The organism is Saccharopolyspora spinosa NRRL 18395 (assembly GCF_000194155.1).
Lineage (GTDB): Bacteria > Actinomycetota > Actinomycetes > Mycobacteriales > Pseudonocardiaceae > Saccharopolyspora > Saccharopolyspora spinosa.
Genome location: NZ_GL877878.1, coordinates 1,939,053 through 1,995,489, shown reverse-complemented (window position 1 = coordinate 1,995,489; position 56,437 = coordinate 1,939,053). Strand labels below are relative to the sequence as shown.

General features: G+C 69.3%; 58 protein-coding genes and 1 pseudogene (1 of these 59 running past the window's edge). 31 read left to right on the top strand and 28 right to left on the bottom strand.

Going from position 1 to position 56,437, the window contains the following annotated elements; all coding sequences use genetic code 11:
* Window positions 1–85: 85 nt before the first annotated feature.
* Complete coding sequence (locus SSPN_RS0110060; protein WP_010694137.1) at window positions 86–421, bottom strand: hypothetical protein; 336 nt, start codon at window positions 419–421, stop codon at window positions 86–88.
* Between the two features lie 214 nt (window positions 422–635).
* On the opposite strand from SSPN_RS0110060, the gene SSPN_RS0110055 reads away from it, so the two are divergent.
* Genes SSPN_RS0110055 through SSPN_RS0110040 form a run of 4 tightly spaced genes read left to right on the top strand, consistent with a single transcriptional unit; the run spans window position 636 to window position 2,431 of the window.
* Complete coding sequence (locus SSPN_RS0110055) at window positions 636–968, top strand: PadR family transcriptional regulator (RefSeq protein ID WP_010694135.1); 333 nt, start codon at window positions 636–638, stop codon at window positions 966–968.
* 43 nt (window positions 969–1,011) lie between these two features.
* A complete protein-coding gene (locus SSPN_RS0110050) occupies window positions 1,012–1,362 on the top strand; it encodes a DivIVA domain-containing protein (protein WP_010694133.1) in 351 nt (116 codons plus the stop codon).
* Between the two features lie 3 nt (window positions 1,363–1,365).
* The gene (locus tag SSPN_RS0110045) at window positions 1,366–1,824 is read left to right on the top strand and encodes an SRPBCC family protein (RefSeq protein ID WP_010694131.1); all 459 of its coding nucleotides are present in this window, start codon (window positions 1,366–1,368) and stop codon (window positions 1,822–1,824) included.
* Window positions 1,817–2,431 (top strand): DNA-3-methyladenine glycosylase I, encoded by a 615-nt coding sequence (locus SSPN_RS0110040; protein ID WP_010694129.1) that lies wholly within the window; start codon window positions 1,817–1,819, stop codon window positions 2,429–2,431. Before SSPN_RS0110045 ends, SSPN_RS0110040 begins: the two co-directional genes overlap by 8 nt.
* A 145-nt stretch (window positions 2,432–2,576) precedes the next feature.
* On the opposite strand, the gene SSPN_RS0110035 is transcribed toward SSPN_RS0110040, so the two are convergent.
* Window positions 2,577–3,365: an enoyl-CoA hydratase-related protein gene (locus SSPN_RS0110035; protein WP_010694127.1), complete on the bottom strand. Its 789-nt coding sequence runs from the start codon at window positions 3,363–3,365 to the stop codon at window positions 2,577–2,579.
* 404 nt (window positions 3,366–3,769) lie between these two features.
* Between SSPN_RS0110035 and SSPN_RS43270 the strand changes: the two genes are divergently transcribed.
* Window positions 3,770–3,937, top strand: a complete 168-nt coding sequence (locus SSPN_RS43270) for a DUF3117 domain-containing protein (protein WP_009949794.1) — start codon at window positions 3,770–3,772, stop codon at window positions 3,935–3,937.
* Window positions 3,938–4,286: 349 nt separating this feature from the next.
* Entirely contained in the window at window positions 4,287–5,867 is a 1,581-nt protein-coding gene (locus SSPN_RS0110020) for a leucyl aminopeptidase (protein ID WP_394378568.1), read from the top strand.
* Between the two features lie 22 nt (window positions 5,868–5,889).
* Here SSPN_RS0110020 and SSPN_RS43265 read toward each other — a convergent pair.
* Window positions 5,890–6,878, bottom strand: a pseudogene (locus SSPN_RS43265) (LysR family transcriptional regulator).
* Window positions 6,879–6,905: 27 nt separating this feature from the next.
* Here SSPN_RS43265 and SSPN_RS0110010 point away from each other — a divergent pair.
* Window positions 6,906–8,108, top strand: coding sequence for an MFS transporter (locus SSPN_RS0110010; protein WP_010694102.1), 1,203 nt, complete (start codon window positions 6,906–6,908; stop codon window positions 8,106–8,108).
* A 35-nt stretch (window positions 8,109–8,143) separates the two neighbouring features.
* Here SSPN_RS0110010 and tatB read toward each other — a convergent pair whose 3' ends face one another.
* The 4 genes from tatB to sigE all read right to left on the bottom strand — a co-directional run bounded on the left by tatB (window position 8,144) and on the right by sigE (window position 12,143).
* Window positions 8,144–8,551 carry a Sec-independent protein translocase protein TatB gene (gene tatB, locus SSPN_RS0110005; protein ID WP_010694100.1) on the bottom strand — a complete coding sequence of 136 codons (408 nt, stop codon included), beginning with the start codon at window positions 8,549–8,551 and terminating at the stop codon, window positions 8,144–8,146.
* A gap of 345 nt (window positions 8,552–8,896) precedes the next feature.
* Complete coding sequence (locus tag SSPN_RS0110000) at window positions 8,897–10,663, bottom strand: S1C family serine protease (RefSeq protein ID WP_029535170.1); 1,767 nt, start codon at window positions 10,661–10,663, stop codon at window positions 8,897–8,899.
* Between the two features lie 166 nt (window positions 10,664–10,829).
* Entirely contained in the window at window positions 10,830–11,561 is a 732-nt protein-coding gene (locus tag SSPN_RS0109995; protein ID WP_010694096.1) for a zf-HC2 domain-containing protein, read from the bottom strand.
* A gap of 3 nt (window positions 11,562–11,564) precedes the next feature.
* A complete protein-coding gene (gene sigE, locus SSPN_RS0109990; protein ID WP_029535169.1) occupies window positions 11,565–12,143 on the bottom strand; it encodes an RNA polymerase sigma factor SigE in 579 nt (192 codons plus the stop codon).
* 306 nt (window positions 12,144–12,449) lie between these two features.
* On the opposite strand from sigE, the gene SSPN_RS0109985 reads away from it, so the two are divergent.
* Window positions 12,450–13,046: an O-methyltransferase gene (locus SSPN_RS0109985; RefSeq protein WP_272941734.1), complete on the top strand. Its 597-nt coding sequence runs from the start codon at window positions 12,450–12,452 to the stop codon at window positions 13,044–13,046.
* A gap of 79 nt (window positions 13,047–13,125) precedes the next feature.
* Here SSPN_RS0109985 and SSPN_RS0109980 read toward each other — a convergent pair whose 3' ends face one another.
* Window positions 13,126–14,265: an Mrp/NBP35 family ATP-binding protein gene (locus SSPN_RS0109980; protein WP_010694090.1), complete on the bottom strand. Its 1,140-nt coding sequence runs from the start codon at window positions 14,263–14,265 to the stop codon at window positions 13,126–13,128.
* A 275-nt stretch (window positions 14,266–14,540) separates the two neighbouring features.
* On the opposite strand from SSPN_RS0109980, the gene SSPN_RS0109975 reads away from it, so the two are divergent.
* Both SSPN_RS0109975 and SSPN_RS0109970 read left to right on the top strand, forming a co-directional pair.
* A complete protein-coding gene (locus SSPN_RS0109975; protein ID WP_010694088.1) occupies window positions 14,541–14,987 on the top strand; it encodes a MarR family winged helix-turn-helix transcriptional regulator in 447 nt (148 codons plus the stop codon).
* Between the two features lie 4 nt (window positions 14,988–14,991).
* Entirely contained in the window at window positions 14,992–15,438 is a 447-nt protein-coding gene (locus SSPN_RS0109970) for an NUDIX hydrolase (RefSeq protein WP_044573720.1), read from the top strand.
* A gap of 258 nt (window positions 15,439–15,696) precedes the next feature.
* Here the strand turns inward: SSPN_RS0109970 and SSPN_RS0109965 are convergent, their stop codons facing one another.
* A complete protein-coding gene (locus SSPN_RS0109965) occupies window positions 15,697–16,224 on the bottom strand; it encodes a DUF1003 domain-containing protein (protein ID WP_010694083.1) in 528 nt (175 codons plus the stop codon).
* Complete coding sequence (locus tag SSPN_RS0109960) at window positions 16,224–17,510, bottom strand: magnesium transporter MgtE N-terminal domain-containing protein (RefSeq protein WP_029535167.1); 1,287 nt, start codon at window positions 17,508–17,510, stop codon at window positions 16,224–16,226. Before SSPN_RS0109960 ends, SSPN_RS0109965 begins: the two co-directional genes overlap by 1 nt.
* Window positions 17,511–17,651: 141 nt before the next feature.
* On the opposite strand from SSPN_RS0109960, the gene SSPN_RS0109955 reads away from it, so the two are divergent.
* Entirely contained in the window at window positions 17,652–18,623 is a 972-nt protein-coding gene (locus SSPN_RS0109955) for an HpcH/HpaI aldolase/citrate lyase family protein (RefSeq protein ID WP_029535166.1), read from the top strand.
* A 322-nt stretch (window positions 18,624–18,945) separates the two neighbouring features.
* Complete coding sequence (locus SSPN_RS0109950; RefSeq protein ID WP_010694080.1) at window positions 18,946–22,500, top strand: patatin-like protein; 3,555 nt, start codon at window positions 18,946–18,948, stop codon at window positions 22,498–22,500.
* Between the two features lie 39 nt (window positions 22,501–22,539).
* Here the strand turns inward: SSPN_RS0109950 and narI are convergent, their stop codons facing one another.
* From narI to SSPN_RS0109930, 4 genes are read right to left on the bottom strand one after another with little or no spacing between them, the layout of a single operon-like run.
* A complete protein-coding gene (gene narI, locus SSPN_RS43260; RefSeq protein ID WP_010694072.1) occupies window positions 22,540–23,322 on the bottom strand; it encodes a respiratory nitrate reductase subunit gamma in 783 nt (260 codons plus the stop codon).
* A complete protein-coding gene (narJ, locus tag SSPN_RS0109940; protein WP_010694071.1) occupies window positions 23,319–23,975 on the bottom strand; it encodes a nitrate reductase molybdenum cofactor assembly chaperone in 657 nt (218 codons plus the stop codon). Before narJ ends, narI begins: the two co-directional genes overlap by 4 nt.
* Window positions 23,975–25,624: a nitrate reductase subunit beta gene (gene narH, locus SSPN_RS0109935; protein WP_010694070.1), complete on the bottom strand. Its 1,650-nt coding sequence runs from the start codon at window positions 25,622–25,624 to the stop codon at window positions 23,975–23,977. Before narH ends, narJ begins: the two co-directional genes overlap by 1 nt.
* A complete protein-coding gene (locus tag SSPN_RS0109930) occupies window positions 25,624–29,304 on the bottom strand; it encodes a nitrate reductase subunit alpha (protein WP_010694069.1) in 3,681 nt (1,226 codons plus the stop codon). Before SSPN_RS0109930 ends, narH begins: the two co-directional genes overlap by 1 nt.
* Before the next feature lie 163 nt (window positions 29,305–29,467).
* On the opposite strand from SSPN_RS0109930, the gene SSPN_RS0109925 reads away from it, so the two are divergent.
* The 6 genes from SSPN_RS0109925 to SSPN_RS0109900 all read left to right on the top strand — a co-directional run bounded on the left by SSPN_RS0109925 (window position 29,468) and on the right by SSPN_RS0109900 (window position 35,902).
* The gene (locus tag SSPN_RS0109925; protein ID WP_010694066.1) at window positions 29,468–30,679 is read left to right on the top strand and encodes an MFS transporter; all 1,212 of its coding nucleotides are present in this window, start codon (window positions 29,468–29,470) and stop codon (window positions 30,677–30,679) included.
* A gap of 159 nt (window positions 30,680–30,838) precedes the next feature.
* Window positions 30,839–31,360, top strand: a complete 522-nt coding sequence (locus SSPN_RS0109920; protein ID WP_010694064.1) for a YflT domain-containing protein — start codon at window positions 30,839–30,841, stop codon at window positions 31,358–31,360.
* Window positions 31,361–31,642: 282 nt separating this feature from the next.
* Window positions 31,643–32,941: an ABC transporter substrate-binding protein gene (locus SSPN_RS0109915; protein ID WP_187764817.1), complete on the top strand. Its 1,299-nt coding sequence runs from the start codon at window positions 31,643–31,645 to the stop codon at window positions 32,939–32,941.
* On the top strand, window positions 32,941–33,879 hold the full coding sequence (locus SSPN_RS0109910; RefSeq protein ID WP_044572781.1) for a carbohydrate ABC transporter permease: 939 nt from the start codon (window positions 32,941–32,943) through the stop codon (window positions 33,877–33,879). The genes SSPN_RS0109915 and SSPN_RS0109910 overlap by 1 nt, the downstream gene beginning before the upstream one ends.
* On the top strand, window positions 33,879–34,724 hold the full coding sequence (locus SSPN_RS0109905; protein WP_010694058.1) for a carbohydrate ABC transporter permease: 846 nt from the start codon (window positions 33,879–33,881) through the stop codon (window positions 34,722–34,724). The genes SSPN_RS0109910 and SSPN_RS0109905 overlap by 1 nt, the downstream gene beginning before the upstream one ends.
* A 5-nt stretch (window positions 34,725–34,729) precedes the next feature.
* The gene (locus SSPN_RS0109900) at window positions 34,730–35,902 is read left to right on the top strand and encodes an ABC transporter ATP-binding protein (RefSeq protein WP_010694055.1); all 1,173 of its coding nucleotides are present in this window, start codon (window positions 34,730–34,732) and stop codon (window positions 35,900–35,902) included.
* A gap of 415 nt (window positions 35,903–36,317) precedes the next feature.
* Here SSPN_RS0109900 and SSPN_RS43255 read toward each other — a convergent pair whose 3' ends face one another.
* Window positions 36,318–36,662: a hypothetical protein gene (locus SSPN_RS43255; protein WP_010694053.1), complete on the bottom strand. Its 345-nt coding sequence runs from the start codon at window positions 36,660–36,662 to the stop codon at window positions 36,318–36,320.
* Window positions 36,663–37,249: 587 nt separating this feature from the next.
* Here SSPN_RS43255 and SSPN_RS56590 point away from each other — a divergent pair.
* Complete coding sequence (locus tag SSPN_RS56590) at window positions 37,250–37,402, top strand: hypothetical protein (protein ID WP_158309547.1); 153 nt, start codon at window positions 37,250–37,252, stop codon at window positions 37,400–37,402.
* 12 nt (window positions 37,403–37,414) lie between these two features.
* Complete coding sequence (locus SSPN_RS0109885; protein WP_010694049.1) at window positions 37,415–37,711, top strand: hypothetical protein; 297 nt, start codon at window positions 37,415–37,417, stop codon at window positions 37,709–37,711.
* Here SSPN_RS0109885 and SSPN_RS43250 read toward each other — a convergent pair.
* From SSPN_RS43250 to SSPN_RS0109860, 5 genes are all read right to left on the bottom strand, one after another.
* On the bottom strand, window positions 37,708–38,628 hold the full coding sequence (locus SSPN_RS43250) for an IS701 family transposase (protein ID WP_420187551.1): 921 nt from the start codon (window positions 38,626–38,628) through the stop codon (window positions 37,708–37,710). The two genes, SSPN_RS0109885 and SSPN_RS43250, sit on opposite strands and share 4 nt — an antisense overlap.
* A 222-nt stretch (window positions 38,629–38,850) precedes the next feature.
* Entirely contained in the window at window positions 38,851–40,059 is a 1,209-nt protein-coding gene (locus SSPN_RS0109875; protein ID WP_237710506.1) for a M20 family metallopeptidase, read from the bottom strand.
* Window positions 40,060–40,108: 49 nt separating this feature from the next.
* Window positions 40,109–40,267, bottom strand: coding sequence for a hypothetical protein (locus SSPN_RS56585; RefSeq protein WP_010694044.1), 159 nt, complete (start codon window positions 40,265–40,267; stop codon window positions 40,109–40,111).
* Complete coding sequence (locus SSPN_RS0109865; RefSeq protein ID WP_148271941.1) at window positions 40,255–40,728, bottom strand: hypothetical protein; 474 nt, start codon at window positions 40,726–40,728, stop codon at window positions 40,255–40,257. Before SSPN_RS0109865 ends, SSPN_RS56585 begins: the two co-directional genes overlap by 13 nt.
* Window positions 40,729–40,919: 191 nt before the next feature.
* Window positions 40,920–41,432 carry a hypothetical protein gene (locus SSPN_RS0109860; RefSeq protein WP_010694036.1) on the bottom strand — a complete coding sequence of 171 codons (513 nt, stop codon included), beginning with the start codon at window positions 41,430–41,432 and terminating at the stop codon, window positions 40,920–40,922.
* A gap of 245 nt (window positions 41,433–41,677) precedes the next feature.
* Between SSPN_RS0109860 and SSPN_RS0109855 the strand changes: the two genes are divergently transcribed.
* The gene (locus tag SSPN_RS0109855; RefSeq protein ID WP_083821649.1) at window positions 41,678–42,784 is read left to right on the top strand and encodes an NAD(P)-dependent oxidoreductase; all 1,107 of its coding nucleotides are present in this window, start codon (window positions 41,678–41,680) and stop codon (window positions 42,782–42,784) included.
* A 35-nt stretch (window positions 42,785–42,819) separates the two neighbouring features.
* Here the strand turns inward: SSPN_RS0109855 and SSPN_RS61540 are convergent, their stop codons facing one another.
* Entirely contained in the window at window positions 42,820–42,942 is a 123-nt protein-coding gene (locus SSPN_RS61540; protein ID WP_272941733.1) for a hypothetical protein, read from the bottom strand.
* A gap of 268 nt (window positions 42,943–43,210) precedes the next feature.
* Between SSPN_RS61540 and SSPN_RS0109845 the strand changes: the two genes are divergently transcribed.
* The 4 genes from SSPN_RS0109845 to speD are packed head-to-tail and all read left to right on the top strand — an operon-like array spanning window position 43,211 to window position 45,759.
* Window positions 43,211–43,555 (top strand): hypothetical protein, encoded by a 345-nt coding sequence (locus SSPN_RS0109845; RefSeq protein WP_148271940.1) that lies wholly within the window; start codon window positions 43,211–43,213, stop codon window positions 43,553–43,555.
* On the top strand, window positions 43,552–44,283 hold the full coding sequence (locus tag SSPN_RS0109840) for a class I SAM-dependent methyltransferase (protein ID WP_010694029.1): 732 nt from the start codon (window positions 43,552–43,554) through the stop codon (window positions 44,281–44,283). Before SSPN_RS0109845 ends, SSPN_RS0109840 begins: the two co-directional genes overlap by 4 nt.
* Window positions 44,238–45,392, top strand: coding sequence for a hypothetical protein (locus SSPN_RS0109835; RefSeq protein ID WP_010694027.1), 1,155 nt, complete (start codon window positions 44,238–44,240; stop codon window positions 45,390–45,392). The genes SSPN_RS0109840 and SSPN_RS0109835 overlap by 46 nt, the downstream gene beginning before the upstream one ends.
* Before the next feature lie 16 nt (window positions 45,393–45,408).
* Window positions 45,409–45,759 carry an S-adenosylmethionine decarboxylase gene (gene speD / locus SSPN_RS0109830; RefSeq protein WP_049887586.1) on the top strand — a complete coding sequence of 117 codons (351 nt, stop codon included), beginning with the start codon at window positions 45,409–45,411 and terminating at the stop codon, window positions 45,757–45,759.
* A gap of 137 nt (window positions 45,760–45,896) precedes the next feature.
* Here the strand turns inward: speD and SSPN_RS56580 are convergent, their stop codons facing one another.
* The 5 genes from SSPN_RS56580 to SSPN_RS50710 all read right to left on the bottom strand — a co-directional run bounded on the left by SSPN_RS56580 (window position 45,897) and on the right by SSPN_RS50710 (window position 49,575).
* Complete coding sequence (locus SSPN_RS56580) at window positions 45,897–46,070, bottom strand: hypothetical protein (protein WP_010694023.1); 174 nt, start codon at window positions 46,068–46,070, stop codon at window positions 45,897–45,899.
* A 404-nt stretch (window positions 46,071–46,474) separates the two neighbouring features.
* On the bottom strand, window positions 46,475–46,954 hold the full coding sequence (locus tag SSPN_RS0109820) for a CAP domain-containing protein (protein ID WP_029535163.1): 480 nt from the start codon (window positions 46,952–46,954) through the stop codon (window positions 46,475–46,477).
* A 331-nt stretch (window positions 46,955–47,285) separates the two neighbouring features.
* Window positions 47,286–47,477 (bottom strand): hypothetical protein, encoded by a 192-nt coding sequence (locus SSPN_RS54485; RefSeq protein ID WP_143539483.1) that lies wholly within the window; start codon window positions 47,475–47,477, stop codon window positions 47,286–47,288.
* 143 nt (window positions 47,478–47,620) lie between these two features.
* Window positions 47,621–48,700, bottom strand: a complete 1,080-nt coding sequence (gene corA / locus SSPN_RS0109805; protein WP_029535162.1) for a magnesium/cobalt transporter CorA — start codon at window positions 48,698–48,700, stop codon at window positions 47,621–47,623.
* Window positions 48,701–49,167: 467 nt separating this feature from the next.
* Window positions 49,168–49,575, bottom strand: a complete 408-nt coding sequence (locus tag SSPN_RS50710) for an NUDIX hydrolase (protein WP_010694018.1) — start codon at window positions 49,573–49,575, stop codon at window positions 49,168–49,170.
* 165 nt (window positions 49,576–49,740) lie between these two features.
* Between SSPN_RS50710 and SSPN_RS57620 the strand changes: the two genes are divergently transcribed.
* The 5 genes from SSPN_RS57620 to SSPN_RS0109775 all read left to right on the top strand — a co-directional run bounded on the left by SSPN_RS57620 (window position 49,741) and on the right by SSPN_RS0109775 (window position 52,766).
* On the top strand, window positions 49,741–49,902 hold the full coding sequence (locus tag SSPN_RS57620; RefSeq protein WP_010694016.1) for a hypothetical protein: 162 nt from the start codon (window positions 49,741–49,743) through the stop codon (window positions 49,900–49,902).
* A 26-nt stretch (window positions 49,903–49,928) separates the two neighbouring features.
* Window positions 49,929–50,501, top strand: coding sequence for a PH domain-containing protein (locus SSPN_RS0109790; protein WP_010694010.1), 573 nt, complete (start codon window positions 49,929–49,931; stop codon window positions 50,499–50,501).
* Between the two features lie 85 nt (window positions 50,502–50,586).
* The gene (locus SSPN_RS0109785; protein WP_029535160.1) at window positions 50,587–51,468 is read left to right on the top strand and encodes a PHP domain-containing protein; all 882 of its coding nucleotides are present in this window, start codon (window positions 50,587–50,589) and stop codon (window positions 51,466–51,468) included.
* A 46-nt stretch (window positions 51,469–51,514) separates the two neighbouring features.
* Window positions 51,515–52,348 carry a RecB family exonuclease gene (locus tag SSPN_RS0109780; RefSeq protein WP_029535159.1) on the top strand — a complete coding sequence of 278 codons (834 nt, stop codon included), beginning with the start codon at window positions 51,515–51,517 and terminating at the stop codon, window positions 52,346–52,348.
* A 25-nt stretch (window positions 52,349–52,373) separates the two neighbouring features.
* Window positions 52,374–52,766, top strand: coding sequence for a hypothetical protein (locus SSPN_RS0109775; protein WP_010694004.1), 393 nt, complete (start codon window positions 52,374–52,376; stop codon window positions 52,764–52,766).
* Window positions 52,767–52,824: 58 nt separating this feature from the next.
* Here SSPN_RS0109775 and SSPN_RS0109770 read toward each other — a convergent pair whose 3' ends face one another.
* Both SSPN_RS0109770 and SSPN_RS0109765 read right to left on the bottom strand, forming a co-directional pair.
* Complete coding sequence (locus SSPN_RS0109770; protein WP_237710505.1) at window positions 52,825–54,033, bottom strand: Rv3212 family protein; 1,209 nt, start codon at window positions 54,031–54,033, stop codon at window positions 52,825–52,827.
* Window positions 54,034–54,248: 215 nt separating this feature from the next.
* Window positions 54,249–55,847: a DEAD/DEAH box helicase gene (locus SSPN_RS0109765; protein WP_237710622.1), complete on the bottom strand. Its 1,599-nt coding sequence runs from the start codon at window positions 55,845–55,847 to the stop codon at window positions 54,249–54,251.
* A 489-nt stretch (window positions 55,848–56,336) separates the two neighbouring features.
* On the opposite strand from SSPN_RS0109765, the gene SSPN_RS0109760 reads away from it, so the two are divergent.
* Window positions 56,337–56,437, top strand: the start of a protein-coding gene (locus SSPN_RS0109760) for a ferritin-like fold-containing protein (protein ID WP_044572776.1). 586 nt of this gene lie beyond the right edge of the window; only the first 101 of its 687 coding nucleotides appear in the window; it begins with the start codon at window positions 56,337–56,339; its stop codon lies beyond the right edge, outside the window.

Sequence of the window (56,437 nt, the reverse complement as noted above, 5' to 3'; positions counted from 1 at the left end):
ACAACGCAACCACCCCACCCACAACGCCATCCCCCAGGCAGCATGACCTCACCTCAAAAGAGCCACACCCAATTGAAACTGGCGGTCAGCGGTCGCCGACGGCCTGCTTCACGAGCTGGGTGAGGATCGCGATCGGCACGTCTGGTCGCACCTCGCTGAGCACCGGTGCCAGGCGCAGCCACCGCGACTGGACCCGCGGCGCGCTCGGGCGCGTTCGGGCCAGCTCCTCGACGAGCTCCTCTAGGCGCCACTGCGTCTCGTCGCGCTCCAAGGTCGCCTCCGGGTGCTGCTCGATCACGTCGATGAGCACCACGAGGTAGGAGCGCAGCTGGTCGAGGGCCTCCTGCCGCGGAGCGAAGGTCGTCGCGGCGTCCAGTCGCGAGGAACCGGTGGTCGCGTCCTGGGAACTGTCCTTGGGCACGGCAGACGACTCCTGATCACTGGCCCGGCACGTCCGACTCCGCAGTGTGTCGGATCCCGGCGATGCCAACGGGTTTTCGGCTTTGCGCCACCCGAACGGCGCACCCCCCAGGGGGTGTGATGGACGTCATCGGGGGTCCGGATCGCGAAAGGACTTAGGTCCTCTTGTGTAAGGCCGGTGACAGTGGTCGCAAATGACCGTAGAGTCGCTACTTGTGAAGGCTGATGCGCTCCGCGGCCACTTGGACGCCCTGCTGCTGGCCACGCTCGACGGCAGGGCCCTGCATGGTTACGCGATCATCGAGGCGCTGCAGGAACGCAGTGGCGGCGCCCTTGATCTCCCCACCGGGACCGTGTACCCGGCGCTGCGCAGATTGGAGCGCGCCGGCTACGTGCAGAGCACCTGGAGCACCGTCGGCGGCCGGCAGCGCCGCACCTACCGCTTGACCCAGACGGGTGTGCAGACGCTGCAGGCTGAGCGCCGCGCGTGGCGCGAGTTCACGTCCGCTATCGAGGGCGTGCTCGAAGCGGCTCCCGCCAAGACGTGACCGTGGCCGCGGCGGTTCGCCGTCCGTGCCACGATTGACGACCGTGGCTAGTGCGCTCATCTACCTGTTCGTGGTGCTCGCGGTCGCTGCGGTGATCTACCTGCTGGCCTCGCTGGTCTTCGGACGCGGCGAGCAGCTCGCGCCGCTGCCGCCGGGCTCGACCCCGACCCGCCTGCCCCCGGCCGACGTCGAGGGCTCCGACGTGCGCGCGCTGCGCTTCCAGCAGGTCCTTCGCGGCTACAAGGCGTCGGAGGTGGACTGGGCGTTGGAGCGCCTCGCCGGGGAGCTCGACGAACTGCACGGCCGGATCGCGGTGCTGGAGCGGCAGCTCGACGCGGCCGACGAGCAGCTGCAGGAAGCCCGCGCCGGGCGTCCCGACGAGCCGGAGGACTGACCGGTGCGCCCGGTCGAGCTGCGGTTGAGCGTGCCGGTCGAGGCGCCGCCCGAGGTGGTGTGGGCGGCGGCGACGGACTGGGCGCGGCAGGGCGAGTGGATGCTGGGCACCGAGGTGCACGCGCTCGGCGGCCCCGACGGGCTGGGCGCGCAGTTGGTGGCGGTGACCGGGTATCGCGGTGTCGGCGTCGTGGACCGGATGGAGATCGTCGAATGGCGGCCGCCGCAGAGCTGCCGGGTGCGCCACCACGGGCAGCTGATCGTCGGGGACGGCGGGTTCGACGTGGTCCGCTGCGGGAACGAGGCATCGATGTTCCTGTGGTGGGAACGGCTGACCCTGCCGCTCGGCGGCGCGCTGGTCTGGCCGGTGGTGCGACCGCTCTTCGTCTGGGGCGTGCGCCGGTCGCTGAGCGCCTTCGCGGCGTTCTGCCGCGACTACGCGGGTGGTGGGGAGCGTGGCTGAGTCCGGGGCGGTGGTCGGCGCGGACGGCCGGGCGCGCTGCCCGTGGGGCGTGGGGCCCGCGGACTACACCGAGTACCACGATTGCGAGTGGGGAGTCCCGCTGCACGGCGTACCTGAGTTGTTCGAGCGGATCACCCTGGAGGCGTTCCAGTCCGGGCTGTCCTGGCTGACGATCCTCCGCAAGCGCGCGGCGTTCCGGCTGGCGTTCGCCGGGTTCGCCCCGGAGCGGGTGGCGGCCTTCGGCGAAGCCGACCGGCAGCGGTTGCTGGCCGACGCGGGCATCGTCCGGAACCGGGCGAAGATCGACGCGGCGATCCGCAACGCCGGCGCGGTGCTCCACCTGGACCGCCCGCTGGACGAGCTGCTCTGGTCGTTCGCCCCCGAACGCCGCGAGCGGCGCCCGGCCACGGTCGGCGACATCCCGGCCACCACCCCGGAGTCGACGGCGATGGCGAAGGAGCTCAAGCGCCGCGGCTTCGCCTTCGTGGGCCCCACCACGTGCTACGCGCTGATGCAGGCCACGGGCATGGTCGACGACCACTTGGCCGACTGCTGGCGCGCGAACTGGTGGGAATTGCTGGCGCGCCCCGCACAGCGGTGCAGGTAGCGGAGCCTCGGGCGCTTCCTTACGCTCCAGGGCCCGCCGGTGGATGCCGGTGAGTGCTTCTGGGCGCTAGGCGCAGGGCGCTGTAGCGCAGGGCGCTGTGGCGCCCGCACGTACTCACGGGCCCTGAACGGCGAAAATGCCTGGCTCAGCGGCCGGTGAAGTGAGGGGTGCGCTTCTCGACGAAGGCCGCGACCGCCTCCCGGTGGTCAGCCGTTGCCCCGGCCTCCGCCTGCGCGCCGGCCTCCACCGCCAGCGCCTCGGCCAGGCCTTCGGCCGCCGCCGCCAGCATCGCCTCCTTGATGCGGGCGTAGGCGCTGGTCGGCCCGGCAGCCATCCGGGTGGCCAGCTCGGTGGCCGCCGCAACGGTTTCGCCGGTGTCCACGACCCGGTTCACCATGCCGATCCGCAGCGCGTCCTCGGCGGCCACCGGCTCGGCCAGCAGCAGCATCTCCATCGCCCGGCCGTAGCCGATCAACCGCGGCAGCGTCCAGGACGCGCCGGAGTCCGTGGACAGCCCGACGCTGGCGAAGGCCATCAGGAACTTCGCGTTCGTCGCGGCCACCCGCAGATCGCATGCGTAGGCCAGCGATGCGCCAGCCCCGGCCGCGGTGCCGTTGATAGCGGCGATCACCGGCTTCGGCATGCTCGTCACGGCCCGGATGATCGGGTTGTAGTGCTCCTCGACAGTGTTCAGCGGCGTCGGGTCTCCGGAGTTCAGCAGCGCGACGTGCTCCTTGAGGTCCTGCCCCGCGCAGAACGCCTTTCCCGCCCCGGTGATCACCACCGCCCGCACCGAGTCGTCGGCGGCCGCCTCCCGCAGCGCGGCGATCAGCGCCTGCTTGAGGGCGACGTCGAGCGAGTTGAACGACTCCGGCCGGTTCAGCGTGAGCAGGCGCACACCATCGATGTCCTGGGTCAGCAGTACGTCGGTCACTTCGCGCTCCTTGCCTTGGGGTCCGTTGTGGCGGGTCGCCGGACCGCTACTCGATGTTTCCAAAGTGGACGCCGCGGATCTCGCGAAGTCCCGAGTAGACAGTGTTCTGGCTGGTCGCCCGGGTTGTGGTCGAGCGCCACCGGGACCGGTCGGCGACCGCGGAGGGCCCGCCGATCCCGGCCCGCCGCGGCGCCGCTGCCAGGTCGTGGGCGGTCGCGCCGGAACGCACCGAAACAGCCCGCACGGGCGGTGAGTCTGCCAGCCCTCGCGGGCATTCGACCAGCGCACGGGCGACACGAGTTGATCGGCTCGGTTTCGTCCACACCTCGGGATGGGGGAGAATGGGGAGGACCCGAGCTGGTTGTGGCGATCAGCGGGGGATGAGTTCACGGAGGGAGCACGCTATGGCGGCCATGAAGCCCCGGACCGGTGACGGTCCCCTCGAGGTGACTAAGGAGGGACGCGGCATTGTGATGCGCGTCCCGCTTGAGGGTGGTGGGCGGCTCGTCGTCGAGATGTCGGTCGAGGAGGCCAAGAACCTGGGCGACGCCCTGGAGTCGGCCACCGGCTGAGGCCGCCGGCTGGCGATCGGGGAAGCACCGCAAGCCGGTGCACCCAGCGCCCGAGGCGACAACGCAATCAAGTCGACGGCGAGTGGCGAGCGTTCTTCGCCGCGGTCGGGCCCCGGTGCCGAGGTGGCGCCGGGGCCGTCGTCGGCAACAGGCAAGTCCTTGGACCGCCCCGTGATCACCCAGCATGCCGCCCCTGCGGCCCGGACGGGGTGCGCATCGTGCCCGGGCCTGCGCGAACGGTAGCTTCGGAGCTTTCGTTGAACCCGTTCTGCGGGCCGCACAAGCCGCCCCGCCGTTTCAAGGACAGACAGTCGAGTGCGCGCGACGAGCCGTGCAGGAAGGTCTTCTCGTGTCCGGTGCTTCAGTGTTCCGTTCCGCCCAGCCTGCCCGCGACGTGGACCCGGCACTGCCCGTGATCCCGACGTCGCTGGTCGAAGTGGACGTTGTGCAGCGGTGGCGGGACGGCGTGCCCGGCGCGGTCCCCGTCTTCGAAGGCGAGGCGGGGCCGGACCTGGCCGCCGCGGCAGAACCGTTCGATGTGGACGTCGCGGTGCTGCAGGCCGTCGGTGCGACGGCCGCCGCCGGTGACGTCCGCGCGCTTCCGCTGCCGGCTGGCGGCGTCGGCTGGGTCGTGGGCGTCGGCTCCGGGGAGCCCGTGAAATGGCGCAGCGCCGGGGCGGCGCTGGCGCGCGCGTTGCGCGAGAGGCTGGGCGAGGCAGCGGAGTCCGAGGACGAGATCGGCGACTTCGGAGACGCTTCCGACGCGGACTACCTCCAGATCCGGCTGCCCGACAACGTCGACCGCGACGTGGTGTCGGCGCTGACGCTGGGGCTGGCGCTGGGCGGATACCGGTTCCGGGTAACCGCCAAGCCGGCGCCGCCGCGCCTGCGGAAGGTCTTGCTCGTGGCGCCGGAGGGTGCCGACCAGGCCGCACTGGGCGAGCAGGTCCGGCGGACCCGCGAGCTGGCGGCGGCCACTGCGCTGGCCCGCGACCTCGCCAACGCGCCCTCGAACATCAAGGACCCGGCCTGGTTCACTGGGGTCGCCGCCGAACTGGCCGCCGACGTCGAGAACCTGACCGCCGCGGTGCGCGACGAGAAGTGGCTCGCCGACAACGGTTTCGGCGGGATCCTCGCGGTCGGCGGCGGCTCGGCGCGGCCGCCCAGGCTGCTGGAGCTGACCTACCAGCCGCAGGACGCCCGGGGCCCGCACCTGGTGCTGGTGGGCAAGGGCATCACCTTCGACACCGGCGGCATCTCGATCAAGCCCGCCGAGGGCATGCACTTGATGCGCACCGACATGTCCGGCGGCGCGGCGGTGATCAGTGCGCTGCTGACCATCGCGCGGCTGGGGTTGCCGGTCCGGGTGACCGGCCTGGTGCCGTCGGCGGAGAACCACGTGTCCGGCAGCGCCTACCGGCCCGGCGACGTCGTCCGGCACTACGGCGGTACCACCACGGAGGTCAGCAACACCGACGCCGAAGGCCGGATGGTGCTCGCCGACGCCGTGGCCTACGCCGTGGACCGGCTCGAACCCGACCTGCTGGTGGACGTCGCGACGCTGACCGGGGCTATGAAGGTCGCCTTGGGGCTGCGCACCGGCGGGTTGTTCGCCACGGACGACGAGCTGGCCGACCGCATCCGCGAGGCCGGGGAGCGGGTCGGCGAGGCCTGGTGGCGGATGCCGCTGCTGGAGGACCACGCCGAGGACGTGAAGGGCCAGCTGGCCGATGTGAAGCAGACCCCGCCGGGGCCCGGCGGAATCACCGCCGCGCTTTTCCTGCGCGAGTTCACCGACGGTCTGCGGTGGGCGCACCTGGACATCGCGGGCCCGGCTCGGGCCGACAAGGACTACGCCGAGGTGGTGTCGGGCGGGACCGGTTTCGCGGCTCGCAGCCTCGTCGAGCTGGCCGCGAACCTCTCGGAGTGACCCGGCGAGTCGATACGCGATTTCAATGGAAATCGGATCTTCGATTTCCATTGAAATTGCGCCGGGCCAGGGTGAAGTCGCGGAACGTGCGGACCGCTGGGGGCAGGATTCGGCCTGCTGGCCAGGCGAGCCCGATCGTGCGGTGCGCTGGCGGATCCAGCGGCACCTCGACGGTGCCCGGTGCCGGGCCGTTGTCGCCCGGCGGCAGCAGCGCCACGCCGAGCCCGGCGGCGACCAAACCCCGAACCGTGTCGACCTCTTCGCTCTCGAAGGCCAGTCGCGGCTCGAAGCCGGCGCGCTCGGCCAGGCCCGTGAAGATCTGCCGCAAGCCGTAGCCTGGGCGCGTCGCGACGAAGTCGTCCTCGGCGAGTTCGGCCAGCCGCAGCTTGCTCCGCCGGGCCAGCCGGTGCCGCATGAACAGCACCGCGACCAGCGGTTCCTGCCACAGCGGTGCGGTTTCCAGCGCGGATCGCGGTCCGGTAGTGGTGCGGTGAGGCAGAGGTCGACCTCGCCGGACCAGGCCCGCGCGAGCATGGCGTCCCGCGGCCCCTGCACGAGCCCGAACCGCACGTGCGGGTGCTCGTCGCGGAAGCCTCGCAGCAGCGGCGGCACCAGGGTGCTGCCCATCGTGTGCTGGAACCCGAAGGTGACGTGCCCGCGATCGGGGTCGACCTCCTCGATCACGGCGCGGCAGCCCGCCTCCAGCCCGCGCATCGCGTCTTCGGCGGCCTCCGCGAGCAGGGCGCCGGCGCGGGTCAGGTGGATGCCGCGACCCTGCCGCACGATCACCGGGGTGCCGAGTCGCTCGCCCAGCTTCGCCAGTGTGCGGCTGACCGTCGGCTGCGGGACGCCAAGGGATTCGGCCGCTCGTGTGAGATGGCCCTCGGCGGCGACCGCCCGCAGCAGGGCGAGCGCCGGGGCGAGATGGGCCGCGAGCTGCGGCGCGTCGTCCGGCACGGCTGATTGATTCGTCACCGCATCAATGATGCTGTAAAGCTGAATTGGACGCATTAATTAGGCCTGCTTACGTTCGAGCTCGTGAACCCCGTCGATCCGGCCCGCATCCGCAAGATCCGCATCGCCCTGCTGCTCGGCGCGCTAGCGATGTTCGCCCTGCTCTACGCGCCGCAACCGGTGCTGCCGCAGCTGGCCGACGTCTTCGCGCTGGACCCGGGCACGGCGGCCCTGCTGGTTTCGGCAAGCACGCTCGGGTTGGCGGTCGCGGCGATCCCGCTCGGCACGCTGTCGGAGGTGGTTGGCCGCCGCCGCACCATGATCGTGGCGCTGCTGATCGCCGAAGTCCTGGGCCTGCTGCTGCCGTGGGTGCCGTTCTTCCCGGTGCTCGTGGCCGTCCGGCTGGTCCAGGGCGCGGCGATCGCGGGCCTGGCCGCGGTCGCGGTCGCCTACCTGGCCGACGAGACCGGCGGCCAGCACCTGGGCACGACGATGGGCCTATACGTCGCGGGCACCACCATCGGCGGCATGTCCGGTCGGCTGCTGGGCGGAGTGGTCGGCGACTTCGCCGGCTGGCACGGCGGGATGCTCGCGGTGGCGCTGCTCGCCGGGGTGTGCACGGTGCTGTTCGTGGTGCTGCTCCCCGCCGAACGCAACCACCACCGGCAGCCGTTGCGCTGGCGACCGCTGCTTGGCGGCTTGCGCGCCGCGCTCAGCGACCCGGTGCTCTACGTGCCGTACCTGGTCGCTGCGCTCGGCATGGGCGCCTTCGTCACCGTCTACAACGTGCTGGGCTTCCGCCTCACCGCTGCGCCGCTGCTAGTGCCTCCGGCGCTCGCCGCGCTCGCGTTCCTCTCCTATGCGGCCGGAACGGTCACCTCTACGTTCGCCGGTCGCGCCGCGGATCGCTGGGGACGCACGCAGGCGCTGTTCACCAGTTTGGCGGTGACTGCGGTGGGATTGCTGCTGATGCTCGCCAGCAACCTGCTCGTGATCGTGGTGGGCTTGGTCGTGTTCACCGGCGGGTTCTTCGCCGCGCATTCGGTGGCCAGCGGTTGGGTCGGGGCCCGGGCATCGGCGTCGGCCCGGGGCCAGGCGTCCGCGCTGTACCAGTTCGCCTATTACGGCGGCAGCAGCGCGGGAGGCGTGGTGGGCGGCGCCGCCTACGGCGCGTGGGGCTGGTCCGGCATGACGGTCTTGCTGTGCTGCTGGCTGGCGGTGGCCGCGTTCGCCGTCCGACTCGCGGTTCCCACGCGCAAGCGCGTCGCCGTCGCGCAGGCTTCGTGACGCCACGATCGGCGAAACGTGAAGGGCTTCCCGGGTCAGGTCGCGTCGGAGTCGTACGGGGGGCGCTCGCCTGGGGCGAGCGGGCGCTGCGCGGGCTTCGGCGGGTCCGCCGGCTTCGGCTGGTAGCCGCTGCCGTTCGTGCTGCCGTTGGTGTTGGTGATGCCGTCGAGCGGGTTCTCCCCGTCGAAGAGGTGCTTGGTCACCGCCGTGCGCGGGTTGAAGTTGCGGATGCCGCGCAGGTCCTCCAGCGGCTTGCGCAGCTCGTCGAACTCCGGGCCGAGCTCGGACTTGATCTGCTCGCGGGCGCCGGTCGCGTACTCCTTGACCTGGCGAACCGTCTTGCCCAGCCACGCCGCGCCCTGCGGCAGGCGCTCCGGGCCGAGGATGAACAGCCCGACCACGATGAGAACCAGGAGTTCGGGCCAGCCGATGCTATCGAACACCTCTCGACTACCTCCTGGGCTTCGCGGCACGCGGACCAGCACCGCATGAGCTGCCAACGCCCCCAGCGTACCCACCGGGTGAAAGCCGCAGGAGGGGGAAGTAGCCCAGCACATGGCCTTCACGAACTGTTAGCTGCGCGTTCGGCGGAAAACCAGCGCCGGAGGTCGGAACCTCGGAGGTCGTCCAGCCTGCGAGATTCGCACCGAGGGGGCCTCCGTCCGGGACCTGCGGCGGTGGCACGGGCGCGGGTGTGGCGATTTCGCGCGAAATCGCCACCTGGCGTCTAACTCGCGCGGTCCCGCGCACCGGGCGCGTCCATCCGAGAACCTGGGCGACCCGTGCGGTCACTTCAGGGTCACGTCCAGGACCAGTTCGCGGCCCTGCCGGACCACGGTCACCGGCACGCGCTCGCCGACCGGGTGCCGGTCGACGGCCACGATCAGCTCGTCGGCGCCAGCGACCTTGCGCTCGCCGATCTTGACGATCACGTCGCCTTCGGCGATCCCGGCCGTCGCCGCAGCGCTGCCGTCCTGCACGTTCTGCACCTGGGCACCGTCGGCGAGCCCGTCGCTGACCGACTTGGCGTTGACACCGAGGTTGGCGTGCTGCACGTTGCCGGTGCGGATCAGCTCCTGGGCGATGCGCCGGACGTCGTCGATCGGGATCGCGAAGCCCAGCCCGATCGAACCGCCCTCGCCGCCGGCACCGAGCGTGCGGATCGCGCTGTTGATGCCTACCACCGCGCCGTTGCCGTCGACGAGGGCACCGCCGGAGTTGCCGGGATTGATCGCGGCATCGGTCTGGATCGCGTCGATGACCGCGTTGGTGTCGGTGCCCTCACCGGCCAGCCGCATCGGGCGGTGCACCGAGCTGACGATTCCGGTGGTCACGGTGCCGGCCAGGCCCAGCGGCGAGCCGATGGCGATCACCTCGTCGCCGACCGCCAGCCCGTCGGAACTGCCGAGCTGGGCGACCGTCGGGTTGGAAACCTCGACCTTGATCACCGCCAGGTCGGTCTTCACGTCCCGCCCGACGATCCGCGCCGGGGCCCGGGTGCCGTCGTGGAAGACCGTGGCGACCTGCGCGTTCGGGGTGTCTGCGGCCATCGAGATGACGTGGTTGCTGGTGACCACGTAGCCGTTGCCGTCGATGACCACCCCGGATCCGCTGCCGCCCTGCGCGCCGACTCGCACCTCGATCGACACGACGGCCGGAACGACGCGTTGCGCGACCGCGGCGACGGTGCCCTTCGGCCGATCCTTGCCCTGCTCCACCTCGGCGAGGGTGACGTCGGGGTTGGTGAGCGGGTTGCCCTCCTCGGCGGTGATCCGGCCGAGGAGCCCGCCGCCCACGCCGACGAGCAGGGCGACCGCGGCGAGGATCGCGAGCGCGCGCGGGTGCACCCGGCGACCGAACAGGACCTCGCGGGCGCTCAGCAGCGGACCGGTTTCGGTGCTGTCGGGCTTCTTCTCGGGTTCTTCGACCAGAGCGGGCGGGCCGATCATCGCGGCCGCGGCCGGGTCGCGCCACGGATCGCGCTCGCCGGAGTTCCACAGCGCCGGCTCGTCGGCCGGCTCGGGTGTCATCGGCTGCTCGCCCGGGGCCCGCTGGAGGCGTTCGCCGCTGCGCGGCGGGCGGCTGAACGCCTGGGCTAGGGCTTCCGGCGGGGGCAGGGTCTGCTCGATGCCGCGCACCGGCAGGTCGCGCCGGTTCGAGTCGAAGCTGCCGGGCACGCCCTTCGGACGGCCGAACACCGAGCTCTGCGATGGGTCGACCGGGGGGCGTCGCAGCGGGCGCGGGGCGAGGCGGGGCGGATAGGCGTGCTGCGCTGGGTGCGGTGGCTTGGACGGCCTGCCATGCACGGCGGTGCTGTCCGGGTCGGCTTGCTCGCCGTGAGCGGCGTGGGGTGGTTCGGCCTGCCCGTTCTGCGCGGCTGGGGGCGGGCTGGCCGGTCCGGCGGGCACTCCCCGGGTGGGGTTCGCCGCTCCCTGCCACGGATGCACGGGTTGGGCGGATCGCCCGTTGGGCTCCTGCTGGTCTGCGTGGGGTTGATCCCGACGTCCCTGGTCGGCGTCGGAGCCCTGCGCGGGCCTTCCTGGCTGGTCGCTCATCGCTCCCCGGGCATGCGGTCGGGACTCGTCCGTTCGAGTGGATCACACGGGCGGTGTGCCCATGCCACCGGCATGTGGGCCCACTGCCGGTACGCCCATTTTGCCGGGCGACCGGTGAAGTTCGTGTGGGAGCGGGCGAAGTCGCGGTCCTCGCCGGGAGGAGTGCTCAGTTCCCCGGTGGGGCGGGAGCCGAGGTCGTCGGTGCCGGGGGCGCGGACGAGGGCGGATGGACCGCGGCGACGTGCGGAGATGTCGGATGGCCAGCGCTCGGCTCGGCGGGCAGCGATTCGCGCGACGAAGCCGGTACGACGGCATTCGTGAACACCCCGCCGGGCAGCGGGTCCGGTGCGCTCGGGATCGGCTGCCCGTCTTCGTCGGTCGGCAGGTTCATGAAGGCGAGGGCGCCCAGCACCAGGCCGGAGAACACCACGCCGGCGCCCTGCCGGGTGCGGCGGCCGACCCGCCGCGACGGGGCGTCGTCGTCATGCGCGAAAGGGGACGCGCTGCCGAAGGGCTGCTGGGAGCCGCCCAACGGCCTGCTGGATCCGAGCGTGGCCCCGTCGCCGAACCGCTTCGCCCGGTCCGGGCGGGCCACGGCGACCAGTTGGCCGTCGTCGGTCAGCGCCAAGCCGTCCGGCTGGCTCGGCAGCTCCGCGTGCGCGGGAATGGCTTGCAGGGCCTGCAGCAGCTTCGGTGAGATCGACGGAGTCTGGGCCGCCTGGACCGCGGCGCGGGCCTGCCGCTGGGCGGCGGCGTCCGCGGTGCACGCGGGGCAGTGGGCCAAGTGGGCTACGGCGCGATCGTGGGCGCTCGGGCTGAGTTCCCCGTCCACCAACGCGACGATCGCGTCCAGCGCGAGGTGCTGCTCCGGCAGCCCCCACCCACGCAAAACCGTCATTCGTCAAACCTCCCGGGGATGCTCGCGGCGAGCTTCCAAGGTGGCCTTCAACATCTGGCGCCCGCGGTGGATCCTGCTACGCACAGTACCCAGCTTCACGCCCAAGGTGGCGCCGATCTCCTCGTAGGAGAGCCCCTCGACGTCGCAGAGCACGACCGCCGCCCGGAACTCCGGCGGCAGCTCGTCCAGCGCCGTCTGCAGGTCGGGGTCGAGGTGGGTGTCGTTGAAGACCTGCTCCGGACTCGGGCCACCGCCGGGCAGCCGGTCGCTGTCCTCGGGCAGGCCCTCCATGCGCAGGCGGGACCTGCGGCGGGCCATGTCCAGGAACAAGTTCGTGGTGATCCGGTGCAGCCACCCCTCGAACGTTCCCGGCTTGTACGACGCGAGCGACCGGAACACCCGGATGAAGGTCTCCTGGGTCAGGTCTTCGGCGTCGTGCTGGTTGCCGGTCAGGCGGTACGCCAGCCGGTAGACCCGGTCGGCGTGCTGCCGTACCACCTCGTCCCACGTCGGCGGGGCCCAGGCGACCTCTTCCGCTGCGGGCGAGACGGTGCTCCGTTGGACACTCGGGGCCACACTCATCGGCTGTGTTGCCATTGGGCGAAAAGCCACCTCCTGTGTGGTTGCATCTCCAAGAACGGACATGTCGCCTCCGTTGTTCCCGGCGTTGTCGTCGAGGAGACGCCGCTGGGTGTCGGTTATGACGTGCTTAGTCTCGTATGCCCTGGTGAGGTAGCGATTAAAGACGCCTGAGAACTGGCTGAGAACCTGATGTGATCCGGGTCTCATCTTGGCCTGCCGGAAACGGCCCCCTAACGAATTCGGGCGCGCGGAACATCGCTGTCGGCAACGCCGATAACCTTTCGCGTTGTGATACCCGAGACGCCGGTGGGTGCCGGGCCCGTGGGCCACGAGCAGGCGCGATCCCGCTTGTCCGGCGCGCCGACCGGCGGTCCGACGGACACGTCGGTCGGGGCGTCGCCGCTACACGTGCTGCGGTTCCTGGCGGCCGCGCTGCGGGCCAAGGCCGTGGTGGAGGTCGGCACCGGGTCGGGCGAGAGCGCGTTGTGGCTACTGCAGGGCATGCTCCCGGACGGCGTGCTGACCTCGATCGACGCCGACGCGGCGGCCCAGCGCGCGGCTCGCGCCACGCTGCGGGAGGCGGGCGTGCGGCCGGGCCGGACCCGGCTGATCGCCGGCCGGGCGGTCGACCTGCTGCCGCGGCTGACCGAAGGCGGCTACGACCTGGTGTCGGTTGGCATCGCGACCACGGACTACCCGAGGTACCTGGACCTCGGCGTCCGGCTGTTGCGCCCGGGCGGGGTGATCGTGTTCGCGGGCGTTCAGCTGGCCAGCCCGGACACCCGGAGCGCCCTGGCCCTGGCCCTGCGAGATCTGGTCCGGGCCATCCAGGAGGACGACGACCTCGTCCCGGTCACGCTCCCCACCGGCCCGGGACTCCTAGCGGTAGCCAAGCACACGTGATTTTTTCGAGGTGAGGGGCACCCTTGAGCGGCATAGTCGCTCAAGGGTGCCCCTCACCTCTCACCCGGAAGTGTGGTGGTTAGGTGGGGGAGACGCTGAGGAGCTTGCCCGCGAGGCCGCGCGCTCGGGTGGACAGGCGCTTTGCGATGTCGTTGAGGACCACCGCCGCCGGCGAGTCCGGGGCCTCCAGGACCAGCGGTGTGCCGTTGTCGCCCGCTTCGCGCAGCCGCGGGTCCAACGGCACCTGGCCGAGCAGCGGCACGTCCGAGCCCATCGAGCGGCTCAGCGACTCCGCCACCAGTTGGCCGCCGCCCGAGCCGAAGACCTCCATCCGCTGGCCGTCCGGCAACTCCATCCAGGACATGTTCTCCACCACACCGGCCAGCCGCTGCCGGGTCTGCATGGCGATCGCCCCGGCCCGCTCCGCGACCTCGGCCGCCGCCTGCTGCGGGGTCGTGACCACCAGGATCTCCGCGTTCGGGATGAGCTGGGCGGTGGACAGCGCCACGTCGCCGGTGCCGGGCGGCAGGTCGAGCAGCAGGACGTCGAGGTCGCCCCAGAAGACGTCGGACAGGAACTGCTGCAGCGCCCGGTGCAGCATCGGCCCGCGCCAGACCACCGGCGTGTTGCCGGGGGTGAACATGCCGATGGAGATGACCTTCACGCCGTGCGCCTGCGGCGGCATGATCATCTTCTCCACCTGGGTGGGCTTGCCGCTCGCACCCAGCATCCGCGGCACCGAGTGGCCGTAGATGTCGGCGTCGACCACGCCGACCGACAGGCCGCGCTTGGCCATCGCGGCCGCGAGGTTGACCGTCACGCTGGACTTGCCGACCCCGCCCTTGCCCGAGGCCACGCAGTACACCCTGGTCATCGAGCCGGGCTCGGCGAACGGGATGCGCGGTTCCTCGGCGCTGCCGCGCAGCATCTTGCGCAGTTCGGTGCGCTGCTCGTCGCTCATCACGTCGAGCTCGACCTGGACCGAGCTGACTCCCTCCACGGCGGACACGGCGCTGGTGACCCGCTGCGTGATCGTCTCCCGCATCGGGCAGCCCTGGACCGTCAGGTACACCTCGACCGCCACGGCGCCGCCAGCGTCGATGGACACGCTCTTGACCATGCCCAGGTCGGTGATCGGCCGACGGATCTCCGGGTCCTCGACCTGGCTGAGGGCCTTCCGGACGGCGTCCTCGGTGGGCGCGGACTGCGTACTGGTCACGGTTACCTCGGCAAGCTGCAGTTGCGGACGTGGTCGGTGGTCGCTTCGGACGACGCCGTGCGCCGACCTCGAAGATTCTCACACCGCGTTGTGGGCAATCCCAATGCTACGGACCGGTAGCCCGCCAGGAACAGGGTCGCCCGCGCTGGTCGGCGGGGCTCGCCGAGTAGAACGCGATACTTGTTCGGGGGCGCTGCGCAGTCGAGTGAACGCGTTCCGTAATATCAATCTTCGTGGCCGAGACGGCTCTTGATCGATTACCGACTCGAAGTGAATTGCTGGCGTACCGCAGTTTCCTCCGCGCGCACGCCAGGGTCACGCGCTGCCTGGAAGGCGACCTGATCGCCGAGCAACGGCTCACGCTCGCCGCCTACGACGTCCTCGACGCGCTGGCAGAGGCCCCCGAACAGCGGCTGCGGATGACCGAACTCGCGGACGTCGTGCTGCTGTCCCGCTCCGGGGTGACCAGGTTGGTCGACCGCCTCGAACGGCTCGGGCTGGTGCGCCGGGTCCGGGTCGATTCGGACGGGCGCGGTGTGCAGGCCGTGATCACCGAAGGTGGCGAAGCGCGGTTGCAGCTCGCGGCGTCGACGCATCGCACCGGGGTGGCGCGGTACTTCCTGTCCGCGACCGCGGGCGAGCTGGAGGCGCTGATGCGTACCTGCGAGCGGCTGGCCGATGGGGGTGTGCCGTCGCCGCCGGGGCAGCGTGCGCAAGCATGAGGTCGTGCACGATGCGAACCCCACCGCTCCCGAACAGCTGATCCGGGCAGTCGGCCTGGTCCGGTTCGAGGACCGGCGATTGCTGCTGGTCCGCGCCGACTACCAGGCCGCGTTCTACCTGCCCGGCGGCAAGATCGACCCTGGCGAGACCGAGGTGCAGGCCCTGCACCGGGAGGTGCGCGAGGAGCTCGGCGTCGGGCTGCGGGGGGCGGACTTCTTCGGCCGCTACGTCACCGACGCCGTCGGTCAGGGTGACGGCGTGCAGGTCGAGCTCAGCTGCTACACGGGCGAACTCGACGGGATCCCCGAGCCGGCCGCCGAGATCGCCGAACTCGCCTGGTGCACCCGCGAGGAGTACGCGGCCCACGAGGTCACGGCCCCGGCGATCGTCGCCCTCTTCGCCGACCTCGACGGCGGTTTCAACGGAGAACAGCGTGCTGGTTCCCATTGAGCGTTTTACAAACTCTTCTCGCGTTGCGGTGCGGGGGTAGCTACCTACAAGTCGGAACCTCAGCGGCCTTCTCGACTCCGGGTACCGATACGCGACCTCCGGGCTGTCCTGGCAAGTAGGCCGCTGAGAACCTGCGGCGGTGCACGCTGCGATGGTGGGCCAAGGCGGCTATGCCGCTTGCGGCAGCCTGGTGGGACTTGCAGCGTCGCGGCTGCGATCGGCCAGGACGAAAATGGCTCAATGAAAATCGCACTGGGTTCAGATGTCGTCGGCGTCTCGGAAGCTGGTGCGGATTCGGCGTTTCTCCACTTCGCTCCGCAGGCCGGGGACTTCCTCGCGCAGCCTGTCCAACTCGCCGCGCAGGTAGTCGCGGGTGGCCACCTCGCCGATCGCCAGCCGCAGCGCGGCGAGTTCGCGGGCGAGGTAGTCGGTGTCCGCCTTGGTCTGCGCCGCCCGGATTCGGTCCTCTTCCAGCGAGACCCGGTCCCGGTCGTCCTGCCGGTTCTGCGCGAGCAGGATCAGCGGGGCGGCGTAGGAGGCCTGGGTGGAGAAGGCCAGGTTGAGCAAGATGAACGGGTAGGGATCCCACTGCAGGCCGACCGCGAACAGGTTGACCGCGATCCAGAAGATCACGAACACCGTCATCCAGAACAGGAACTTGCCGGTGCCGAGGAAGCGGGCGATCCGCTCCGAGATCTGCCCGAACAGCTCCGGGTCGAACGAGACGGTGAACCGGTGCGGCGGACGGGGTAGGTCGAGTCGGCGGTGGGTCAGCAGCTCGGGCATCAGAGCGCCTCCTGGTCCGTCGGGCCGGTCTCAGGTTCGGGAAGTCCGCTTTCCCGCCAGTTCTCCGGCAGCAAGTGATCGAGCACGTCGTCGACGGTGACCGCGCCGATGAGGTGCTCCTCGTCGTCCAGCACCGGCCCGCACACCAGGTTGTAGGCGGCGAAGTAGCGGGTGACGTCGGCCAGCGACGCCCCGGCCGGGAGGCTCGCGAGATCGGTGTCCAGGGCGCCGGCGACCAAAGTGGACGGTGGTTCGCGGAGCAGCCGCTGGATGTGCACGCAACCCAGGTAGCGGCCCGTCGGGGTGGCCGACGGCGGGCGGCAGACGAACACCATGCTGGCCAGCGCGACCGGCAGGTCCCGGTTGCGCACCATCGCCAGCGCCTCGGCGATGGTCGCGTCCGGTCCGACCACGATCGGTTCCGGTGTCATCAGGCCGCCTGCGGTGTCGAAGGAGTACGCCATCAGCCGCTTGACCGGTGCCGATTCCTCCGGCGCCATCAGCCCGAGCAGCCGCTCCTTGTCCACTTCGGACAGCTCGGCGAGCAGGTCGGCCGCGTCGTCGGGGTTCATCGCCCCCAGCACGTCCGCCGATCGCTCATCGTCCAGGTACGCCAGCAGGTCCTTCTGGTCCTCATCGGGCAGTTCCTCGACGACGTCGGCGAGCCGCTCGTCGTCCAGCGCCTCCGCGACTTCGTAGCGGCGCTTGGTCGGCAGCTCGTGCAGGGTGCTCGCGACGTCGACCGCGCGCATCGTTTCGAACATGGCGAGCAGCTGCTGCACGCCCTGCGGCTGACCGGTCAGCTCCGCGACCGCCAGCCCGGTGACCTGGTCCCAGTCCAGCACCTGGGTCGGGCCGCGGCGGCCGAGCCGCCCGGTGCGCTCCCGAACCGCGAGCTTGGCCAGCTGCCAGTCGCGGGTGCGGATCTGCTCCATCGCGACGTCGACCAGGACGGCGGGCGCGGCGGTGGAGTCGATGACGACCCGGGCGTCGAGCAGCTGGCCGAGCACGAGCAGTTCGTTGGGGCGCTGGTGGAACTGGCGGAGGTTCACCTTGCCGGTCGCCAGCGTCACGGCGCTGGATTCGATGCGGGTGACCCGCAGCATCGGCACGAAGATCCGGCGCCGGGTTGGCAGCTCGACAACCAGGCCGAGGACGCGCGGCGGCTGCCGCCGGACGCTGAGCCCAGCGACGACGTCGCGCACCCGACCGATCGATTCGCCGTCCGGCCCGAACACCGACAGGCCGGCCATCCGGGCCGCGAAAACCCTGGTCGTGGCTGCCACGTGGATCAGGCTATGCACTCTCCGTGCAGTCCGCTGCCCGGGCGGAACGGCGCGGCGCCGCCGCTCGGGAACGGGACTGTGCCGCCGGGCACTTGTCCGGCCCAAGCGGCGGAGTGCGTGGTACACACGCAGCGACTCGCCATGCCAGAGGAGGACAACGTGGACGGTCGACGTGCCCGGCGGAGCTGCCTGGCGGTGCCGGGGTCCAGCGCGAAGATGATCGACAAGGCGCGCGGGCTGGGCGCCGACCAGTTCTTCCTGGACCTCGAGGACGCGGTGGCGCCGCTGGCGAAGGCCGAGGCGCGTGACCGGATCGTCGGCGCGCTCAACGAGGGCGGCTGGGGCGAGAAGATCCGCTCGGTGCGGGTCAACGCGCTTGACACCGAGTGGACCTACCGGGACGTGGTGACCGTCGTGGAGGGCGCGGGTGCCGAGCTCGACACGATCATCCTGCCGAAGGTGAGCACCCCCGAGCACGTGCGCTGGCTGGATCTGACACTGACCCAGATCGAGCGGGCCGTGGGGCTGGAGGTCGGCCGGATCGGCATCGAGCCGCAGATCGAGGACGCCCGCGGCCTGGTCGAGGTGGACGCCATCGCCGCCGCTTCGCCGCGGCTGGCGGCGCTGGTCTACGGGCCCGCCGACTTCATGGCCTCGATCAACATGCGGTCGCTGGTCGTCGGGCACCAGCCGCCGGGCTACGACGTCGGCGACGCCTACCACTACATCCTGATGCGCATCCTGACCGCGGCCCGCGCGGCCGGGGTGCAGGCGATCGACGGGCCGTACCTGCAGATCAAGGACGTCGAGGGACTGCGCCGGGTGGGTGGCCGCTCGGCGGCGCTGGGCTTCGACGGCAAGTGGGTGCTGCACCCGGCACAGGTGGACGCGGTCAACGAGCTCTTCTCGCCGCGCCAGGAGGATTACGACCACGCCGAGAACATCCTGGACGCCTACGAGTGGCACACCTCGGCGGCCGGTGGCAAGCGGGGTGCGGCGATGCTCGCCGACGAGATGATCGACGAGGCGTCCCGCAAGATGGCGCTGGTGATCGCGGGCAAGGGCCGCGCGGCGGGCATGACCAGAACCGACCGCTGGACCCCACCGGAATGATGGCTTCGGGGCTTTCCTCGCCAGGCGATGTCTGAGCTTCCGCGGCGGTGCGAGTCGCGGGGGGGTGCCCCGTCCACACCAAACACGCCAAAACAGGCAACCCCAAACGGGACAGTAAGAAACAGAAGAACCAAAAAGGTCAAAACCCGAGTTTATTTGCGGAAACGTAGTTCCCGGTGCCGTTCGCGTGGTGGCGTTGCACCGTCGGGGTTCGGTTCGGTGGCGGAAGGGTTGAGTTCATCCTGTTGCGGCTCGGTACCGTCGATCCGCGCGGTAGGTTTCGGATGATCCTCAGACGTCGATCGAGAGGGCGGGCTCCGAGGTGGCCACCGCGGCAGGAGCGGAGAACGAGCAGGAACTGCGCTTGGCGCTGGCGATGCGCGGCGGCGCGAGCATGGCAGTGTGGATCGGTGGCGCGGTCGCCGAGATCAACCGGGTCCGCGAGGCGGTGGCGGACTCCCGGGCACCGGCGGACGGCGATTCGACCGGTACCCATCCGTGGGCGGCGCTGGCGAAGTTGTCCGGCTACGACTCCGTCGCGGTCGACGTGCTGGCGGGGGCATCGGCCGGTGGCCTCAACGCGACGCTGCTGTCGGCGACGCTGGTCTACGGCATGCCCTTCGACCGGATGCGCGAGGTGTGGGTGCGGCTGGGTGACGTGGAGGCCATGTCCCGGCCGGTGCCGAAGTTCTGGCAGGACCGCCCGCCGTCGCTGCTGGAGGGTGATCGATACTTCCGTGCCCAGCTTGCCGACGTCATCACCGACAACGTGCCAGTGGGGGCTGAGCGCCCCGGCAGCCAAGCCGACCTGCTGCTGACCGCCACGCTGCTGGACCCGATGCTGGAGCAGCGCTTCGACGGCCGCTCTGGGCCGATGTTGCAGGAGCGGCGCACGGCGTCGTTCCGGTTCCACCATCGGGGGAAAGCCGGCGATCCGCTGTCGGATTTCGGCGCGGGCGACGACTTCGCGGCGACGGTGCTGCGGCTCGCCCACGCCGCCCGCTCGACGTCGTCGTTCCCGTTCGCCTTCGAGCCCGCGCAGGTGCGCTCGTCGCTCGGCGAGCCGCCGGACGGTGAGCCGAACATGGTCGGGCTGTTCTCCGAAACCGCCGCCGATCCGGAGCTCCCGCCGTTCCGGGTCATCGACGGCGGCGTGCTGGACAACATCCCGGTGACGGCAGCGATCGATGCGATCACGGCCGCGCCCGCGGACCGGCCGACGCACCGGTGGCTGCTCTACCTGAACCCGGACCCCGTCGCCTCGCACGGCCAACGCCGCGAGCCCGGGCTGGCCGTGCCGGTGACCGCGACGGCCCTGAAGGCCCGGCTGTCTCAGGAATCGTTGCTCGCCGACCTCGACGCGCTGGACGAGCACAACCGCGTAGTCGAGCGAACAGCCTTGCGCCGCAAGGCGTTGTTCGCCCTGTTGCGCACCGCGCCGGACGACGAGCGGGCGTCGGTGCTGGCGCAGCACGTCGGCGCGGTTGCGCCGGACAACGCGGTGGTGCGCGCGGAACTGGACGCCCAGGCGGTGTACCGGATGCTCACCGAGCCCTCGGGCACCGAGGACGGCAAGCTGCTGCCGCCGGTGGTCGGCGATCCGCTCGCGGAGTGGTCGGCGCAGGCGAGGACGCAGCTCGCGCGGCGCCTTTCGGCTGGGCTCGGGAGCGGCGCCACCACGCGCGTCTTCGACGATGCGCGCGGCCTGCTCACCGCGTTGCAGGAATGCCTCGGCTGGGCGTGGGACATCGAACGCTGGTCGCCGGAAAGCCGCGAGATCGGGCGTTGCAAGTCCGTGCTGTACCGGCTGCGGAGCTTCGGCGAGGTGCTGGAGGGACACGCCGACCGGTACTGGATCAACGGCGCGAAGCTCGAACCGATCGTCGAGACCGCCGAACTCGACGAGTGGGTGCAGCGCGTGCTGCGCCGCCGGACCAGGCTCCAGCACCGGTTGCCGTCCCCGATCCGGCCGCTGCTGGGCGCGGTCCTGCGCGCCGTCGAGGAAGGCGAGGACTTCCAGCGGGAACTCGCGGAGTTCGCGGGCGAGCTGATGTCCATCGTGGAATCGTCGGGTGCGGACGCGGTCCCGGACGACGCCGGGGTGGACGCGGTCGCCGAGGCGCGCGCGGTGCTGCACCGGGTCGCGGACCGGCTGGCCGCCGCGGCACCGCCGCGCCAGCGCGTCGACGAACCCCAGCAGATCGGCTATTCGCTGCTGGAGCGCAGCGACCGGCGACCGGAGACGTTGCGGCAGCTGGTGGTCCTCACCGCGCCGCTGGACGTCGGCCGCGTCCCGGGAACGCGGATCAACCTGCTGCGCGTGGTCAGCGACGAGCAGAGCCCGCTGCCGTTCACCGCGCTCCGGCGCGCCGAAGCTGCGCCGCTGCAGATCGCGGACAAGATCCGGGGCCTGGATCTGGGCAACTTCGGCGCGTTCCTGTCCGCGAAGTGGCGGGCGAACGACTGGATGTGGGGGCGGATGGACTCCGCCGCCGCGCTGGTCCGGCTGCTCGCCGACCCGACTCGGTTGGCACAGCGCCACGGCGGCTCGGAGGAGCTCGGCGACGCGCTGCAGGCGATCGTCTCCCGCCCGACGGCAGCGGAACTCGGGGATCTCGGCGAGGAGCAGGCCAGGCAGTGGCGCGGGTTCCTGGCCGAGATGTGGGCGAAGCACGCGGGGGAGGTGCGCGCCGAACTCGACGCGCTGTTCGCCAACCCGGACGACGAGCACGCGCTGACCGAGACCCGGCGGCTGCTCACCGAGCGTCTGCAGTGGACCATTGCCGCCGGGGAAGTCCCTTTCGTGGCAAGCGTTTCGCCCGGGGCGGACCCGAACGGCGGTGGCAAGCCGCCGTTGCCGTCGCCCGCGCAGCTGTCCAGCCAGGTGGAGCGCTACGACGTCGGCCGCCAGCGCTTCGCCGACCTCGGCGAGCCGCGGGCGCTGTCGATGGCGACGCGCTTCGGACTGCTCGCCTACCGCGCCGCCCGCCCCTCCGGGCGCGGCGTGCTGCCGTGGCTCGGGCGTCGGGCGATGACGCTGATCAAGCCGCTGCTGATGGCGATCGTGTACGCCTTCGCCGCACCGCGCCGCGCGGCGCTGCTGGGCTTCCTGGCGGCGAGCGCCGTGACGTTCACCGGCATCGGGCTGGGGTCGCTGCCCGGGACGCAGATCCTGTCCGCCGAGCAGCACGATTCGGCGTACCAGAGCTCGTTGGTCGTATCAGCCCGTCCGTTCCCGCCAGGTGCGGCGGAAGCGCCGATGCTCGCCCTGGCCTTCGCCTGCCCGGAATCTGGTATCGGCTCGGATGTCGCGTGCGCGGACAGCTTCAGTTGGTTCGGCGGAGTGCCTGGGAACTGGCTGGTCGTGGCCGACTTCTCCGGTACGTCCTTCGGCACCGGCGCGCTGCTGGCAATGCTGTTCACCGTGGTCTTCGCCGCGTGGTCGGGGTGGCGACTGGCGCACCGCTTCGGCCGCGGCTTGGCGCGCTGGCTGCCCTCGACGTTCATCGCGGCGGTTCTGCTGGCGGCCGAGTTCTGGCTGTTCACCACCGGATTCCGGCTCGGCCCCCTCGGGCTGGCGCTGGTCGCAGCGCTGCTGACCTGGCCCGCAGCGGCGGCCTACCGCACTGCCGCGCGCGTCGGTGCATCGGTGCTGACGCTGCTGGTGTTCGTCGGCGTCCTGTGGCTGTGCGAGCCGAACGCCTTCAGCGGCGGGGGCTGGATCGTCCTGGCGACGGGCCTCACCGCCTACGCCCACATGGTCCTGGTGGGCACCGTCGACGTCCTCGCGCCGCGCCCCAGGCGACGTGCCGATTTCGCGCCGAAGGCGCCGCCACGGGCGATGGTGCCCAAGGCGGAGGTATCCGACCTCGTCTGAGCTTGAGTTTCAAGGCCTTGATCGTTACGTGGTCCTCATTCAGGGCCTCCGGGGCGGGTGCGGGGCGTCGTGCTTGCCGCTTGTTGGGCGCTGGCCGGGGATCCCGACGGGCTCCCAGCCGCGGCGGCTCCGCCCCACCGCCCGGCTGCGGTAGACGACGTAGGGCCGGAACAGGTAGCGCACCGCGGCGAAACCGCTGAAGGCGTGCACCAGCCGGGTGAACGGGAACAGCGCGAACAGCAGCAGCCCCACCAGGATGTGCGCCTTGAACGACCAGGGCACGTCCACCATCAGCGCCACATCGGGCTGCAGGACGAAGATGCTGCGGAACCACGGCGAAACGGTGGCCCGGTAGTCGTAGCCCTCGGTGATGCCGTTTGCCAGCACCGTGGTCAGCAACCCGAGCACGATCGCCCCGACCAGCACCAGGTACATCGCCTTGTCGTTGACGGTCGTCGCGGAGAACACCGGCCCGTTGCGGCGCCGCCGGTAGATCAGCAGCGCCACCCCGACCAGCGTGCAGATACCGGCCAGCGCGCCGAGCCCGACCGCCACCACGTGGTAGAGCAGCTCGGAGACGCCGAGTGCGGAGGTCCACGATTCCGGGACGAGCAGCCCGACGACGTGGCCGACGATCACCACCAGCAGTCCGAAGTGGAACAGCGGGCTGGCGAACCGCAGCAGCCGTGATTCGAGCAGCTGCGAGGACCGGGTGGTCCAGCCGAACCGGTCGTACCGGAAGCGCCAGATCGAGCCGGCCACCAGGATCGCGATCGTCGCGTACGGCGCGGCCCCCCACAGCAGCACGTCCCAGGTGCTCATCGGCGGACTCCCGTCTGCTCGGCAGTCGTTTCCGGGCGTGCGGCGGGGAATGGCAGCAACGGTCCCGCCATGCCCACGGATTCCTGCGGCGGCCCGGTCGCGGCGATGCGTTCGGCCGCCCGCAGCGCCTCCGGCGTCGGCGTGGGCAACGTGGCCAGCACCGCGTCGACCGCGCGCGCGTACACCGTGCCCTGGTCGTGCAGGGCCTTCGCGAGCAGCGCGAGCCCGGCATGGTGGTTGACCAGCAGCGCGGTGCCCAGCGCTTGGTCGGTCGTGGCGGCGAACTCCAACACCACTGTGAGGTGGTCCGGCAGCTCGTCCTCGGGTGGCAGCACCCCGGCGGACCGGTAGATGCGCTTGAAGTCCACGATGGCCCGCCCCCGGTTCCGGGTGTCGCCGGTGGACCAGTAGCTCAGGTACTGGCAGCAGCGCCGCCGCAGGTCGAAGGTCTCGACGTAGTGCTGCTGCGCGGCCAGCAGCGTCGTTGTGTCCAGGTGGTCCAGCATTTCGCGCAGCGGTGCACCGAATCGCGCCGGGAGTTCCGCACTGGCCTCCCACAGCTGCGGCAGCATCGCGCGGAGCTCTTCGTCCGGGTAGGCCAGCAGGTATGCCGCGATGCGGTGAGTGAGAGCCCGGGAGCGGTCGAATCCCATCAGCGATCCTCGTCGTCGCGCGGGAACAGTCCCTCGGGGGTGCCGCGACCGTCCCAGTTGAGCAGGTTCACCCGGCGCGAGCCGTCCGGAGCGGTGAAGTGCTCGGTGCTCTGCCGCTGCTTGAGCAGGTGGAAGTTCTCCACCGCCATCGGCACCGGCTGCCCGGAGGACTCCCCGAACGGCCCCGATCCGTACATGCCCGGACCGCCCTCGTAGTCCAGCGAGCACCCCGGCTCGTCGAGTTGCTCCGCGAGTTCGGCGTGCGCCTGCGGGATGACGTAGCGCTCCTCGTACTTCGCCAGCGCGAGCAGGCGGTACATCCGCTGGATCTGTTCGACGTCCAGCCCGGCGGCGGCCGGGATGGCCGGGTCGGGCGGGCGGCCAAGGTTGATGTCGCGCATGTACGACCGCATCGCGCCCAGTTTGCGCAGCGACGCGGTCACCGGCTGCACGTCGCCGGCGGTGAACAGTTCCGCCAGGTACTCGACCGGGATCCGCAGGGCGTCGATGGCGCCGAAGATGTTGCCCACGTCCTCGCCGTCGTGGCCGGTCTCCACCAGCTTGTCCACCACCGGCGACAGCGGCGGGATGTACCAGACCATCGGCATGGTGCGGAACTCGGGGTGCAGCGGCAGCGCTATCCGGAAGTCCTTGATCAGCGCGTGGATGGGGGAGCGCTGCGCGGCGTCGATCCAGTCCGGCGGGATGTCGGCGCGGCGCGCCGCGCCGACCACCTCTGGGTCGTTCGGATCGAGCAGCACTTCCAGCTGCGCCGGGTACAGCTGGTGCTCGTCCGCCACGGACGCCGCTTCGAGCACGCGGTCGGCGTCGTAGAGCACCACCCCGAGGTAGCGCAGCCTGCCCACGCAGGTTTCCGAGCACACGGTCGGGAGCCCGACCTCCATCCGCGGGTAGCAGAGCGTGCACTTCTCGGCCTTGCCGGTGCGGTGGTTGAAGTACACCTTCTTGTACGGGCAGCCGGTGACGCACATCCGCCAGCCCCGGCACTGCTCCTGATCGACGAGCACGATGCCGTCCTCGGACCGCTTGTACATCGCGCCCGACGGGCAGGACGCGACGCAGGACGGGTTGAGGCAGTGCTCGCAGATCCGCGGCAGGAAGAACATGAACGTCTGCTCGAAGGACTGCTTGACCTCGTCGGAGAGCCTCCGCAGCATCGGGTCCTGCTGCGTGAGCTCCGGCGAGCCGGCCAGGCTGTCGTCCCAGTTGGCGCTCCAGGAGATCTTCATCGGCTCGCCGGAGATCAGCGACCTGGGCCGGGCCACCGGTGTCTGGTCGCTCAGCGGCGCGGAGATCAGGTTGTCGTAGTCGTAGGTCCAGGGTTCGTAGTAGTCCTGGATGGCGGGCATCTTCGGGTTCGCGAACAGCGACATCAGCCGCTTGAACCGCCCGCCGCCGCGCAGCTTCAACCTGCCGCCACGGGTCAGCCGCCAACCGCCGCGCCACCGCTGCTGGTCCTCGTAGGTGCGCGGATACCCCTGCCCGGGGCGGGTTTCCACGTTGTTGAACCAGACGTACTCGACGCCGCTGCGGTTGGTCCACGCCTGCTTGCAGGTGACCGAGCAGGTGTGGCAGCCGATGCACTTGTCCAGGTTCATCACCATCGCCAGCTGTGCCATCACGCGCATCAGTACTCGACCTCCTGGCTGCGGCGGCGGATGACGGTGACCTCGTCGCGCTGGTTGCCGGTCGGCCCCAGGTAGTTGAACGCGAAGGCCAGCTGGGCGTAGCCGCCGATGAGGTGGGTGGGTTTGAGCAGCAGCCGGGTCAGTGAGTTGTGGATCCCACCGCGCAGTCCGGAGATCTCGGACTTCGGCACGTCCACCGTCCGGTCCTTCGCGTGGTACATGTACACCGTTCCCCGCGGCATCTTCTGCGACACCACGGCCCGCGCGACGACCACGCCGTTGCGGTTGACCGCCTCGACCCAGTCGTTGTCGCGCACCCCGATCCGCTCCGCATCGGCCGGGCTCATCCACAGGTCCGGTCCGCCGCGCGACAGTGCGAGCATCAGCAGGTTGTCCTGGTACTCGGAGTGGATCGACCACTTCGAGTGCGGTGTCAGGTAGCGAACCGATACCGCGGTGCTGCCGGGGTCCTCGGGCTCGCCGAACAACTGGTGCATGTTCAGCGGCGGTCGGTACACCGGCAGCCCCTCGCCGAGCTCCTGCATCCAGTCGTGGTCCAGGTAGAAATGCTGGCGACCGGTCAGGGTGTGCCACGGCTTGAGCCGTTCGACGTTGATCGCGAATGCGGTGTAGCGGCGGCCGCCGTGCTCGCTGCCGCTCCACTCGGGGGAGGTGATCACCGGCACCGGCCGCGACTGGGTGTCGGCGAAGGTGACCTGCTTGCCCTCGTTGTCCAGGGCCAGGTCGGCCAGCCGGACCCCGGTGCGCTCCTCCAGCGTGCGGAAGCCCGCTACCGCGATCCGGCCGTTGGTCGTGCCGGACAGTGCGAGGATCGCTTCGCACGCGTGGACATCCCGGGCCAGCGACGGTCGTCCGGTGGCGACTCCGTGCTGCACGGTGCCGTTGGTGTGGCGTAGTCGCTCGACCTCCTGATCCGGGATGACCGTCCAGCCCTTGTTGCTCACGCCGAGCCGGTCCACCAGCGGCCCGAGGGCGGCCATCTTCTCCGCCACCGCCGGGTAGTCGCGGCGCACCACGATCAGCTTCGGCATCGTGACACCCGGGATCGGTTCCACTTCGTCGCGGCCCCAGTCGCGCACCACGCCGCCGGGCGTGGCGAGCTCGTCCGGCGTGTCGTGCAGCAGCGGCGCGGCGACGAGGTCTTCGCGGATGCCCAGGTGGATCGCGGCGAGTTCGGAGAACTTGCGGGCCACGGCGTGGAAGGCGGCGAAGTCGCTGCGGGTCTGCCAGGGTGGCGCGATCGCCGGGGTGAATGCGTGAACGAACGGATGCATGTCCGTCGAGGACAGGTCGTGCTTCTCGTACCAGGTGGCGGCGGGCAGCAGCACGTCGCTGCACAGCCCGGTGCTGGTCATCCGGAAATCCAGCGATACCAGCAGATCCAGCTTTCCCTCCGGGGCCAACGGAAGCCACCTGACGTCCTGCGGCCGACGGTTCGGCGGGGCCTCCTCCGCCATCAGGGCGGAATCGGTGCCGAGCAGGTGCTTCAGGAAGTACTCGTTGCCCTTCGCCGACGAGCCCAGCAGGTTCGCCCGCCAGACCGTGACGATCCGCGGCCAGTTCTGCTCGGCGTCCGGGTCGGTGCAAGCGAAGTGCAGCCGCCCGGCGCGCAGCTCGTCGATCACGTGGTCGGCGGGCTCCACCCCGGCTGCGCGGGCCGAATCGACCAGCTCGAGCGGATTGCGGTCGAAGGTCGGGTACGACGGCATCCAGCCCATCCGCGCCGACCGGGCGATGCAGTCGGCCATCGCCGCGCCCCACAACCGGCCCGGGCCCAGCGGGTGGATCAGCTCGTCGGCGCCCAGCGCGTCGTAGCGCCACTGGTCCGTGGCCAGGTACCAGAACGCGGTGCCGATCATCTGGCGCGGGGGCCGCGACCAGTCCAGCGCGCCGGCCAGCTGCGCCCAACCGGTGGCCGGGCGGCACTTCTCCTGGCCGACGTAATGAGCCCAGCCGCCGCCGTTGATCCCCTGGCAGCCGGTCAGCGTCACCAGCGCCAGGAACGCCCGGTAGATCGTGTCGGAGTGGAACCAGTGGTTGGTGCCGGCGCCCATCAGGATCATCGACCGGCCGCCGGATTCCTCCGCGTTGCGGGCGAATTCGCGGGCCACCCGGGTCACCTGCGCGGCGGGTACCCCGGTGATCTCCTCCTGCCAGGCCGGGGTGTGCGGCTTCGGGTCGTCGGGGCCGCTCGGCCAGTCCCCGGGCAGCCCCGCGCGGGCCACCCCGTAGTTGGCCAGCACCAGGTCGAACACCGTGGTGACCAGCCGCCCGCCGACGCGGATCGCCGGGACGCCGCGGCGCAGCCGGGCACCGCGCTCGCCGGGCACGTCGAACCGCGGCAGCTCCACCGCGACCCGCTCGGCGGCGGCGTGGCCGAGCAGGCTCAGCTGCGGTTGCACCTCGCCCAGATCCAGGTTCCACCGACCGGTTTCCGCGCTGTTGAAGCGGAATCCCAGACTGCCGCCGGGCACGTGCTCGCGGCCGGTGCGCTCGTCGACCAGCACCGGCTTGAACCGGTCGTGATCGCCCGGCGCGCCGAGATCGGCCGCGGTGAGGAACTTGTCCGGCACCAGCCGCCCGCCGGTGTCCCGCAACCCCACCAGGAACGGCAGGTCGGTGTAGCGGCGCACGTAGTCGGCGAATCGCGGTGCCTGCCGCTGCACGAAGAAGTCCCGCAGGATCACGTGCCCGATGGCCATCGCCAGCGCACCGTCGGTGCCCGGCTGCGGCGACATCCACGTGTCGGCGAACTTCACGTTGTCGGCGTAGTCCGGCGACACCACCACGACCTTCTGCCCCCGGTACCGCGCCTCGGTCATGAAGTGCGCGTCCGGGGTGCGGGTCACCGGGACGTTGGAGCCCCACATCACCAGGTACGAGGAGTTCCACCAGTCCGCCGACTCCGGCACGTCGGTCTGGTCGCCGAACACCTGCGGCGAGGCGACCGGCAGGTCGGCGTACCAGTCGTAGAACGACAGCATGGTGCCGCCGATCAGCGACATGAACCGGGCGCCGGCGGCGTGCGAAACCATCGACATCGCCGGGATCGGCGAGAACCCCGCGATCCGGTCCGGGCCGTGCCTGCGGATGGTGTGCACGTGCGCGGCGGCGATGAGCTCCACGACCTCATCCCAATCGGCCCGCACCAGCCCGCCCTTGCCGCGCGCCCGCTGGTAGCTCCGCCGCGCTTCGGGGTCGTCCACGATGGACTGCCAGGCCAGCACCGGGTCGCCGGTGGCGGCCTTGGCCCGCCGGTACAGCTCCAGCAGCACCCCGCGCACGTACGGGTAGCGCAGCCGGGTGGGGGAGTAGGTGTACCAGGAGAACGCTGCCCCGCGCGGGCAGCCGCGCGGCTCGTACTCCGGCGAATCCGGACCCGCGGAGGGGTAGTCCGTCTGCTGCGCCTCCCAGGTGATGATCCCGTCCTTGACGTAGACCTGCCACGAGCAGGAGCCGGTGCAGTTCACGCCGTGCGTGGAGCGGACCACCTTGTCGTGGCTCCACCGGTCCCGGTAGAAGACGTCGCCTTCGCGCCCGCCCACGAAGTCGATGCTGCGCAGATCGGCCGAGACCTTGCCGGGGGACAGCAGCTTGCGGGTGCGCAGCAGCAGGTCGGACACCGGTCCGTCGGTGCCCGCTTCCGGCCGGTTCGCCATCGCCTGGCTCCTTCGCGGGGCTGTCGTCGGTGCCTGGGTGGCCGCGCGTCTTCCGAGTCGCAGCCCGTGGCCGAGGCACGCAAACTCGACGATTGGGCCGATCGGTCCGATGTGCAACTCGGCGGGGCCCGTCCGATCAGCGAAGGAGAGCCGAGGTGTCAGTGTGGTCAGTCATCCCGCGCCGGCCTTCGCCGGATTGGCGGTCGCGTCGGCGAAGAAATGGGTCGTCCTGGCGGTCTCGACGTTCGCCTTCATGATCAATTTCTGGGCGTGGGCGCTGCTCAGCCCGCTCGCACCGGGCATCGGCCAGCGGTTGGGGCTGGCGCCGTTCACCCAGGCGATCCTGGTGGCGCTGCCGGTGATCATCGGCTCGGTGGGCCGCATCCCGGTCGGCTCGCTCACCGACCGCTACGGCGCTCGGCCGATGTTCACCCTGATCAGCCTGCTGACGATCATTCCCGTGCTGCTGGTCGGTCTGTTCCCCGATTCGCTGCCGATGCTGATGATCGGTGGCGTGCTGCTCGGCCTCGGCGGCACCACGTTCGCCGTCGGCGTCCCGGCGGTCAACGCCTGGTTCCCGCCCGCGAACCGCGGGATGGCCCTCGGCGTCTTCGGCATCGGCACTGGCGGCACGGCGGTCGCCTCCTTCTCCGCGCTGCCGCTGGCCAATGCGTTCGGGCCGCTCGCTCCGTTCGTCATCGTCTCGCTGGCGCTGGTCGTGGTGGCGGTGCTGGCGTGGACTCTGCTCAGCGACCCCGCCGATCGGGTGGTGCCGCCGGGTTCGGCGTTCCACCGCAGTGTCGAAACGCTGCGGCTGGCTGCGACGTGGGAACTGTCGGTGCTGTACGCGCTGGCCTTCGGCGGGTTCGTGGCGTTCAGCGTCTACCTCCCCACCTACCTCAAGTCGGCCTACGACCTCAGCCCGAGCGACGCCTCGATGCGCACGGCGGGGTTCGTGGTGCTGGCCGTGGTCGCCCGGCCGGTCGGCGGCTGGCTCTGCGACCGCGTGCACCCGGCCAGCGTGCTCGGCGTCGCGTGCTCGCTCGCCATGCTCTTCGCGATCCTGGCCGCCTTCGAATTGCCGCTCGCCCCGCTCGGCACCATCGCCTTCCTGGGGTTGGCCGCCGTGCTCGGGGCCGGCGCGGGGGCGGTGTTCGCGCTGGTCGCCAAGCTGGCCCCAGCCGATGAGGTCGGCGCGGTGACCGGCCTGGTCGGCGCCGCGGGCGGCCTGGGAGGGTTCTTCCCGCCGCTGGTGATGGGCGCGATCTACGGCTTGGCTGGCGACTACACCTGGGGTTTCCTGCTCCTGGCGCTGGCCGCGCTGGGGTGCGCGGCGCTGACGTTCGCAGTCGTCCGCCGGGAAGCGGCCGCGTGACCTCCCGGACTGCGGATGCGTGCGATCGCGCGGACGGACATGATCTCCAGAAGAATCCACGGGGTAACCTGATGGGGTAGGGGACAATACGCCGGAATCGGGCTCGCCCGCCTGCCTGCGGTCCCCGCCACGTGGCAGCGATCAACGGAGGTGTCAGCGGTGTCCAATCCGTTCACCGGCTCCGGCCGGCAGGCGCCGGGCACACCCAACCTGCCCACCCCGCCGAGCGGCTGGCCGATCGGCTCCTACGGCACCTACGAAGAGGCGCAGCGCGCGGTCGACCACCTGGCAGACAGCGACTTCCCGGTCCAGGAGGTGACCATCGTCGGCGTCGACCTGATGCTCGTCGAACGGGTGACCGGGCGGCTCACCTGGAGCAGGGTGCTCGGTGGCGGCGCGGCGTCCGGGGCCTGGTTCGGCCTGTTCGTGGGCCTGATCCTGGGGCTGTTCACCCCGCAGGGCAACTGGTTCGGCCCGGTACTGGTGGGCCTGGGCGCGGGCATCGTGTTCGGCCTGGTCTTCGCGGCGGTCGGCTACGCCTCCACCCGCGGTCGCCGGGACTTCTCCTCGGCCAGCCAGCTGGTCGCGGGCCGCTACGACGTGCTGGCCCAACCCCGCCACGCCGAACAGGGCAGGGACCTGCTCGCCAAACTCGCCATGCGCCCGCCGCCGGCGCAGTGAGCTGACGACCGAGATGCGGACCCGGGAACCAGCAGGAGCCCGGGTCCGCTTCGCGTTTCCCGGAATTCGCGCTGCCGGGCCCGCGTGTCGGAAGGACGCGTCGACCAGGCGAAATGCGGCGATCGGCGCAGCGCGGTGGGGCTTTCGGCGGAGCTCGTGGGTGTCCGTTTTCACCGACTTTCACGTGTTGGCCACAAGGCTTGCCTTGACTGATCAAGAGGCCTAGCTTTCCACCACCGGCTCACTGCCGGTGGTGGCAGGCGACGAAGCGTGGGCACCCCAATGCTTGGTCGTGGCTGTGACCAGCAACTGGGAGGACCGACCGTGAGAGTTCGCCGCACTCGTGGAACGGCAGTGCTGGGCGCGTCGTTGGTGTGCGCGTCCGTGCTGACCGCCTGCGCACCGGCCTCCGGCGCGAACACCGTGAACCTGTACAGCGCGCCCGAGGAGAACCTGCAGCAGAACGTGGACCGCTGCAACGCCCAGGCAGGTGGGCGGTACCAGATCGTCTACCACAAGCTGCCCCGCGACGCCGACGGCCAGCGGGAGCAGATGGTGCGCCGATTGGCCGCCGGGGACACCGGCATGGACATCCTCTACCTGGACGTCACGTGGACGGGCGAGTTCGCCGAGGCGAACTGGATCCGGGAGTGGACGGGGGAGAACAAGGCCGAGGCGGAGCGCGGCACGCTGCATGGGCCGCTCGAAACGGCCACCTGGGAAGGCAAGCTCTACGCGGCGCCGAAGAACACCAACGTGCAGCTGCTCTGGTATCGCAAGGACCTGGTGCCCGAGCCGCCGAAGACCTGGGCCGAGATGATCTCGACCGCCCAGCGGCTCAAGCAGGAGGGCAAGCCGCACTGGATCTCGTTCACCGGCGCGCAGTACGAGGGCCTGTACGTGCACTTCAACACGCTCGTGCAGTCGGCAGGCGGGCAGCTCATCTCCGATGACGGCAAGCACGCGGTGGTCGACGCCAGCGCGGTGCAGGCGCTGCAGGCGTTGCGCGACCTCGGCACGGCGGGCGTCACCAGCGCGTCGATGAACAACGCCAAGGAGGACGACGCCCGGCAGGAGTTCGAGACCGGGCAGTCCGCGTTCGAGGTGAACTGGCCGTTCGTCTACCCGTCGATGCAGGAGAAGAAGCCTGACCTCGCCCGCAACGTCGGCTGGGCGCGGGTGCCCGGCCTGCGGCCGGGGGTGCCGAGCAAGTCCACCATCGGCGGCGCCAACTACGCGATCAGCAGCTATTCGACCAAGCCGGACCTGGCCTTCGACGCGGCCAAGTGCCTGCGCAGCCCGGAGAACCAGAAGTTCTCCGCCATCAACGACGGGGTGCCGCCGACGATCGAGTCCGTCTACTCGGATCCCGAGGTCGCCGCCAAATACCCGATGCGGGACACCATCCTGGAAGCGCTCAAGGACCCGGGCGTGCGATCGGTGACGCCGGCCGCGCAGAACGTCTCCACGGTGCTGTCCAACATGCTGTCCCCGATCGCGGAGATCGACCCGCAGAGAACTGCCGATCGGATGCGGACCGAGGTGCAGAACGCCTTGGACTCCAAGGGAGTGATGCCGTGATGGTGCGGACGAGTCATGCGGAACCGGGAGTGGCGTCCGGCGGCAAGGGGGCGATCAGCGAGGGCAAGAAGGCCGAACGCAAGCTCGGTTGGCTGCTGTGCGCCCCGGCAGCGCTGGTGATGATCGCCGTCACCGGCTGGCCGATCCTCTACGCGCTGTGGCTGTCGTTCCAGCGCTTCGACCTGAAGTACCCGGACCAGCGCGAATTCGTCGGGCTGGACAACTACATCACCGTCCTGGGCAACGGCTACTGGTGGAGCGCGTTCTGGGTGACGGTGCTGGTCACCGTGGTCTCCGTGGCGATCGAGTTCGCGCTCGGCATGGGGCTGGCGCTGATCATGCACCGGGCGCTGGTCGGCCGCGGCCTCGTGCGCACCGTCACCCTGATCCCGTACGGCATCGTCACCGTCGTCGCGGCTTTCAGCTGGCGCTACGCCTGGACGCCGGACACCGGCTACCTGGCCAACGCGATCACCCCGGACGGCGCGCCGCTGACCGAACACGCCAGCGCACTGGCCATCGTGATCGTGGCCGAGATCTGGAAGACGACGCCGTTCATGGCGCTGCTGCTGATGGCGGGCCTGGCGCTGGTGCCCGACGATCTGCTCAGGGCGGCGGCGATGGACGGCGCCGGACCGTGGCAACGGTTCGTGAAGGTGATGCTGCCGGTGATGAAGCCGGCCATCCTCGTCGCGCTGCTGTTCCGCACCCTCGACGCGTTCCGCGTCTTCGACAACATCGTGGTGCTCACCTCCGGCGCGCAGGACACCTCGTCGGTGTCCGTGCTCGCCTACAACAATCTGATCAAGGGGCTGAACCTCGGCATCGGCTCGACCATGTCGGTGCTGATCTTCATCGCGGTCGCGCTCATCGCGTGGATCTTCGTCAAGCTCTTCGGCGCGGCCGCACCCGGTAGCGATGACAAGGGGAGGCGCTGATGGCCGGCGTCGGCGGGGCGGAAACCCCAGCGCGGAAGACCAAATGGGCGCTGCTCAACATCATCGTGATGGTGTACGCGCTGGTGCCGGTGCTGTGGATCCTGTCGCTGTCGTTCAAGAGCCCGGCGACGCTCTCGGACGGCAACCTGATCCCGCGCGAATGGACCCTGGAGAACTACGCGGCGATCTTCCGCACCACCGAGTTCACCCACGCGCTGCTGAACTCGATCGGCATCGCGCTGATCGCCACCGCGATTGCCGTGGTGCTGGGCATCATGGCCGCCTACGCGATCGCCCGGTTGGACTTCCCCGGCAAGCGGCTGCTGGTCGGCGCATCGCTGCTGATCGCCATGTTCCCGCAGGTGTCGCTGGTGTCCCCGCTTTTCGAGATCGAGCGGACGCTGGGCCTGTTCGACACCTGGCCCGGGCTGATCCTGCCGTACATCACCTTCTCGCTGCCGCTGGCGATCTACACGCTGTCGGCGTTCTTCCGGGAGATCCCGTGGGAACTGGAGAAGGCGGCCAAGATGGACGGCGCCACGCCCGGGCAGGCCTTCGCGAAGGTGATCGCGCCGCTGGCCGCGCCGGGCGTGTTCACCACCGCCATCCTGGTGTTCATCTTCTGCTGGAACGACTTCCTGTTCGCGATCTCGCTGACCTCGACGGAGAACTCCCGCACCGTGCCGGTGGCGCTGAAGTTCTTCACCGGCGACTCCCAGTTCGAGGACCCGACGGGTTCGATCTCCGCGGCCGCGGTGGTGATCACCATTCCGATCATCCTGTTCGTGCTGTTCTTCCAGCGACGCATCGTGTCCGGACTGACCTCCGGCGCAGTGAAGGGGTAACCGAAGTGGCCGAGATCGTGCTGGACAAGGTGACCAAGAAATACCCGGACGGGGCGCTGGCGGTCAACGAGGTGAACCTGGAGATCGCGGACGGCGAGTTCGTGATCCTGGTCGGCCCCTCCGGCTGCGGGAAGTCCACCACGCTGAACATGATCGCGGGGCTGGAGGACATCACCGGCGGCGAGCTGCGCATCGGCGGGGAGCGGATGAACGAGCGTGCGCCCAAGGACCGCGACATCGCGATGGTGTTCCAGTCCTACGCGCTGTACCCGCACATGACGGTGTTCGAGAACATGGCTTTCCCGCTGCGGCTGGCCAAGGTCGATTCGACGACGGTGAAGTCGAAGGTCGAGGAGGCCGCGAAGATCCTCGACCTATCGCCGCACCTGGACCGAAAGCCCGCCAACCTCTCCGGCGGGCAGCGGCAGCGGGTGGCGATGGGGCGGGCGATCGTCCGCAGCCCCAAGGCGTTCCTGATGGACGAGCCGCTGTCCAATTTGGACGCGAAGCTTCGGGTGCAGATGCGGACCTCGGTGTCGAAGCTGCAGAAGCGGCTGGGCACCACGACGGTCTACGTCACGCACGACCAGACCGAGGCGATGACCCTCGGCGACCGCGTGGTGGTCCTGCGCGGCGGGGTGGTGCAGCAGGTCGGCGCCCCGCAGCACCTCTACGAGCACCCGGCGAACCTGTTCGTCGCGGGCTTCATCGGTTCGCCGGCGATGAACTTCGTCCCGGTCGAACTCGCCGACGGCGCCCTGCGCAGCGCGCTGGGCGACGTGCCGCTGGGCGACCGGATCCGCACCACGCTGGAGTCGGCGGATGCACCGCGCGAACTGGTGCTCGGCATCCGCCCGGAGCACTTCGAGGACGCGGCGCTGCTCGACGACACCGCCCGAGCGGCGGGCGCGACGTTCACCGGCGAGGTGGACGTGGTGGAGGAGATGGGCTCGGACAAGTACGTGTACTTCACCCTCCACGGTGGACGGGCGAGCACGGCGGAACTCGACGAGCTCGCGGCCGACAGCGGCAGCGCGGAGGTCCCGACCGACGAGGGCCAGGTCGTCACCCGCCTCTCGGTCGAATCGGCGGCCCGCGAGAACCAGTCCCTCACGGTCTGGTTCGACCCGGACAAGATCCACCTCTTCGACCCCACCACCGGCCGAACCCTCACCTGACCAACCGATCGAGGCGCGGGGCACCTTTCGCGGGGCCGCGCTGGGACCGGTCGTGACCTGCACGGATACGGGTGATGCGCGGGACGTGCCCCACGATCTTCGGAAAGGGGCCTGCACGCCGATCATCCAGGCGTCGTGGCGCAAGCTCGGGAAGCCGTCATCGCGCCGAACGTGACGGCCGCGGGGGACAAGATGCCCCCGTCTGTCCTACTGGGACAGACGGGGGCCTTTTTTTGTGCGTCAACTAATATCGGGAGTGGACCAATGTCTTTCTCCCTTGCGGGGGTTAGGCGTTCTGAACGCCTGCCCATGCGGTGAGGTGTGCCACCGGATCTGCACGACGACGTGCTGTTGCGAGATTTCGGATCGTCTCGTGGACCATTGGGTGGCACTTCGCTTGCTGTGGAGCAATTTCCTATGCTCGGTACAGGCTCTGGGTGGCTTTGTCATGATCGCCGTGCAGTAAGAAGCCTCGCACTACGTCGATCCAGTGATGGCCTGATCGTTCACGCTGGGTATGCGTGGGGATCTCGAAGCGCTCGGAACGCTTCACCACTTCAGTACCGTCGAGCGCTTCAACTGCGAGTGCCACTGACCAGATGTTGACGTTCGTCGGTCCGAAACACAGGCGGTAGTCATCGCGGTCGCCCCCGAGCCTCTGGGCGGCTTCATGGGCTTCCCGCCAATGAGCGTCGGCGCTGGCGAGGTTTCCGGACCGGGCAGCGGCCAGGCCGGACTTGAGGTGCAAGTTGCCCCACACGGCTACGGCCGGAGCGTCGTTACCGTTTCCGTAAGTAGCCATATCGCCATGAGTTGTGTCCGAGATGTGGCCCGCAGGGAGGTCGTCATGAACACCACGGAACTGACTAACACGTCATATGCCAGGAAGGAACGTGGCGTGACTTCCCCCGAGCGGCACCGAGCAGTCCCCGTCCGGGGTGGTGCGCCGCCCCTCGGTGCATCACCCCTGGCGGGCTCCAACTCCACGCAGCAACGACGATGCGGGTCCAAAAGACCACTGTGGACGAAGGAAGGAGGCGACTGATGCCGGATAACCAGCCCGAAACCGATGACCAGGAGGACAGCGGCGAGGACATGACGCCCGTCTACGACTCGAACGGCGTGGCGCACTGGCCAGGGGGGCGGGCCGCAACTGTGACTCGCTGGCCGGGCAGGTCGCGTGACGTTCCCAGGTGCCCAGCCAGCTCCCCAGGCCCCGGCGCGCGACAGCCACCCGGCCGACTCGCTTTTGGTGGCTGGCGGGGTTCGACGCGCGGCAAAAACGCCGCAACCGAACACCCGCGCGCCGGGGCACCCTCTGTCCGCACCTCAACAGAAAGAAAACCGATGCCAGGAATGGAAGAGGTACGCGCAAGAATCGCGCAGGCCAACGAGAAAATGCAAGTAGGCATCACCGCCCTTCAGCACACGAACCTGGTGTACGACGAGCCGCAGCAGGCGATGGTTTCCACCACCGAGAGCTACGCGGGCCGGATGTAGCACGTGTTGGCAGTGGGAGACATCCAGGCAGATATCACCACCGCCGATCAACTGGCGCAGGACAGCCAGCAAGCCCTGGCACTGGCCGCTGACCGCCTTTCGGAAGCGCTGCACTCGCTGATCCAGACGACGCAGAGCAGCCAAAACGACGAAATCGGGCGTGTGGCAACCACCCTGGTGCGGCTCACCGAACCGCTGCCTGGTGGCTTGCCAGGTTGGTGGGCCAGCGACGCCCCCACAGGCGCTGGCCCCGATTGGGAAGGCGGGCACGGAAACCTGGTCGTCGCACACGGGATCAGCGTTATCTAGGGTGTCAAGTCTTTCTCGCAGGCCACTGTGAGATCGATAGTTATGACATGTGAGGCACGCTGCGGTGTCCGACGGCCATGAGACGGCACTAGTACTCCAGCCGCACTTCGTAGTTTTTGGTCTGTCTGCGCTGGTAGTGGGCTTGTCGGGCGCGGTATTGGTGACGCGTCATCGGGTGCGTGGGCCACGAGCACGTCGGCGCGGGACGTGCCGGCCACCGCAGGGATGGTCTGATTACTGGGCACAGCCACGACGTAGCCGATGCGCTGATCTTCCAGCCAGGATCGGAACTTTGAGTCCCCGCCGTAGGCTTCGTCGGCGGTGGCCCAGGCGGCGGGTACACCGGCATTCAGTGCGCGGGCGAGCATCCGCCGGGCCAGTACCGGTTTGGTGGCGAACTCGATCTCCTCCGGGACGGCGGCTTCGCGGCACCGTGCTCGATCGGCGATCCAGGACTTCGGTAGATACAGCTCACGATCGATCAGCGTGCGGCCTTTCGTTGTGGCATAAGCACAAAACACACCCACTTGGCAGTTCTCGATCCGTCCGGCAGTGCCGGAGTACTGCCGCTGCACTCCGGCGGACTTGCAGCCCTTTTTCAGGAACCCGGTCTCATCCACGATCAGCACACCGTCACGTTCGCCAAGGTGGCTCACCGCGTAATCGCGCAGGTCGTCACGGACCCCGTCGGCATCCCAGGCTGCGGCGTTGAGCAGCCGCTGCATCCCGTCGGGAGTGAGATCGCCAGCGGCCTCGGCCAGTGTCCATCCGTTCTTACCGGCCAAAGGAGCTAACAGACCGCGCACATAAGCACGCGCCCGCCGGCGCGGCTCGACCCGGTAAAACCGACCCGCCACCTGACCGAACAACTCCTCCAGCCCAGCCACCCAAGCATCAAGATCCTCATCAGTCACCATCACAAGATCGACAAGCTACACGACGAAGATCACCAAGTGCGGCTGGAGTATTAGGGCCTGTTTCAGAAGTTGATCTCGGTTTGACGGTTCCATCTTCGCCCACTGCTCGTTCGTCAGATCACCTCGACCCACACGAAGATCATCTCAAACCCAGATCAACTTCTGAAACAGGCCCTAGTTTCGAGAAGGTTGTGGCGGGTTCTGCGTGAGCTAGCTGATCGCCTACGCCATCAGCTGAAGGACCGCCTTGTGGTAGGTGGCTTGCACGGTGGGGATGGTGTCCAGGCGGGCGCGTTCATCGGTGCCGTGCAGGCCGGTGTAGGTGACGCCGAAGCCGGCGGTGGCGGGGATGCCGAGTCCAGCGAGGTAGTTGCCGATGTTGGACGGTCCGGCAATCTTGGCTTCTACGTGGACCCCGGTGGTCTTGGCGGCGTCGAGGAGGGCGGTGCGTAGCCGGGATTTCTCGTCGAGGGAGTAGGCGGGCCAGCAGGTGTCGACCTGGATGAGCGTGGGCCGAGTACCCGGCCAGGCGTCGTCGACACCGGCGACGAGGTGTTCCAGGAGGTGGCTGGCGGCTTCGTCGTTGAAGGTGGGGGTGGTGCGGATGTCGACGTTGACCGTGCACAGGTCCGGGGTGACCGAGTAGCCTTCGCCGCCCTGGATAGCGGTGGCGGTGAGCTTGCCTGACAGCGGGAATTCGGGGCTGGTGCCGTCGGGAAGTTCGGCGGTGGAGAGCACCTTGATGAGGTTCGCGGCCTTTTCGATGGCGCTGGGGGTGGCCTTGCTGCCGCCGGAGTGCGAGGCCACACCGTGCACGTGCAGCTTGGCGCGGTGCACACCGCGTCCGCCAATGACGAGCTTGTCCATGCCGGGGTAGCCGATCATCACGCCGGCGACGTCGTCGGGCGCCTCCGAGCCCTCGAAGTAGCGCTTGGCTCCGCCGAAGCCGCCGGTGTGCTCGTCGACATCGAACAGCAGCACGAGGCTGCCTCGCAGCGTGCTCGGAGTAATGGCCAGGCGAGCGGCGATGTGGCAGAAGATCGCGGCTGCAGGCTTGGAGTCGGCGCTGCCCCGGCCGTAGAGCCAGCCGTCGTCGATGACGGCCGAGGTTGGTGGATGAGTCCAGGCGTGTTCGTCGCCGAAGGGCGCAGTGTCCAGGCAGGCGTCCAGGACCCACCGGGGACCGGGACGAGCCCCCTTGACTTCGCAGGTCAGACCGACGGTGGCGCCGGTCTTGTCCTTGAGCACGGTGGCGGCGAGGTGGCGCTGCTCAAGCCAGATGCTGAGTCGATTGAGCACCGGATCGTAGGAGTCGACACCGCCCCGGCTGGGAATGGCGACCAGGTCGCGGGTCAACTCGATCACTGACTCGTGGTCTTCCTTAGCAGCGGCCAGCACGTCGTGCTCACCGACATGGTTGATCGCGTTCACGACCGGCACCTCCCTCCAACCGGGTCCCTGGTGGGCATCCGTTGGGTCTTTAGCTTCGCACTGTCGGCAACTCCCGCAGCGCTTGGTTCGTCTCGACCTTGCGTCCAGCGGCGTAGCACTGGCGGGCGTGGTCGATCAGCCTCTCGGCCACGCCGGCCTCAAACAGCACACCGGAGTCGAACGCTTCGGCGGAGGTCAGCGACGCCACCGGGACGACAGCGCAGAAGATGGTCTTTGAGGACTTGGTGGTGCGATGATGCTGATATGCAGTGTTTTCACCCCGAGGCTTCGGTCCTGCGGGTCACGGATCTCCAGCAGCCGCAGCAGATGGTCTTTGAGGACTTGGTGGTGCGGTGGGCCGAACAGCACGCGGTAGTGCACCAGTTCGGGGCGCTGCGCCAGCACGGTTTCGATGGTCTCGAGATAGGCAGTATCGCGGGATCGAGATCCCAGTACGGCGAGGTAGCGGTGGGCGTTGCGGACGACTTCGGTCATGGCGTCGCGGAGATCGTGATGGCCGACCAGCAAGCGGGGTGTCTCGGTGGCGGCGGTGAGTTGCTGGTCTTGGTGAGCGAAAAGCACTTCCGGCGGCTGGCTGTAGTACTCGGCGAGCACCCGTCGGTAGCGGATGCTGGTGATGTGTTTGCCGAGCTCCCAGCCAGACAGCATGCTCGGAGTGATCCCTGACGAGCCGTCGCGGGACTGTTTGTCGAGGTCTTCGCACACTTGCTCCAGCGTGGCGGGAATCGCTCGACGAGCCTGCCGTAGCGGGGAAACACCATGTGCGACCGTCGGACTCCTGTGACGTGTGCGCCCGGTCATTGGCACCCCTCAGTTTTCAGCTTTCCCCTTTCCTTTGATCAGGTTATGGGCGCGGGATTCTCCACGACCAGCTCTCGCACCACATCCGTTGAGATCAGCTTGTCGCACACTCCCGCCCACGTGGGGTGCTTGTCGATCAGTATGTAGCCCTGCGGCGGGTGGAACCCACCGAGCATGTCGGCCAATTCGGCAGCGGTGAATCCGGCATGTTCACGGACGTTCTTGATGGGCAGTGCGAATCCGCGTTTCAGGTCTTGGAGATACTCGAACACCGACGCTCCGTTGCCCACGCGGGACTGCTCGGCGAGGTCGGCGATCGACCGTGGCGTGTCCACGATGGCTTCGTCGAGGTCGATCACCGCGGCCAGCGTGGAGAGGGGCGTGGTGAGGTAGACGTACCACGTTGTGGGGCGTCCTTGCAGAAAGCGGCGACGGAACTCATGCCGCTTCAATCGTTGCCAGATCAGCTCGTAGTACTCGGGGTTCAGCGACATCAAGACCCGCTCAGGCGGGAGCGTGACGTCTGCTGTGTCGAAGAGGCCGTCCTGCACACCCAGCTCCTGTCATTCGCGATCACGACGCGTCATCCAGGAGCACGAAGTGTAGTCACCCGGATGCTCCGCGCTAAGTTCGGGCACGGTGTTATGCGTGGTGACCTGGGTTTTCGATGCCAGCGTGAACAACGCGTCGACAAGCGGTGCGCAAGGCCGGTACATCCGGTGATCTGGTTCAGCAGATCACGTCGGGTGACCCTTCCAGTACCTGTTGTTGCCTTGACCGGTTCCTGGAGGCGCACATGCCCAACCTCGACGCAGCTGTTGTTGGCTTTCCCCGCGAGTCCGTTCCCGGTGACCGGCGCACACTGTTGACGCCTGCGGTGGCGCGCTGCCTGAGGGACGCCGGATTCACGGTGCTGGCTGAGCCCGACGTGGCGGCCGGGGTGTTCTGTCCAGACGCCGATCTCGCTGCCGAAGGCGTGCGGTTCGCAGATCCCGAGCGGGTATGGGCGGCTCCGCTGGTGCTGCGCTACAAGTGCACCAACCCCGCCGATCTGGGACGCCTGCGGCCGAGGCAGGCACTCGGGGCGCTGTTTCATGCCGAAGGCAACCCTGCCATGCTCTCCGCACTCATGGACTGCAAGATCTCGGCTTACAGCTACGAGTTCCTTGCCGAGCACGGTCGGTTCCCGCTGGCCGCCCCGGGCGGGCAGATCGCCGGGATCCAAGCCGTTCTCCGCGGCGCGCAGGCGCTCCAGGAATTCAGCGGGCGCGGTGTCCTTCTCGCCGAGGTCGCAGGCGCCGCCCGGCCACGAGTGGTCGTGATCGGCTCCGGCAACGTCGGCTCGGCCGCCGCACGCACCGCCGCCGCCCTAGGTGTCAGGGTGACCGTGCTGACTCGGTGCGAAGGATCGGCGGATGAATACCGGCCGCAGGCCCCCACCGGGGTACGGGTAGCGGTCAACACCGCACGGATTCGCCGGGAACTGATCTCCCAGGCTGATCTAGTCATCGGCGCAATCCTGGTGTCCACTTTCGACACCCCGCCGATGATCAGCGAAGCAGACCTGCGGGACATGAAACCCGGCTCGGTCATCGTTGACGCCACCTGTGGTTACGGCGACGGCTACCTGCCGACCGCCGGAGGGGTGCAGGAGCCAGGTGAACCACCGCGCGTGGTCCACGGGGTGCTGCACATCAAACTCGACGCGCTGCCCGCGCTGGTGCCGGTGACCGCAACCCAGGCGTACACGACCAACGCTCTGCCCTACCTGGTACGTCTGGCCCGGGTCGTCCTTTGCGGCGACGCCGATCCTGCGGTGGCAACGGCGCGAATCGCCCACGATGGGGAGTTGGTGCACCCGGTCTGCCGCGAACACGCCGCGTACTTCGGAGTCGCCGCGTGACCACCACCGGCACCGGCACCGACGCCGTCGTCGAGTCATACCAGCGGCGAGCCGCGTTCGCCCGCGCCGAGACAGCGCACCTCGCACGCCCACGGCTGTTGCGCGGCTTGCTCCCAGCGGTCGATCATGTCGCGGAAATCCCATGTGGCGCTGGTCATTTCCTTGCCGACTATGCCCGGTCAGGACTGGCGGTGACCCTCGTGGACGCCAGTGCCGCGATGCTCGCCGCCGCCACGGAAAACGCCGTGCACAGTGGCTTATCTGATGAGAAAACACGCCGCCACCTGGCTTATGTCCAGCAGTCACCGGATCTGGTCAGCGTGGGCCTGATCGTCGTCCCGAACGCCGCGCTCACAAACCGCTCTTGTCGAGCTGCTCACGGCGTTACGGGCCGCTGTCGCGCCCGGGGCGGGGGTGCTGGCGCAGGTGACCTGTGTCCACCCCGGCGGCGGAGTCGACACGGCGGGCTTCTACGACCCCGCCCGTCAGCACGGCGTGTGGTTCGCCGACCGGTGGTTTCACCCCGAGCAGGCCGGCGGGGCAGTGCTACGGCGCCGACGCCAGCACCGCCACGGCGACCGGCTGCAGATCCAGTTCGACTACCGCAGCCCGGCAGGGTCCAGCCTGCACGCCACGGCCATCGAGTTGGCGCTGTTCACCGCCGCCGACCTCCGCAATGCCTTTACCACTGCGGGATTCGGTCGTGTGCGATTCCTGCCCGGCCAGGATGGGATGTCCGAGGTTCTGGCTGCGGCCGAGGCTAAGCCGTGAACAGCGAAGGAACCGTGGCGGGAGCACAGGAGTACTGGCGGCGCTACTATGCCGAGCAGTTCCGCTTCGGCCTCGGCACCGAGGACATCCTCGCGGCATTGATGCGGATCCCGCCCGTGACGACATGGGCCGATCTCGGGTGCGGATCCGAATCGATGCTATGGGCCACCGCCCTGCGCGCCCAGCGCCTCGTCGCGGTCGACATCGACACACAGCGCCTGGAGATCCTCCGGCAGTTCGTGACCACCGCCCAGCCACGAGGAATCCACGTCACCGCACTGGAATTATGCGGTCGCACCGACCCAGATGCCTTCGAAGCACGCTGCCGATCCCTGACCGCGCTCATCCAGGCCGACTGTCTCTCGAGCCAGCCACCGACGGACCCGAGGCTCATCGAACAGTCATTCAACCTGGTCACCCAGTTCGGCTTGCTGGGTTTGTGCCGCGACGCCAACCACTTCACAACCAGCTTCGCCCACATTCACCGCCTGCAGGCACCCGGCGGGTGGGTAGGTGGAGCGAACTGGGTCGCCCGCCACGCTCCGAGCCGAGTCGAGCTGACCAGGCAGCTCTACACCACCGCCGCTACCCGCGCTGGAGTGCACCTGCTGCTGCTCAAACGGATCCCGAGCCCCGATCCCGACTTCACCGCCGTGTGGATCTACATCGGAAGGAAGACACCATGCCCGCGATCAGCACCACTAACCAGCCGACACCCAACGAACTGATTTTTGCTCCGGTGGGGATCGCGCACCTCACCCGTGACAACACCGACCTGCTGCGTTCTGCCGCCCGCGGGCGGCAGCGGCTACGGGTCACCACCGCGGCCCAGCTCAACGGCACACCTCACCTGGGCACCGTCGTCACAGTGCTCACCGTCTTCGCCATCACCGCCCACGCCGCCGAGCAACTGAACCTTCCGGCCACCGTCATCTTCGACGCCTTGGAAAACGCCCCCGGCGAAACGGTGGACATCGACGGCGAGACTTACACCCGTACCGTCGGCGATCTCATCGACTCTGGCCACCTCGACCGAGTCGAGCGTGTCTCCGGCTTCCAACGGCTGCTGGACTGGGCCGCGGCACGCTCCCACATCCGGTATGAGTTCCGGCCGTACTCGGTCTACCAAGGACTGAGGCCCGTCCGGGAATGCCTGCACGCCATCGCCTCCCGGCTCGACGACTTCCGGCCGATCGTTTCCCCCACCGATGGCATCGTCCGCATCCGGTCCCGCTGCCCCGAATGCCGGCTGATGGAGAAATCCGCCCGCCACCTGACCATCACCCCAGGTGAAGGCCAAGTCCACCTGGACTCCGTCTGCCCGCTACACGGCGGATATCGCGAAACGATCGATGTCACCGGCACCGGAGGCTGGTACGACGCCAACACACCCGTCCGCTCCATCCAGAAGACATACCTGCTCGCCGCCGAACGCCACCTCTACGACGCCTGCTCGGTCTCCATCGACGGCGCCGACTGGGGCGGAGGCTGGTACGCCCACGTTCTCGCCCCAGCACTGGCAAACCTCAAAGTCCCGGTGCGTCAATGGCCGGTCAGCATCTTCACCCCGCTCGTGCTCGACCGCACCGGGGGCAAGCTGAGCAAAACCCTGTACGTGCGCTACGGCGCCGCGTACGCCGACCTGCCCGAAGGGTTTGTCAACCTCGACCTGCTGCTCGACGATCACGGCGACGACGTTCTGGACGCCCTCTGGTTAGAAGTCACACGCTGGGCAGCCGAGCCACGCCGACTGCACCGCACCTACACCGTTGACTACCTCGCCGACCTCATCCGCTCCCACCTGCGAAATCGGACCCCGAACGCAAGCATTGCCTGACTGGCTGGAGGTTGACGTGATCCACGCCGTTTACGACATCACCGGTTGCAACATGCCCGCTCCCGATACCGGCCCGCTGCTGGACGCTATGCGCGCTACTGCCAGCCAGCTCGGCTGCACCGTCCTCGGTGAACTCCCGGTCCTCTTCCAACCCCACGGCACTACCTGCGTGCTCGTCCTCGCTGAGTCCCACCTGACCGTGTCCACCTGGCCCGAACACCAACTCGCCCACCTCGACGTGTTCACCTGCCGGGCTGACATCGACCCCGAACACGCCATCACCCCCATCCTCGACGTACTGGGCGGGCGAGCCATACACGGCCAGCGGATCCACCGCACCGGCCCCCGCAGCGCGTTCCGAGTCTGACCGCCGCGGTCCTCCCCGCCGCAGCCAGCGGCGGTTCAGATGCGCTGGTCCGGCACCATCTGCTTCAACGACCTCCTGAGCGCGGCTACGGTACCCTCCGCCTCGCTCAATTTCCCCTGGAGTTCGCCCCGCTCTGACTACGCCTTGGCGAGCGCGGCGTTGCACTGTTGCAGTTCGTCACCAAGCTCTCGGATGCGCTTCTCCAACTCGACGTTGCCGGCCTGGGCAGCTTGCTGCCCCAGCCCGCGCTGAACCTTCGCTCGTAGCCGGTCTCGTTCTTCCCGAGTCCGCCTCAGCTCTGCGCGCGTCAACTCCAGATCGACTGCGAGGCTTGCAGGGCAGCCTCGTCGCTCTCGCTGACATCCGCCTGCCGGGCCGACTGCCGCCACTTTCTGTGGTGGGTTCGGCACAAGCGTTCATGTCGAGTCTGGCCGCCATCGTGATCTTCCGCGCCTGATCGACCAGTGTCGGCATCCGCGTCGGAACCCTCCGCAGCTGAACCCCCGGCGCGCCCGCTTGCGCCGGGGGTTCTCGCTAATCAGGCGTCCAGTGATCTTGCGTGTAGCAGCCGTGTAGCAGAAACGCAGGGGCAAAGCCCTCACCAGCACAAAAAGCGTTTGCGCAGCGCACGGCGGCACGTTTTGAAGTGACGGGCACCTCCGCCCTGAAGTGGTCGGTCGGAGGTGCCGTTCGCCCGTCACCCGAAGGGGATGGATCAGGGGCGGCCGAGCTCCTGGGTCCAGTAGTGGCGGTAGTGGCTGTGCGGGGCGGCTGCGTGCCCGATGCCGAGGTCGGTGAAGGCGCAGTCGAGGATGTTTTCCCGGTGCGGCTCCGCTTTCATCCACTGGCGGAACGTTTCGTCGGCGGTTTCGCCGCCCGCAGCGATGTTCTCGCCGACGTAGTCGCTCGGGAATCCCGCAGATCGGGCGCGTTCCGCGGGGGTGCGACCGTCGGTTCCGCTGTGCCCGAAGAAGTCCTGGTGCGCCATGTCCGCGCTGTGCTTGGCCGCCGCCTCGCTCAGGTCACCGTTGAGGCGCATCGCCGGGCATCCCGCACGGGCGCGTTCAGCATTGGTCAGTTCGAATATCCGCTGCTCCGGCGAAGGCTTCTGGGCCGCCAGGAGCGGCGACCCAGAGCACAGCAGCGCGAGCGGTACGACCATCCCGCACAACATCATCCGTTCGACTAGCGACATCTGTGATCACTTCCCAGCATCGCGACGATGGGCTGGGGAGTTTGTAACGGCGTCGCGGCGGCGACACCCGGCGGCGTCGCCGGAACCGGTTACCGGCCAGGCGTACCGGATTCAGCCGAAGTGGACGGTTCGGAAACGGCGGGGTTCCGAGTCAGATCTGGTTCGCGATGAGCACGAACAGGGTGACTATCCACCCCATGATCAGCGCGACGAGCAGGATGAGCTTGTTGGCGGCCAAACGAGTCATGGCGGTGCCTCCCAACGTGAAAGAAACGAAGATCTAAAAGAGATTCGCTTTCACGACGTGGCCCGCGGTGCTTCCCAGCAGGCGTCAGCGCGCGACGGCGCGCGGCGCGGCGGGAACCGCGTCCCACATCGCGCCGGGTTTTCGCTGCACCCACGCAGTGTGCCGGAACAACTGCTCGGCGATCTCCCGACGCGTCACGGGACTTCGCCGTGGGAAGTCCGGACCGGTGAGGAGCCGATGCCGGATCCGCCCCTGATGCTGCGGAAGACGGTGCATGACAACCTCCTCGCACACTCGCGCCGCCCAAAGGGAAAGGGCGGTCGTCGATGACACGCGGAACAGCACCCGGCTGATGGCCGGGTGCGAAGCAACCCCGCACGACATATCGCCGGCGGCACCGGAATCGTTACGACGTGCGATCACAGCCATTTGTTCCGCCGGAAGATCTTGAACAGGGTGATGCAGGCGCCGAGCATCACCATGAGGGCCAGCGGGTACCCGAAGGTCCACTCCAGCTCGGGCATGTGCGTGAAGTTCATGCCGTAGATCCCGGCGATCATGGTCGGCGTCGAGACGATCGCGACCCACGCCGAGATCTTGCGCATGTCGGTGTTCTGCTGGAGCGTGATCTTGGCGAGCGTGGCGTCCACCAGGGTGGTCAGCAGCTCGTCGAAGGACCCGACCATTTCGGACACCTTCGCCAGGTGGTCCTCGACGTTGCGGAAGTAGGACCGCACCTCGTCGGCCACCATCGGCGTGTAGCCCTCGGCGAGCCGCTGCATCGGCTTGGTCAGCGGCAGCACCGCCCGCCGCAGCTCCATGACCTCGCGCTTCATCAGGTAGATCTGCTCGGCGTCGATCTTGGTGCGTGGCTCGAAGACCTCGGCCTCGATCTCGTCGATGTCGTCCTGGATGGCCTCGGTGACCTCCAGGTAGGTGTCCACCACGTGGTCGGCGACGCCGTGCAGCACCGCCGACGGTCCCAGCGCGAGCTGCTCCGGGTCGGCCTCCAGCTGGCTGCGCACATCTCCCAGCCCCGCGTGCTTCCCGTGTCGCACCGTGATGACGAAGTCGCGCCCGAGGAACACCATCAGCTCGCCGGTGTCGACGATCTCGCTGGTCGTCGACCGCGTCTCGGTATCGGTGTAGCGGACCGTCTTCAGCACCATGAACAGCGTGTTGTCGTAGCGCTCCAGCTTCGGGCGCTGGTGCGCGTGCACGGCGTCCTCGACGGCCAGCTCGTGCAGGCCGAAGGTGTCGGCGATGCCGTTGATCTGCTTCTCGGTGGGTTCGTGCAGCCCGATCCAGACGAAGCCGGAGCTGCGCCGCCGCACCTCTTCGATGGCGTCGGCGTGGTTCCACGAGCCTTCGACGCGGTGCCCGTCGACATAGATGGCGCAGTCGACGACGTACGCGGAAACCGGTGCGGGCGTGCGGTTGGTTGGTAGTGGACCGCGACCGTTCCGGTTGCGTAGGCCGAGCGAGGGCAGGTTGGGCACGGCGACCTCCAAGGTCCTGGGCGCAGCACCCCGGGGTGGAAGATCCGGGTGAATGCCGCGCGGATGGCGTGCTGAGCGGACTTTGCTCGCTGCTCGCGCATCCCGGCCGGGCCTGGCGGGCGGTGCCTAGCGGTTGGCCCTTCCGGCGGGGATGCGGTTGGTACTGCACGGAAGCGCGCTATCGGCACTGCTGTCCACGATCCCTCACCTCCCGAAGGTCATCCACCGATGCGGTGGTCTCTGAGTCAGCCAACCGGACACGATACTCCGTCTGAGTGGATCGTTGGCAACGGCTCGCATTCGACGTCACAACCCACCGGAACATGCTGTATGAAATGGGCGAATTGCGCGGATTGCTGCCGAATCGAATCAGGATTCGCGTTCGGCTCGGACCGGGCATCCGAACGGGCCGCGGTCAAGCCGTCGACTGGGTCTTGACAGATTGTCCCGATCGCCTTTTTTCGCGATCACTCGTTGCGGGGTAAACTATCCCAGGAGCGCAGGGTCTCTACCAGGCCCTCGGTCAGCGCATCGTCTCGCTCAAGTGTGGCGAAAGTCGCATGATCGGCCCAGATTGCGTCCGCAGCGTCGTCACCAGCGGAAAGATTCTGTTCAGTACTCCGACAGGAGTAATCCAGGATCTCGTACGTGCCGAGCGGTGCGGGGCGGAAGACGCGGCCGACGAGGGCGCCGACGGTGACGGAGAGTCCCGTTTCTTCGCGGACTTCGCGTTGTACCGCCGAATGGTCGGTCTCGCCGGGCTCGACCCGGCCACCCGGTAGGGACCACTTCCCCTTTCCGGGTTCATGTGCGCGTTTGACCAGTAGCAACCGGCCGCTGGGATCGTAAATTATCGCACCGACGCAGCGGATCACGGGATTCTCCGATACGATCACGGACACGGAGGGTAGTTGATCCGGGGCTGCCCGGAAACGACTGACCCAAGTGCGGTACAAAGCTGCCGTAAAGCAGCGGAGTGCGGTACAACGGATCAGCAGGCGCCTGCGCTACTCAAGGGCATTTGGACGGGGTGCGTCACAGTGAACATGAAGAAAATCCTCACGTGGGCCGGGGTTGCGTTCCTCCTGTTCTTCCTGTTTTCCGCGCCAGTGGAAGCCAGCGGTGTCATCAACGGCATCCTGGAGAGTCTGCGGGGAGCAGCTGAGGCCGTCATAACCTTCATGCAGAACCTCTTCCAGTAAAGCGCGAGCCGCGGGAGGCGGGTGCCTTGTTCGCTCCGAGGGATCCCGATGAGTACCTGCTGGACACCGAACGCCGGGTGATCCGCGTTCGGCGGCACTGGGCGACCCTGGTGTGGGACCTCTTCGAGGCGACCGGCTTGCTCGTGGGTCTGGTGATGGTGTCCTACCTGGTGCCCCAGGGCGCCGGTGGGCTGGTCCAGAACATCCTCTGGTACGCGGGGCTGATCATCCTGATCCGCTTCGCCTACCAGGTCCTGGACTGGTACGTGGAACGCGTTGTCGTGACCGACAAGCGGTTCCTGATCACCTCCGGCATCTTCACCACCAACGTGGCGATGATGCCGATCACCAAGGTCACGGACCTGACGTTCGCCCGCACGATGATGGGCCGCATCCTCGGGTACGGCACGCTCGTGGTCGAGTCGGCTGGACAGATCCAGGCGCTCAACCGCATCGAGTACGTGCCGAACCCGACCGAGGTCGAGGATGCGATCTCGGCGCTCGTCTTCGGGGACAAGAAGGGGCAGCAGCAGGACCGCTTCTCGATGCTCAAGGCGCGGCGCGCCGCGGTGGGTAAGAGGAAGGCCGCCAAGCTCTGATCGGGCTGGTCGGCCCGGGTCTGCAGGCGTACCCGGGCTGGCTGGTCGGGTGTTGCTTCGGCCTGGCTCCGGACCATCGGTCACACTGGTGGGTGTGCGAATCGACCTGCACACGCATTCCACCGAGTCCGACGGGACCGACACTCCAGCCGAGCTGGTGGCGACCGCCGTCGCGGCTGGCTTGGACGCGGTAGCGATCACCGATCACGACACCACCGCTGGATGGGCGGCGGCCGAGCAGGCCGTGCGCGATCTCGCGGGGCCTGGTCGGTTCCGGCTGGTGCCGGGCGCGGAGCTGTCCTGCGTGTGCCCGGACGGCAACGGCCGGAACATCACCGTGCACCTGCTGGCGTACCTCTTCGACCCGAACTCCGCCGCCCTCGCGCAGGAGCAGTCGCGGCTGCGCGCGGAGCGGCGGGAGCGGCTCTACGAGATGGCGCGGCACATGGCCGCGGACGGGTTCCCGGTCGACCCGGACGAGATCATGGCGGGACTGCCGCCGGACTCGCCCGGCGGCCGTCCGCACCTGGCTCGCGCGCTCGTCAACGCCGGCACGGTGGTCAGCGTCGACGAGGCGTTCGCCAAGTACCTCGGTGGCAGCGGTCGCTACTACCTGCCGCGCACCGACACCCCCGTGCGCCGTGCGATCGACATGATCACCGAGGCCGGCGGTGCGACCGTGCTTGCGCACCCCTTCGCGACCGCACGCGGCCCGGTGGTCACCGCCGACGTCGTCGCCGAGCTCACCGAGCACGGGCTGGCCGGGATCGAGATCGACCACCCCGACCACGACCCGGAGACACGGGTGCGGTTGCGCGGGCTGGCCGCGGAACTGGACCTGATCCCCACCGGCAGCAGCGACTACCACGGCACCAACAAGACGATCCGGATCGGCCAGGAAACCACCCCTCCCGATTCGCTGGATCGCCTGGTGGCGCGGTGCAGCGGCAGCAAGGTCATCAACTGACGGGGCGGATCATCTGGGGAACGGGAAAACTGCGTACTGTAGGGGCGTGCAGGGGCAGCTCGGTCTAGAAGGTATTCCCAGCAAACTGGTGCGGGTCACTCCGGCCAGACTCGCGACCTGGGCCCAGTGCCCCCGGAAGTACCGCATGACGTACCTGGACCGGCCCGCACCGACGCGCGGTGGTGCCTGGGCGAACGCCACCCTGGGCGCCGTGGTGCACAACGCGCTGCGCGCGTACTTCGAGTTGCGAGCCGATCAGCGCAGCCCGGAACGCGCTGCCGCGTTGGTGCGGGAGTACTGGAAGGCCGACGGTTTCGCCAGCCCGGAGCAGGCCGGTGACTACCGGCGTCGGGCGCAGGAGTGGGTGGGCTCCTACGTCGAGCAGTTGGCGCCCGACGTCGTGCCGCTCGCCGTCGAGCGGTGGGTGTCGGCGCCGATGGGATCGATCATCGCCGAAGGGCGGGTGGACCGGATCGACGAACGGCACGGCGAACTCGTCGTCGTCGATTACAAGACCGGGCGGCACGGGCTGCGCGTGGACGATGCGCGGCAGTCCCTGGCGCTTGGGCTGTACGCGTTGGCAGTGCGCAAGAACCTGCGCCGGCCGTGTCGTCGGGTCGAGCTGCACCACCTGCCGACCGGGACGGTCGCGGGTTGGGACCACACCGCGAAATCGCTTGCGCAGCTGCAGGATCGCGCCGAGCAGCTCGCCGGGGAGCTCCAGGCCGCGACGGACGCGTTCGACCTTGGGGCCGACCCGCAGGCGACGTTCCCGACGAGCACAGGGCGGCACTGCTCGTGGTGCGACTTCCGGGCTCACTGCGAGGAAGGCCGGCAGGCCGCGCCGAGCCTGCCTCCTTGGGCCTCGCTGGGGGAGTGACGACATGCGACCGGAGGACAGGCCGATGCGCACGCCCGCTTCGCAACGAGCGCAGCCACCCCACACGCGGCGGCTGCCGGAAGCGGCTGATCTTCCGCGGCAGCGGCACCGCCGTCACGCGCTGAGCCAGCCGAAGCCAGCCGGTCAGGCCGGATCCGCTTTCCGAGGCCTCACCGGCGCTTTGGCGGTCGGCTTGCTGCTGCTCGCGCTCGGGCTGGTTGCCGTGCAGTTCTGGGCGACGGGCCAGGGGCAGCAAGGCCCCGGGCTGGCGGCGGTGATCGCTCAGCTGGTGGCGTCGCTGGTGGCCCTGGCACTGCAGGCGGTCGCGGACCGCCGCCGCGACGCGCGGGGGAGCCTGGCGGCCTTGGGTGTGTTCGTGGTCGTGATCGGCTCGCTGTGGTTCTGGTGGTGGGCCTGATCCAGGAGTTCTCGGCTGGAACCGGGAATTCGCGTCGGGACCTGCTGGTTCCGGGGTTTCAGCGGAGGGCGACCAGGGTGTCGCCGCGTTGCTCCAGGAGCATCGGGCCGACCGTCGTGAGCTGGATCGGGCCGGTGTAGCCGCCGCGGTCCACCGGGATCACCCGCTCGGGGTTCCCGGTGACGGCATCCACGACCGCGAGGCCGCCCGGCACCGGCACCAGCAGCTTCCCGCCGAAACCGACGCCCGGGCCGAGCGTGTCCGGTGCGGTCCACAGTGGAGTGAGGGTGCCCGGGTCCAGGGCGATCGTGTCGACGCCGGTGTGCCAGTAGATGCGGCGGCCCTTCGCGGTCGACTCGACCTGCACGTTCGCGCGGAGGTCGGGGGTGCCGGCGCGCACCGGGAAGGTGGTCACCAGCGAGCCGTTGTTGTTGTAGACCACGACCTGTGAGCGGTCTCGGAGAACGACGGCGACGTGCTTGTCGTTGACCGCGACGATCCCGGCGGACGTGCTGCCGAGGATCACGCTGAAGACCTCCTCGGGCTTCTCGTCGTCCTCGGGGTGGGTCTTCAGGACGGTGATCCGGCCCTGCTCGCCAGGGCAGGACTCGACGGCCCCGATCCGCTCGTCGCCGACCCCGATCGAGGAGTAGGTGCATTCCGGGCGGGTCAGGTTGTTGCCCGGGTTCTTCACCGCGGGCGGCATGCCGAACTGCTGGGTGCGCACCAGGTCCGAGCGCCAGGACTCGAAGGAGCGCTGCCCGGTGGCCGTCACGTAGGTGCCGTCGGCGAGCAGCTGCGTGCCGAACTCGGCGTCGGAATTGCGCTGCGGCCCGCGGACCCCGGTCGGCCCGCGCAGCGAGGTGACCTCGCTGCAGTTCTCCGACTTGCGGAAGACCGCGATCGCACGGTCCCACTCCGTGCCGACCGTGCACAGTGGAAGGTCGCGGGCGTAGCGCCAGGCGACCTGTCCGGTCAGCGGGTCGTGGCCGAGCACCTCGTTGCCGGATCCGGTGACCACGGCGGGCCCGGCGACCACCGGGATCGGGGTGGCGGGGCTGGTAGCGCGCCAAGCCTCGGTCAGCGTCGGCGGAACCCCGGTGGCTGCGGGAGGTTCCGGGATCGGCTGGGCAGCCGTCTCGGAAACGGTGGCGCGCGCATCGCTGTTGAACCAGAGCACGGCACCGCCGACGAGCGCGGCCACGGCGATCAACGCCACCACGGCGAGGTCGGTTCTCGTGCGCCGCTCCGGCCGGACCAAAATCACTCCTCGATCGCCTGGCTGTTACTGCGCCGACTTAGCTGTAGAGGTTGTTCCCAAACTCGTCTTGCGTGGCGGTGCGGGTGGCGCGTGGCGGTGCGGGTGGCGGAACCTCAGACGTCGCCGGTTCTGCGCGGCTTCGAGGGCTTCCGCTCAAAGCTCGACCCGTGAGCCGAATGGAGCGTTTCGCGCTCCATTCGGCTCACGGGTCTCGACTCGCGCTACGCGGCGTCGCCGGCTTCGCCGGTCGGCTCGCCCGCCCGGCGCCTACGGCGCCTGCGGCGGGGGCGTTCGCCAGCGTCGGCTTCGCCTCCTGGGGCGGGCGCTTCCGCCGGCTGCGGGGCGGCTTCGGCACCGCTGCGGGTGCGGCGGCGCTGCCGCCGCCGGGCAGGCCGGGTTTCGGCGTCGCTTTCCTGGCGGGCACCGGTTTCGGCGTCGCCGGTGCGCTGGTCCGCTCCGCCGCGGGTGCGGAGCCGGTTGCGGCGGGGCCGCTTGGCTTCGCCCTGCGTTTCGGGTTCGGCGTCCAGGCCCGCGCGGGTGCGCTTGGCCAGCGGTAGCCGGCCGGTGACGTCCGCCGGGATGTCGAGGTCGCTGAACAGGTGCGGCGAGGTCGAGTAGGTCTCGACGGGCTCGGGCTTGCCGAGGCCGAGCGTGTCGCTGATCAGCTTCCAGCGGGGCTCTTCGTCCCAGTCGACCAGCGTGATCGCGACGCCTTCGCGCCCGGCGCGGCCGGTGCGGCCGATGCGGTGCACGTAGTTCTTCTCGTCGTCCGGGCACTGCAGGTTGATCACGTGGGTCACGCCGGCGACGTCGATGCCGCGGGCCGCGACGTCGGTGGCCACCAGGATGTCGACCTTGCCGGAGCGGAACGCGCGCAGCGCCTTCTCACGCGCGCCCTGCCCGAGGTCGCCGTGCACCGCGCCGGCCGCGAAGCCGCGCTCGGTGAGTTCGTCGGCGAGTTTCTGGGCGGTCCGCTTGGTCCGGCTGAAGATCATCGCCAGGCCGCGATCGGTGGCCTGCAGGGCCTTCGCGATCAGCTCGGTCTTGTCCATCGCGTGCGCCCGGTAGATGAACTGCCGGGTGCGCTCGTGCACCGCGCTCTCGTCGGCCTGTTCGGCCCGGATGTGCGTGGGCTGCGTCATGAACGTGCGGGCCAGGGTCAGGATCGGGCCCGGCATGGTGGCCGAGAACAGCATCGTCTGCCGCTGCTCGGGGACCATGTGCAGGATGCGCTCGATGTCCGGCAGGAACCCGAGGTCGAGCATCTCGTCGGCCTCGTCGAGCACCAGCCCGCGGACCTTGCCGAGCACCAGGTGGCGCTGTTCGGCCAGGTCGAGCAGGCGTCCCGGGGTGCCGATGACCACGTCGACGCCCTTGCGCAGCGCGGAGATCTGCTCCTCGTAGGGGCGGCCGCCGTAGACGGCGACGGTTCGCACGCCCAGGTGCTTGCCAGCGTCGGTGAGGTCGCGGGTGACCTGCAGGCACAGCTCGCGGGTCGGCACCACGATGAGCGCCTGCGGGGTGCCGTCGCCGGGCCGTTGCAGGCGGTGCAGCAGCGGGACGCCGAAGCCGAGTGTCTTGCCGGTGCCCGTGCGGGCCTGGCCGATCAGGTCTTCGCCCTGCATCGCCAGCGGCAGGGTCAGCTCCTGGATGGCGAAGGTGCGCTCGATGCCGGCTTCGCGCAGCGCGCGGACGATGTCCGGGTGCACGTCCAGCTCGGCGAAGGTCGGGGCGTCAGGGGCGCCGGCGGTGCCGGCCTTCAGGGGTGCGGCATCTCCGGCTTCGGGGGCACCGGACTCGCGGTGCTCGAGGTCTGTGATGTCGGGGCTGCCGCCCCCGCTGTGATCTTCGAGGCCGTCGGGGGCCTGGCTGTTGGTGAACGTCAGAATGATCGCCTCTCTCGGTACCTGCGCGCACGCGTCCCGGTCGGGGCCGATCCGTGGCGACGTCCTCCCGGCACGGCGGCTCGCTGGTCGCGGCCGCTCTTCGTGCTAGTGGTCACCGACGTGATGGTGCGCGCCTCTGTTCGCTCAGCGGTTGACCCGCTGTTGGTTCGTTACTCTCGGCGTCGCATGCGCGCCCAAGCCGACGAGCGGGTCGCTCGGGCCGCGTTCGCGTCGGCAGTGGTCCGGGGGCCGTCCCGCTCGGGCGTGAGTCGCCCAGATCGTGACGTTCGGGGAGCCAGCCCCACGGTGTACGACCACGCCGCCGGACGCCGATGCTCCTCCGAGGTTCGAGGATACCTGTTCGCCGGCCGTTCTCGCCGTGGTGCGTATTACTCGGGCGTGGTGCCGGTTAGGCTCGCAGCCATGAATGAGGCTGACCAGCGCGCCAGGTTGCCCGGTGAAAGTGACGAGCGTTACGAGGAAGGCGTCGTGGATCTGCTCGCGGCGCTGGCCTACGGAGAGCT

Bases quoted from the DNA above. Each gene is read 5' to 3' on its own strand.
- SSPN_RS43270 (WP_009949794.1), top strand. From the start codon at position 3,770: ATGGCGGCCATGAAGCCCCGGACCGGTGACGGTCCCCTCGAGGTGACT.
- SSPN_RS0110000 (WP_029535170.1), bottom strand. From the start codon at position 10,663: ATGAGCGACCAGCCAGGAAGGCCCGCGCAGGGCTCCGACGCCGACCAG.
- SSPN_RS0109995 (WP_010694096.1), bottom strand. From the start codon at position 11,561: ATGACGGTTTTGCGTGGGTGGGGGCTGCCGGAGCAGCACCTCGCGCTG.
- sigE (WP_029535169.1), bottom strand. From the start codon at position 12,143: ATGAGTGTGGCCCCGAGTGTCCAACGGAGCACCGTCTCGCCCGCAGCG.
- SSPN_RS0109965 (WP_010694083.1), bottom strand. From the start codon at position 16,224: ATGCCCGAGCTGCTGACCCACCGCCGACTCGACCTACCCCGTCCGCCG.
- SSPN_RS0109955 (WP_029535166.1), top strand. From the start codon at position 17,652: ATGCCAGAGGAGGACAACGTGGACGGTCGACGTGCCCGGCGGAGCTGC.
- narI (WP_010694072.1), bottom strand. From the start codon at position 23,322: ATGAGCACCTGGGACGTGCTGCTGTGGGGGGCCGCGCCGTACGCGACG.
- narJ (WP_010694071.1), bottom strand. From the start codon at position 23,975: ATGGGATTCGACCGCTCCCGGGCTCTCACTCACCGCATCGCGGCATAC.
- narH (WP_010694070.1), bottom strand. From the start codon at position 25,624: ATGCGCGTGATGGCACAGCTGGCGATGGTGATGAACCTGGACAAGTGC.
- SSPN_RS0109930 (WP_010694069.1), bottom strand. From the start codon at position 29,304: ATGGCGAACCGGCCGGAAGCGGGCACCGACGGACCGGTGTCCGACCTG.
- SSPN_RS0109915 (WP_187764817.1), top strand. From the start codon at position 31,643: ATGCTTGGTCGTGGCTGTGACCAGCAACTGGGAGGACCGACCGTGAGA.
- SSPN_RS0109910 (WP_044572781.1), top strand. From the start codon at position 32,941: ATGGTGCGGACGAGTCATGCGGAACCGGGAGTGGCGTCCGGCGGCAAG.
- SSPN_RS0109905 (WP_010694058.1), top strand. From the start codon at position 33,879: ATGGCCGGCGTCGGCGGGGCGGAAACCCCAGCGCGGAAGACCAAATGG.
- SSPN_RS56590 (WP_158309547.1), top strand. From the start codon at position 37,250: ATGCCAGGAATGGAAGAGGTACGCGCAAGAATCGCGCAGGCCAACGAG.
- SSPN_RS43250 (WP_420187551.1), bottom strand. From the start codon at position 38,628: ATGGTGACTGATGAGGATCTTGATGCTTGGGTGGCTGGGCTGGAGGAG.
- SSPN_RS0109865 (WP_148271941.1), bottom strand. From the start codon at position 40,728: ATGCTGTCTGGCTGGGAGCTCGGCAAACACATCACCAGCATCCGCTAC.
- SSPN_RS0109855 (WP_083821649.1), top strand. From the start codon at position 41,678: ATGCCCAACCTCGACGCAGCTGTTGTTGGCTTTCCCCGCGAGTCCGTT.
- SSPN_RS61540 (WP_272941733.1), bottom strand. From the start codon at position 42,942: ATGACCAGCGCCACATGGGATTTCCGCGACATGATCGACCGCTGGGAG.
- SSPN_RS0109835 (WP_010694027.1), top strand. From the start codon at position 44,238: ATGCCCGCGATCAGCACCACTAACCAGCCGACACCCAACGAACTGATT.
- SSPN_RS0109820 (WP_029535163.1), bottom strand. From the start codon at position 46,954: ATGTCGCTAGTCGAACGGATGATGTTGTGCGGGATGGTCGTACCGCTC.
- SSPN_RS54485 (WP_143539483.1), bottom strand. From the start codon at position 47,477: ATGCACCGTCTTCCGCAGCATCAGGGGCGGATCCGGCATCGGCTCCTC.
- SSPN_RS0109775 (WP_010694004.1), top strand. From the start codon at position 52,374: ATGCGCACGCCCGCTTCGCAACGAGCGCAGCCACCCCACACGCGGCGG.